This window comes from Rubrivivax sp. JA1055, from assembly GCF_020966565.1.
Lineage (GTDB): Bacteria > Pseudomonadota > Gammaproteobacteria > Burkholderiales > Burkholderiaceae_C > Rubrivivax > Rubrivivax benzoatilyticus.
Genome location: NZ_JAJKFP010000001.1, coordinates 1 through 56202, shown reverse-complemented (window position 1 = coordinate 56202; position 56202 = coordinate 1). Strand labels below are relative to the sequence as shown.

49 protein-coding genes and 1 tRNA gene (1 of these 50 only partly in view) are annotated in these 56202 nt (G+C 72.1%); 30 read left to right on the top strand and 20 right to left on the bottom strand.

The features are described from left to right. The 6 genes from LOC65_RS00250 to LOC65_RS00225 all read right to left on the bottom strand — a co-directional run. Positions 1-715, bottom strand: partial view of a translocation/assembly module TamB domain-containing protein gene (locus tag LOC65_RS00250; RefSeq protein ID WP_230246074.1) — the 5' portion only. The gene continues 3578 nt to the left of window position 1, outside the view; 715 of the gene's 4293 nt are visible here — the first part of the coding sequence; the start codon lies at positions 713-715; its stop codon lies beyond the left edge, outside the window. A gap of 246 nt (positions 716-961) precedes the next feature. Continuing rightward, positions 962-2773: an autotransporter assembly complex family protein gene (locus tag LOC65_RS00245; RefSeq protein ID WP_230246073.1), complete on the bottom strand. Its 1812-nt coding sequence runs from the start codon at positions 2771-2773 to the stop codon at positions 962-964. Next, on the bottom strand, positions 2770-3942 hold the full coding sequence (locus LOC65_RS00240; protein WP_230246071.1) for a VWA domain-containing protein: 1173 nt from the start codon (positions 3940-3942) through the stop codon (positions 2770-2772). The genes LOC65_RS00245 and LOC65_RS00240 overlap by 4 nt, the downstream gene beginning before the upstream one ends. A 166-nt stretch (positions 3943-4108) precedes the next feature. Next, positions 4109-6148 (bottom strand): S9 family peptidase, encoded by a 2040-nt coding sequence (locus tag LOC65_RS00235; RefSeq protein WP_230246069.1) that lies wholly within the window; start codon positions 6146-6148, stop codon positions 4109-4111. Then, complete coding sequence (locus tag LOC65_RS00230; RefSeq protein ID WP_230246068.1) at positions 6145-6735, bottom strand: GNAT family N-acetyltransferase; 591 nt, start codon at positions 6733-6735, stop codon at positions 6145-6147. The genes LOC65_RS00235 and LOC65_RS00230 overlap by 4 nt, the downstream gene beginning before the upstream one ends. A gap of 13 nt (positions 6736-6748) precedes the next feature. Then, on the bottom strand, positions 6749-7603 hold the full coding sequence (locus LOC65_RS00225; protein WP_230246066.1) for a MoxR family ATPase: 855 nt from the start codon (positions 7601-7603) through the stop codon (positions 6749-6751). Positions 7604-7904: 301 nt separating this feature from the next. Here LOC65_RS00225 and LOC65_RS00220 point away from each other — a divergent pair, with 301 nt between their 5' ends. From LOC65_RS00220 to LOC65_RS00210, 3 genes are all read left to right on the top strand, one after another. After that, entirely contained in the window at positions 7905-9149 is a 1245-nt protein-coding gene (locus tag LOC65_RS00220; RefSeq protein ID WP_230246064.1) for an HD-GYP domain-containing protein, read from the top strand. Between the two features lie 82 nt (positions 9150-9231). Then, entirely contained in the window at positions 9232-9423 is a 192-nt protein-coding gene (locus LOC65_RS00215) for a heavy-metal-associated domain-containing protein (RefSeq protein ID WP_230246062.1), read from the top strand. 55 nt (positions 9424-9478) lie between these two features. Beyond that, positions 9479-11053, top strand: a complete 1575-nt coding sequence (locus tag LOC65_RS00210) for an ABC transporter substrate-binding protein (RefSeq protein WP_230246061.1) — start codon at positions 9479-9481, stop codon at positions 11051-11053. Positions 11054-11084: 31 nt separating this feature from the next. Here the strand turns inward: LOC65_RS00210 and LOC65_RS00205 are convergent, their stop codons facing one another. Continuing rightward, positions 11085-11516 carry a DUF1841 family protein gene (locus LOC65_RS00205; protein ID WP_230246060.1) on the bottom strand — a complete coding sequence of 144 codons (432 nt, stop codon included), beginning with the start codon at positions 11514-11516 and terminating at the stop codon, positions 11085-11087. Positions 11517-11562: 46 nt separating this feature from the next. On the opposite strand from LOC65_RS00205, the gene LOC65_RS00200 reads away from it, so the two are divergent. The 4 genes from LOC65_RS00200 to LOC65_RS00185 all read left to right on the top strand — a co-directional run bounded on the left by LOC65_RS00200 (position 11563) and on the right by LOC65_RS00185 (position 15080). Next, the gene (locus LOC65_RS00200) at positions 11563-12138 is read left to right on the top strand and encodes a malonic semialdehyde reductase (protein ID WP_164964093.1); all 576 of its coding nucleotides are present in this window, start codon (positions 11563-11565) and stop codon (positions 12136-12138) included. 58 nt (positions 12139-12196) lie between these two features. Continuing rightward, positions 12197-12814, top strand: a complete 618-nt coding sequence (locus LOC65_RS00195) for a ParA family protein (protein WP_164964094.1) — start codon at positions 12197-12199, stop codon at positions 12812-12814. Between the two features lie 128 nt (positions 12815-12942). Next, positions 12943-13689, top strand: a complete 747-nt coding sequence (locus LOC65_RS00190; RefSeq protein WP_164964095.1) for a response regulator transcription factor — start codon at positions 12943-12945, stop codon at positions 13687-13689. Beyond that, positions 13686-15080, top strand: coding sequence for a HAMP domain-containing sensor histidine kinase (locus tag LOC65_RS00185; RefSeq protein WP_230246059.1), 1395 nt, complete (start codon positions 13686-13688; stop codon positions 15078-15080). Before LOC65_RS00190 ends, LOC65_RS00185 begins: the two co-directional genes overlap by 4 nt. Here LOC65_RS00185 and LOC65_RS00180 read toward each other — a convergent pair. Continuing rightward, a complete protein-coding gene (locus tag LOC65_RS00180) occupies positions 15065-15922 on the bottom strand; it encodes a ScpA family protein (RefSeq protein ID WP_009857491.1) in 858 nt (285 codons plus the stop codon). The genes LOC65_RS00185 and LOC65_RS00180 overlap by 16 nt on opposite strands. A gap of 7 nt (positions 15923-15929) precedes the next feature. After that, positions 15930-16136: a DUF3460 family protein gene (locus tag LOC65_RS00175; RefSeq protein ID WP_009857490.1), complete on the bottom strand. Its 207-nt coding sequence runs from the start codon at positions 16134-16136 to the stop codon at positions 15930-15932. Between the two features lie 83 nt (positions 16137-16219). Here LOC65_RS00175 and LOC65_RS00170 point away from each other — a divergent pair, with 83 nt between their 5' ends. Continuing rightward, positions 16220-17686 carry a CYTH and CHAD domain-containing protein gene (locus LOC65_RS00170; protein WP_230246058.1) on the top strand — a complete coding sequence of 489 codons (1467 nt, stop codon included), beginning with the start codon at positions 16220-16222 and terminating at the stop codon, positions 17684-17686. Continuing rightward, the gene (locus LOC65_RS00165) at positions 17683-17958 is read left to right on the top strand and encodes a sodium/substrate symporter small subunit (protein ID WP_009858690.1); all 276 of its coding nucleotides are present in this window, start codon (positions 17683-17685) and stop codon (positions 17956-17958) included. The genes LOC65_RS00170 and LOC65_RS00165 overlap by 4 nt, the downstream gene beginning before the upstream one ends. Here LOC65_RS00165 and LOC65_RS00160 read toward each other — a convergent pair whose 3' ends face one another. Continuing rightward, a complete protein-coding gene (locus LOC65_RS00160; protein ID WP_230246057.1) occupies positions 17959-19650 on the bottom strand; it encodes a SulP family inorganic anion transporter in 1692 nt (563 codons plus the stop codon). Between the two features lie 278 nt (positions 19651-19928). Between LOC65_RS00160 and LOC65_RS00155 the strand changes: the two genes are divergently transcribed. Genes LOC65_RS00155 through LOC65_RS00145 form a run of 3 tightly spaced genes read left to right on the top strand, consistent with a single transcriptional unit; the run spans position 19929 to position 22836 of the window. Further along, positions 19929-20315 carry a response regulator gene (locus tag LOC65_RS00155; protein ID WP_230246056.1) on the top strand — a complete coding sequence of 129 codons (387 nt, stop codon included), beginning with the start codon at positions 19929-19931 and terminating at the stop codon, positions 20313-20315. Positions 20316-20320: 5 nt separating this feature from the next. Next, a complete protein-coding gene (locus LOC65_RS00150; protein WP_230246581.1) occupies positions 20321-21256 on the top strand; it encodes a transporter substrate-binding domain-containing protein in 936 nt (311 codons plus the stop codon). After that, entirely contained in the window at positions 21253-22836 is a 1584-nt protein-coding gene (locus LOC65_RS00145; protein WP_230246054.1) for an ATP-binding protein, read from the top strand. The genes LOC65_RS00150 and LOC65_RS00145 overlap by 4 nt, the downstream gene beginning before the upstream one ends. On the opposite strand, the gene metG is transcribed toward LOC65_RS00145, so the two are convergent. Then, complete coding sequence (gene metG, locus LOC65_RS00140; RefSeq protein ID WP_230246052.1) at positions 22837-24894, bottom strand: methionine--tRNA ligase; 2058 nt, start codon at positions 24892-24894, stop codon at positions 22837-22839. Positions 24895-25062: 168 nt separating this feature from the next. On the opposite strand from metG, the gene apbC reads away from it, so the two are divergent. The 7 genes from apbC to LOC65_RS00105 all read left to right on the top strand — a co-directional run bounded on the left by apbC (position 25063) and on the right by LOC65_RS00105 (position 34069). Further along, a complete protein-coding gene (apbC, locus tag LOC65_RS00135) occupies positions 25063-26160 on the top strand; it encodes an iron-sulfur cluster carrier protein ApbC (RefSeq protein WP_230246050.1) in 1098 nt (365 codons plus the stop codon). A gap of 112 nt (positions 26161-26272) precedes the next feature. Further along, entirely contained in the window at positions 26273-27931 is a 1659-nt protein-coding gene (locus LOC65_RS00130) for an OFA family MFS transporter (RefSeq protein ID WP_230246048.1), read from the top strand. A gap of 16 nt (positions 27932-27947) precedes the next feature. After that, entirely contained in the window at positions 27948-28907 is a 960-nt protein-coding gene (locus LOC65_RS00125) for a LysR family transcriptional regulator (RefSeq protein ID WP_009858698.1), read from the top strand. A gap of 182 nt (positions 28908-29089) precedes the next feature. Beyond that, positions 29090-29500 (top strand): NAD(P)H-dependent oxidoreductase subunit E, encoded by a 411-nt coding sequence (locus LOC65_RS00120; protein WP_009858699.1) that lies wholly within the window; start codon positions 29090-29092, stop codon positions 29498-29500. Then, entirely contained in the window at positions 29497-30969 is a 1473-nt protein-coding gene (locus tag LOC65_RS00115) for an NADH-ubiquinone oxidoreductase-F iron-sulfur binding region domain-containing protein (protein ID WP_230246047.1), read from the top strand. The genes LOC65_RS00120 and LOC65_RS00115 overlap by 4 nt, the downstream gene beginning before the upstream one ends. Continuing rightward, entirely contained in the window at positions 30966-33830 is a 2865-nt protein-coding gene (gene fdhF / locus LOC65_RS00110; RefSeq protein ID WP_230246046.1) for a formate dehydrogenase subunit alpha, read from the top strand. The genes LOC65_RS00115 and fdhF overlap by 4 nt, the downstream gene beginning before the upstream one ends. Before the next feature lie 17 nt (positions 33831-33847). After that, positions 33848-34069: a formate dehydrogenase subunit delta gene (locus LOC65_RS00105; RefSeq protein ID WP_009858702.1), complete on the top strand. Its 222-nt coding sequence runs from the start codon at positions 33848-33850 to the stop codon at positions 34067-34069. A 5-nt stretch (positions 34070-34074) separates the two neighbouring features. Here the strand turns inward: LOC65_RS00105 and LOC65_RS00100 are convergent, their stop codons facing one another. Together LOC65_RS00100 and LOC65_RS00095 are read right to left on the bottom strand one after the other, a co-directional pair. After that, positions 34075-34722 (bottom strand): hypothetical protein, encoded by a 648-nt coding sequence (locus tag LOC65_RS00100; protein ID WP_230246045.1) that lies wholly within the window; start codon positions 34720-34722, stop codon positions 34075-34077. Positions 34723-34785: 63 nt separating this feature from the next. After that, positions 34786-36336: a methyl-accepting chemotaxis protein gene (locus tag LOC65_RS00095; protein WP_009858704.1), complete on the bottom strand. Its 1551-nt coding sequence runs from the start codon at positions 36334-36336 to the stop codon at positions 34786-34788. A gap of 233 nt (positions 36337-36569) precedes the next feature. Here LOC65_RS00095 and LOC65_RS00090 point away from each other — a divergent pair, with 233 nt between their 5' ends. Then, positions 36570-37133 carry a nitroreductase gene (locus tag LOC65_RS00090; RefSeq protein ID WP_009858705.1) on the top strand — a complete coding sequence of 188 codons (564 nt, stop codon included), beginning with the start codon at positions 36570-36572 and terminating at the stop codon, positions 37131-37133. Further along, entirely contained in the window at positions 37124-38167 is a 1044-nt protein-coding gene (locus LOC65_RS00085) for a low specificity L-threonine aldolase (RefSeq protein WP_009858706.1), read from the top strand. The genes LOC65_RS00090 and LOC65_RS00085 overlap by 10 nt, the downstream gene beginning before the upstream one ends. A gap of 7 nt (positions 38168-38174) precedes the next feature. On the opposite strand, the gene LOC65_RS00080 is transcribed toward LOC65_RS00085, so the two are convergent. Next, complete coding sequence (locus LOC65_RS00080) at positions 38175-38717, bottom strand: DUF962 domain-containing protein (protein WP_230246043.1); 543 nt, start codon at positions 38715-38717, stop codon at positions 38175-38177. Between the two features lie 142 nt (positions 38718-38859). On the opposite strand from LOC65_RS00080, the gene dcd reads away from it, so the two are divergent. Further along, entirely contained in the window at positions 38860-39429 is a 570-nt protein-coding gene (gene dcd, locus LOC65_RS00075; RefSeq protein ID WP_009858708.1) for a dCTP deaminase, read from the top strand. Between the two features lies 1 nt (position 39430). Here the strand turns inward: dcd and LOC65_RS00070 are convergent, their stop codons facing one another. The 5 genes from LOC65_RS00070 to argH all read right to left on the bottom strand — a co-directional run bounded on the left by LOC65_RS00070 (position 39431) and on the right by argH (position 44343). Next, positions 39431-39697, bottom strand: a complete 267-nt coding sequence (locus LOC65_RS00070; protein ID WP_009858709.1) for a hypothetical protein — start codon at positions 39695-39697, stop codon at positions 39431-39433. Between the two features lie 133 nt (positions 39698-39830). Then, positions 39831-40982 (bottom strand): alpha-hydroxy acid oxidase, encoded by a 1152-nt coding sequence (locus LOC65_RS00065; protein WP_230246042.1) that lies wholly within the window; start codon positions 40980-40982, stop codon positions 39831-39833. Between the two features lie 79 nt (positions 40983-41061). After that, complete coding sequence (locus tag LOC65_RS00060; RefSeq protein ID WP_230246041.1) at positions 41062-41538, bottom strand: hemerythrin domain-containing protein; 477 nt, start codon at positions 41536-41538, stop codon at positions 41062-41064. An 82-nt stretch (positions 41539-41620) separates the two neighbouring features. Next, positions 41621-42919 carry a DNA polymerase IV gene (gene dinB / locus LOC65_RS00055; protein ID WP_230246040.1) on the bottom strand — a complete coding sequence of 433 codons (1299 nt, stop codon included), beginning with the start codon at positions 42917-42919 and terminating at the stop codon, positions 41621-41623. A 23-nt stretch (positions 42920-42942) separates the two neighbouring features. Beyond that, positions 42943-44343 (bottom strand): argininosuccinate lyase, encoded by a 1401-nt coding sequence (gene argH / locus LOC65_RS00050; protein ID WP_230246039.1) that lies wholly within the window; start codon positions 44341-44343, stop codon positions 42943-42945. A gap of 55 nt (positions 44344-44398) precedes the next feature. Here argH and LOC65_RS00045 point away from each other — a divergent pair, with 55 nt between their 5' ends. Beyond that, complete coding sequence (locus LOC65_RS00045; protein WP_230246038.1) at positions 44399-45520, top strand: sensor histidine kinase; 1122 nt, start codon at positions 44399-44401, stop codon at positions 45518-45520. A gap of 9 nt (positions 45521-45529) precedes the next feature. Beyond that, a complete protein-coding gene (locus LOC65_RS00040; protein ID WP_009858715.1) occupies positions 45530-46261 on the top strand; it encodes a LytTR family DNA-binding domain-containing protein in 732 nt (243 codons plus the stop codon). Between the two features lie 27 nt (positions 46262-46288). Here LOC65_RS00040 and ppc read toward each other — a convergent pair whose 3' ends face one another. After that, positions 46289-49120, bottom strand: a complete 2832-nt coding sequence (ppc, locus tag LOC65_RS00035) for a phosphoenolpyruvate carboxylase (protein WP_230246037.1) — start codon at positions 49118-49120, stop codon at positions 46289-46291. A 69-nt stretch (positions 49121-49189) separates the two neighbouring features. Between ppc and hemC the strand changes: the two genes are divergently transcribed. The 6 genes from hemC (at position 49190) to LOC65_RS00005 (ending at position 55552) form a co-directional block, all read left to right on the top strand. Continuing rightward, positions 49190-50119, top strand: a complete 930-nt coding sequence (hemC, locus tag LOC65_RS00030) for a hydroxymethylbilane synthase (protein WP_009858717.1) — start codon at positions 49190-49192, stop codon at positions 50117-50119. Between the two features lie 2 nt (positions 50120-50121). Beyond that, positions 50122-50895, top strand: coding sequence for a uroporphyrinogen-III synthase (locus LOC65_RS00025; RefSeq protein ID WP_164964115.1), 774 nt, complete (start codon positions 50122-50124; stop codon positions 50893-50895). 32 nt (positions 50896-50927) lie between these two features. Then, on the top strand, positions 50928-52010 hold the full coding sequence (locus LOC65_RS00020; protein ID WP_009858719.1) for a uroporphyrinogen-III C-methyltransferase: 1083 nt from the start codon (positions 50928-50930) through the stop codon (positions 52008-52010). 17 nt (positions 52011-52027) lie between these two features. Beyond that, positions 52028-53281: a heme biosynthesis HemY N-terminal domain-containing protein gene (locus LOC65_RS00015; protein ID WP_230246036.1), complete on the top strand. Its 1254-nt coding sequence runs from the start codon at positions 52028-52030 to the stop codon at positions 53279-53281. Between the two features lie 30 nt (positions 53282-53311). Beyond that, positions 53312-53388, top strand: a tRNA-Arg gene (locus tag LOC65_RS00010). A gap of 571 nt (positions 53389-53959) precedes the next feature. Further along, positions 53960-55552: a tetratricopeptide repeat protein gene (locus LOC65_RS00005; protein WP_230246034.1), complete on the top strand. Its 1593-nt coding sequence runs from the start codon at positions 53960-53962 to the stop codon at positions 55550-55552. Positions 55553-56202 lie beyond the last annotated feature (650 nt).

The window sequence follows — 56202 nt, the reverse complement described above, 5'->3', positions numbered from 1 at the left end:
TGCCGGCGAGCACGATGCGGTCCAGCGTGCCGCTGGCGCGGATCGTCGCGTCCAGCGGCGTGGTGGCGTCGATCGGCCGCGCCTCGGCCTGGCCGCCGAGCGCGAACGGGAGGTCGAAACCGAGCTGGGCGTGGCCGGCCAGCCGCACCTTGCCCCAGTCGAGCTCGGCATCCTCGACGCGGTACAGCAGGTTCGCTTCGCCGACCCAGGCGCGCGCGCGCAGCCGGTGCAACTGGAAGCCGTCGACGTCCAGCGTCTCGAGCTCGGCGCGGTCGGCGCGGATCTGCAGCGGGATGCCGATGCCCGAGGGCAGATGCGCGCCCTGGCCGCTGGGCGGCCCGGTGTCGACGATGACCTCGCGCGCGACGGCCTTGGTCGCGTCGATGCCGAACCAGGCGCGTGCATGCTGCCGCCACGACCAGCGCAGCCCTTCGCCGCGGAACCCGGTCACCGTCACCGACTGCCGCCCCAGGTCCCAGCGCACGACGACGCGGTCGGCCTCGAACACGTCGTCGAACAGCGCCCCGCGCGTGCCCTCGGCGGTGACGAACGGCAGCCGCGTGCCCAGCCACCGCGTGCCCGCGTCGCTGTGCAGCAGCCCCCAGACACTGCCCACCGCCCCCGCCGCCAGCACCACCGGCACCGCGACCAGCCAGGGCCACCAGCGGCGCCGGCGCACAGGCGTGGCCGGCGCGCCGTCAGACTGGCTCGGCACCGGATCAGTCATCCCGCGCCCCCTGCTCGAAGGTGGCGGTCAGCGAGCCCACGCTCACGAGCAAGCGCCACGCGATCAAGCCAGAGCCACGGATCCGGCTCCGCCGGTCCGTAGGCGAACGGCCTTGCAGGCCGCGCCGGGCCCGTGGCCCGGCCCCTCGCCAGGCATGGCCCGTCCACCGGACGGTCCATGTCCGGGCGAGGCCCCCTCGGGGGGGAGCGAGCGAAAGCGAGCTCGGGGGCACCATCAATACGCTATGCCCACGCTGAAGTGCAGCCGCACCGAGTGCGTCTCCTGCCCCCAGGCCAGGTCGGCCTTCAGCGGCCCGACGGGGCTGCGCCAGCGCACGCCGATGCCGGTGCCGATCGCCGGGCTGAGGTTGGAGAAGCCGTTGGCGGCGCGGCCGGCGTCGACGAAGACCGCGCCCCAGACCGAGGGCATCGAGGCCGAGATCGGCCGCGCCAGCTCCAGGCTGGCGGTCATCAGCGAGGTGCCGCCGGCCTCGGCGCCGTTTTCGGTCGGCGTCAGGCTGCGGTAGGCGTAGCCGCGCACCGAGTCGTCGCCGCCGGCACGGAACAGCTGCGAGTCGGGCACCGCGACGGCGTCGCGCTTGACGACCTGGCCCAGTTCCAGCCGGGCGCTGCCGTACCAGGCGCGGCCGATCGGCAGGTAGCCGGTGAAGCGGCCGTACAGCCGCGAGAACGGGCCGCTGTCGCCGGCGCTGCCGTGGGCGTGGCCGACGCCGGTCTGCAGCGACACCGAAAAACCTTCGGTCGGCAGCACGACGCTGTCGAGCTCGCGCCAGACGCCGTGGTGGTTCAGCGAGTAGGCGATGGTGTTGGTGTGGATGCGCTGGCCGGTCGTGGTCCAGCGTGCCGAGCGTTCGGCCTCGACGAAGACCAGCCGCTCCAGGCGCTGCGTGTCCTTGGTGCGGCCCAGGCGCACGCGCTGCGCGAGCACGACGTCCTCGTCGCCTTCCTCACGGTCGACGGCGCCGCCGACCAGCTCGCGGTACAGGTTCTCGCCGGGGTGGGTGCTGATCTCGCCCGCGTAGGTCTGCTTCTTCTGCGCCAGCGAGAAGGTGTTGCTGGCCGACAGCGCATAACCGAAGACGCGCCGGTAGGCGTGTTCCAGCGACGCCCGCGGCCCGGTGTTGGCGCTGATGCCGACGCCGAAGGTGTAGACCTGCAGCGGCGCCTCCTTCACGTGCACCAGCACGCGGGCCTGCCCGGCGCGCGAGACGTCCGGGTCCAGCGTGACCGCGGCGCTGTCGAAGAGCCCGGCCTTCTGCAGCCGCTCCTGGTAGTCCAGCAGCACGGCCTCGGTCAGCGGCGTGCCCGGCGCCAGCGCGGCCAGGTGCTCGACGGTCTCGCGTTCGTGCACGACGAGGCCGTCGACGACCAGCTCGCCGAAACGGAACAGCGGCCCGCTGTCGGCCACCAGATACAGGCTGACGCCGTGTTCGGCGGTCTCGACCTCGGCGGCGGTGGCCTTCCAGCTCGCGCCGGCATAACCGTCGGCGCGCAGCCGCGCCAGCGCGGCCGACTTGGCGGCCGTCCAGTCGGGGTTGCGGAAAGCCTGGCCGGCCGGAAGCGCCCAGGCGCGGCGCAGGTCCTCGAGCGCTTCGCGCGCATGCGGCTCGCCGGCTTCGGCGGCGGCGCCCAGCGCGCCCTCGACCTCGATCGTCACGCGCTGCACACGGGTGCGCGGGCCGGGCTGCAGCTCCAGCCGCACGTGGCGTTCGCCGACGTTGCCGACCGAGCGCACCAGGATCACCGTCGGGTCGAAGTAGCCCTCGGTCTCCAGCAGCTCGCGCACCTGGGCCGGCGCGCCGTCGATCAGCCGCGCCCACTCGCTGTCGTCCAGCGCCACGCCGGGCGCCAGCGTGGCGACGCGGGCGATGTCCAGGTGCTGCTCGAGCAGCGCCTTCAGCGCCGCCGGCGCCACGACCTCGATGCTCGCCTGCGGCTCGGCGGCCGCAGCGGTGGGCGCGTCGGCGGCCGCGATCGCGGCGCTGGCGGCCAGGGCCGCCGCCAGGCCCGTCAACACGCGCCTCATTTGCTCAGCAGCCGCATCGCGCCTTCGAGTCCGGACAGGGTCAGCGGGAACATGCGCTGGTTCATCAGCTGCTGCACGATCGAGATGCTCTGGCGATAGGCCCAGACGCCCTGCGGCTCGGGGTTGATCCACACGAAGCGCGGGAAGGCTTCGGTCAGCCGGCGCAGCCACTCGGCGCCGGGCTCCTCGTTCTGGTATTCGACGCTGCCGCCGGGCTGCAGGATCTCGTACGGGCTCATCGTCGCGTCGCCGACGAAGACCAGCTTGTAGTCCTTGTTGTAGGTGCGGATCAGGTCCCACGTGGGCGTCTTCTCGGAGTAGCGGCGCCGGTTGTTCTTCCAGACGAAGTCGTAGACGCAGTTGTGGAAGTAGAAGAACTCGAGGTGCTTGAACTCGCTCTTGGCAGCGCTGAACAGCTCCTCCACACGGTGAACGTGTTCGTCCATCGTGCCGCCGACATCCATCAGCAGCAGCACCTTCACGCGGTTGTGGCGCTCCGGGACCATGCGGATGTCCAGCAGCCCGGCGTTGGCGGCGGTGCCGTGGATCGTCGCGTCCAGGTCCAGCTCCTCGGCCGCGCCTTCGCGCGCGAAGCGCCGCAGCCGGCGCAGCGCGACCTTGATCGTGCGCGTGCCGAGCTCGCGGCTGTCGTCGTAGTCCTGGTAGGCGCGCTGGTCCCAGACCTTCACCGCGCTGCGGTTGCGCCCCTTGTCCTGGCCGATGCGCACGCCCTGCGGGTTGTAGCCCCAGGCGCCGAACGGGCTGGTGCCGCCGGTGCCGATCCAGCGGTTGCCGCCTTCGTGGCGCTCCTTCTGCTCCTCGAAACGCTTCTTCAGCGTCTGCATCAGCTCGTCCCAGCCCATCTTCTCGATGGCCGCCTTTTGCTCGGGCGTCAGCTCCAGCTCCAGCGTCTTGCGCAGCCAGTCCAGCGGCACGTCGCGGGTGAAGTCGGTCAGCAGCTCGACGCCCTTGAAGTAGGCGCCGAAGGCGCGGTCGAACTTGTCGTAGTGCGCCTCGTCCTTCACCAGCGTCGCGCGGGCGAGGTAGTAGAAGTCGTCGACGGAGCCGTCGACGACGCCGGCCTTCAGCGCCTCCAGCAGGGTGAGGAACTCCTTCACCGAGACCGGCAGCTTGGCGGCGCGCAGCGTGTAGAAGAAGTTGATCAGCATCGGCGGGAGGCGGCCAGTGTCCGGTGCGGCGGCCAGTGCGCGGATTGTCGCGCCGGCGCGCGCGGCCGGCGTGATGAAACGCTGAGCGCTTGTTAGCCCTCTCGCGTGAAATCGCGTTCGGGCCTGAGCCTGGCGCGCAAGGCCTTCCGGCCTTGCACGTCCCGGCTCAGCGCTTGCGCGACTTGGCCGGGCCCGGGTCGTGGCGCTCCAGCCAGCCGAAGAACTCGCCGTACCACTGCTTCGAGTTGCGCGGCTTCAGCACACAGTGGTTCTCGTCCGGGTACCAGAGCAGCCGGGCGTCGACACCGCGGGCCTTCAGCGTGTTGTAGTAGGCCAGGCCCTGGGCGTCGGGCACGCGGTAGTCGAGCGCGCCGTGCACCACCAGCGTCGGCGTGGCCATCGCGCCGGCGGCGGCGTGCGGGCTCTGCGCGTGCACACGCGCCATGTCGTCCCAGTACCAGGCGCCCAGTTCCTTGGCGTGCCAGGTGTAGGCGTCGTCGGCGAACATCGCCGTCCAGTCGAAGCAGCCGGCGTGGCAGACGTAGGCGGCGTAGCGCCCGGCCGGCACGTGGCCGTTCATCCAGGCGACCATGAAACCGCCGTAGCTGCCGCCGGAGGCGAAGACGCGGCGCTTGTCGGCCCAGGGTTTCTTCAGCAGCCAGTCGGTGGCGGCCTCGACGTCGACGGTCTCGAGCTGGCCCCAGCGGTGGGTGATGCTGTCCAGGAACGCGGTGCCGAAGCTCGACGAGCCGTGGTAGTTGACGCAGGCGACGACGTAGCCCTGGGCGGCGAAGACCTGGGTGTTCCAGCGGTAGTGCCAGCCGTCGCCGAAGGCGGTGTGCGGGCCGCCGTGGATCAGGTGCAGCAGCGGGTACTTCTTCTTCGCGTCGAAACCCGGCGGGTAGACCAGCCACATCTGCACGTCGTCGGGCTCGCCGCCCTCGACGCTGGCGGCGCCCTTGAACCAGACCTCCTCGACGCGGCCGGTCTGCAGGCGCGCCAGCAGCGCGTCGTTGATCGTCTCGATGCGCCGCGGCGCCTCGCCCGGCAGGCAGGCGTGCAGCCGCGCCGGGTGGGTGGCGCTGTCGGCCAGCGTCACCAGCGTGCCGGCGGCCTTGTCGAAGGCCTGCACGGTGCCGCCTTCGACGACGACCTCGGCGCGGCGGTCGGGCAGGTCGAAACGCCACAGGTGCTGGCGGCCGCGCTGCTCGGCGCGCAGCAGCAGCGCCTGGCCGTCGTCCTCCCAGGCCAGCGGCGCCTGCACGTCGTGGTCCCAGGCCTCGGACAGCACCTCCCAGCGCGATTCGTCGCGGTACCAGACGGCGACCTGGCCGGGCATCGTGTGCTTGCGGCCCTGGTGGCTGGCGATGAAGGCGATGCGCTCGCCCTCGGGGCTGTAGCGCGGCGCCGAGCAGTCCCAGTCGGCGTCTTGCACGATGACGCTGACGCGGCCGGTCTTCAGCTCGAGTTCGGCCAGCGCGAAGCGGTTGTCGATGCGCTTCTCGGGCGCCGGGTCGAAGGCGAAGACCACACGCTTGCCGTCCGGCGAGACGTCGAAGCAGTCGGCGTCGGGGTCGTGGCGGCGGATCTCGTAGGGCGTGCCCTCGAACAGGTCACGCACCTTGGCGGCAGCGCCGTCGCGGCCCAGCTCCAGCAGGTGCAGATGCGGCACGCGGCCCAGCGGCAGCTGGTGGTCCCAGTAGCGGTACTGGGCCTCGCTCGTCGCGTAGCCGCTCTCCTTGCGCTCCTTGAAGGCCTTGGCGCGCTTGGCCTGCTCCTTCGTGCCCTTCGCGTCGGGCCAGACCCAGGAGACGAACAGCAGCCGGCGGCCGTCGGGGCACCAGCGGAAGGCCTCGACGCCGGTGGCCACCGTCGCCGCGCGGCGCGCCTCGCCGCCGTCGGGCGCGATGACGTAGAGCTGCGCCGTCTCGTCCTTCTCGCCCTGCTGCTCGCGCCGGGCGACGAAGGCGACGAGGTCGCCCTTGGGGCTCCACCTCGGCTGGCCGTCCTTGTCGCCGCAGGCGGTCAGCGCCCGTGCGGCGCCGCCCAGCGTCGAGAACAGCCACAGCGAGCTGGCGGACTTGTTGTCCTCCATCGAGTAGCGCGTGACCGCGGCCACGGCCTGCGCGCCGTCGGGCGACAGGCTGGGTGCGCCGATGCGCTCGAGCTTCCAGAGATCGTCGACGGTGATCGGCTTGGTCTTCATCGGGGTTGGGCAAGCAGCCAGTCGAGGTGGGTGCGGATCGTCGGCCACTCGGCCGCCGTGATGCTGTAGACCGCGGTGTCGCGCAGCGCACCGTCGGCGGTGCGCTGGTGCGCACGCAGGATGCCGTCGAGCTGGGCGCCCAGACGTTCGATGGCGCGCCGGCTCTGCGTGTTCAGGCGGTGGGTGCGGAATTCGACCGCGATGCAGTCCAGGCGCTCGAACGCGTGTTCGAGCAGCAGCTTCTTGCATTCGGTGTTGAGCCCGGTGCGCTGTGCCGAGCGCGCGGTCCAGGTGCTGCCGATCTCGACACGCCGATGCACGGCGTCGATGTTCATGTAGCTCGTCATGCCGACGGCGCGGCCGGCGGCGTCGAAGACGGCGAAGGGCAGCATGCTGCCGGCGGCCTGCAGGCCCAGGCGGCGCTCGATCTCGGCGGCCATGCGCTCGGGCGCGGGCACGGCGGTGTACCAGAGCTTCCAGAGCTCGCCGTCGCGTGCGGCGTCGGCCAGGGCGGGCGCGTGCTCGGCTTGCAGCGGGACGAGCACGGCGTGGCGGCCGCGCAGCGTGACGGGTTCGGGCCAGCTCATCCGGGCGTCGGGCTCAGCGGTTGTGGCGCTGCATGAAGACCAGCTTCTCGAACAGCGAGACGTCCTGTTCGTTCTTCAGCAGCGCGCCGACGAGCGGCGGCACCGCCACCTGCTCGTCGCGGCTGTGCAGCGCCTCGGGCGGGATGTCCTCGGCGACGAGCAGCTTCAGCCAGTCCAGCAGCTCGCTGGTCGACGGCTTCTTCTTCAGCCCGGGCAGGTTGCGCACGTCGTAGAAGGTCTTCAGCGCCGCGGCCAGCAGCTCGCGCTTGAGGCCGGGGAAGTGCACCTCGACGATGCGCTGCATCGTCTCGGCGTCCGGGAACTTGATGTAGTGGAAGAAGCAGCGGCGCAGGAAGGCGTCGGGCAGCTCCTTCTCGTTGTTCGAGGTGATGAAGACCAGCGGCCGGTGCCTGGCGCGCACCATCTCGCGCGTCTCGTAGACGTGAAACTCCATGCGGTCGAGTTCGCGCAGCAGGTCGTTCGGGAACTCGATGTCGGCCTTGTCGATCTCGTCGATCAGCAGCGCCACCGGCGTCTCCGACGTGAAGGCCTGCCAGAGCACGCCCTTGACGATGTAGTTGCGGATGTCGCGCACCCGCGCCGACTCTTCCTCGCCGGCGAGCTGGCTGTCGCGCAGCCGGCTGACGGCGTCGTACTCGTACAGGCCCTGCTGCGCCTTCGTCGTGCTCTTCACGTGCCACTGCAGCAGCGGCAGGCCCAGCGCGCGCGCGACTTCCTCGGCCAGCATCGTCTTGCCGGTGCCGGGTTCGCCCTTGACCAGCAGCGGCCGCTGCAGCGTCACGGCGGCGTTGACGGCGAGCATCAGGTCCTGCGTCGCGACGTACTGGTCCGAACCCTGGAATTTCATCGTGTCCGCGAGGCGATTGAAGGGGCGGGCCAGTATAAGCGGCGCCTATACGGCGCCCTCGCGCCGGGCGGCTTGCGGGGCGTCAAGCGGGTGCGCCGCATGCCGGGCCGGCGGCGTGCGGCCGCGCCGGGCACCCGGCCGCGCAACCGTGGCCGAATCCCGCTTCTGCCGATTTGTGCCGTCCGCGCCCTGCTGATCCGCGTCGTGCCGTGCCATTTGTGACAGATCATCGACATATTCGACGCCCCGTTGTGGTGCCGTCCGTCCATCGGCGGACGGTCGCGGGCGGTCAAGCGTGTCCATGCTGAAGAAGATTTCCGTTTCCGACCTGCGCCTGGGGATGCATCTGCACGGCTTCGAGGGCTCGTGGATGGACCATCCGTTCTGGCGCACGCGTTTCGTCATCGACGATCCGAAGACGCTGGCCCAGGCGCACCAGAGTGGCGTGCGCGAGTGCTGGATCGACACCTCGCTCGGCCTGGACGTCGCGCCGGCCGGCGTCGACGTCCGCCCGCGCCCGCCCGCACCGCCGCCGCCGGTGGCCGCCGCCGTGCCGTCGCCCGCGCCGCCGCCGCCGCGCCCGCCGACGACGACGATGGCCGAGGAACTGCAGGCCGCCGCGGCCGTCTGCAAGCGCGGGCGTGAAGCCGTGGTCTCGATGTTCAGCGACGCCCGGCTCGGCCGCGCCATCGACGGCGAGGCCTGCATGCCGCTGGTCGAGCAGGTCACCGAGTCGGTGTTCCGCAACCCGGGCGCGCTGGTCAGCCTGGCGCGGCTGAAGACCCACGACGACTACACCTACATGCATTCGGTCGCGGTCTGCGCGCTGATGGTGGCGCTGGGCCGCCAGCTCGGTGCCGACGACACCGAGTGCCGCCGCCTCGGCCTGGCCGGGCTGCTGCACGACATCGGCAAGGCGCTGATGCCGTCGGACGTGCTGAACAAGCCGGGCAAGCTGACCGACCGGGAGTTCGACGTCATGCGCTCCCACCCCGAGCGCGGCCACCACCTGCTGCAGGAAGCCCGCGGCGCCGGCAGCGACGCGCTCGAGGTCTGCCTGCACCACCACGAGCGCGTGGACGGCACCGGCTACCCGCACAAGCTGTCCGGCGACGCGCTGACGCGCGAGGCGCGCATGGGCGCGGTCTGCGACGTCTACGACGCGATCACCTCCAACCGCCCTTACAAGGCCGGCTGGGACCCGGCCGAGTCGATCGCGCGCATGGTGTCGTGGAAGGGCCACTTCGACGAGGCCATCCTCGCGGCCTTCGTGCGCAGCGTCGGCATCTACCCGACCGGCTCGCTGGTGCGCATGGAGTCGGGGCGCATCGGCATCGTCGTCGAGCAGAACCCTGGCAAGCCGGCGGCCCCGGTGCTGAGCCTGTTCTACTCGACGCGCGCGGCGATGCCGATCCCGCCGCTGCGCCTGGACCTGGCGCAGGCCGCCAGCGACCGCATCGTCGGCCGCGAGCCGGCGCAGAACTGGGCCGGCCGCTCGCTCGACGAGCTCTGGCTGCCGCCCGAGGCCGCACGCGCACGGCGTTGACCCCGTGGCCGCACGGCCGCCCGCAGCGGCGGCCGGCGCAGGCGTTACCCTTCGGGCCGGCACAACAGGAGGCTTGCCCGCCATGATCGAACTGACGCTCCCGACGATGACCTGCGGCCACTGCGTGAAGACCGTCACCGAGACGGTGCAGCGCGTCGACGCCGCCGCCCGCGTGGCCATCGACCTGCCGATGCATGCCGTGCGCATCGAGTCGGCCCGGCCGGCCGAGGCCTTCACCGCGGCGCTGGCCGAAGAAGGCTTCGAGGCGGCCTGAGCCGCCGCCGGCGCGCGCGGCGCGCCAACCCCTGCATCCAACTCCGGGAGAGACGATGAAATCGTGGATCAGCTGCGCCCTGCTCGCCGCAGGGCTGGCCGCCGGCAGCGCCGGGGCGCAGACGCTGCGCTGGGCCAGCCAGGGCGACCCCCAGACGATGGACCCGCACTCGCAGAACGAGCTGCTGACCAACTCGATGAACGGCCAGGTCTACGAGGGGCTGGTCGGCCGCGACCGCAACCTGGGCCTGGTGCCGGCGCTGGCCACCGAGTGGAAGCAGACCGGGCCGCTGACCTGGCGCTTCAAGCTGCGGCCGAACGTGAAGTTCCACGACGGTTCGCCGTTCACCGCCGAGGACGTCGTGTTCTCGATGAACCGCGCCAAGGAGCCGACCTCGCAGATCAGCGTCTACGCCAACGCGGTGGGCACCGCGGTGGCGATCGACCCGCTGACGGTGGAGTTCCGGCTGCCGCAGGTCAACCCGATCTTCCTGCAGCACATCGCCGCGCCGCTGTGGATCATGAGCAAGTCGTGGTCCGAGAAGAACAAGGTCACCCGGCCGCTGGACTTCAAGAACAAGGAGGAGAGCTACGCCTCCTTCAACGCCAACGGCACCGGCCCGTACATGCTGGCCAGCCGCGCGCCCGGCATCAAGACGGTCTACAAGCGTTACCCGAACTGGTGGGGGCGCTTCGAGGGCAACGCCCAGCAGGTCGTCTACACGCCGATCGCCAACGACGCGACGCGGCTGGCGGCGCTGGTCTCCGGCGAGATCGACTTCGTCGTCGACCCGGCGCCGCGCGACGTGCCGCGGCTGCGCTCGACGCCGGGCGTGAAGATCGTCGACGGCCCCGAGAACCGGGTGCTGTTCATCGGCATGGACCAGCAGCGCGACGAGCTGCTGTACGGCAGCGAGAAGCGCCGCAACCCGTTCAAGGACGTGCGCGTGCGCCGGGCGCTGTACCACGCGATCGACATCGAGACGCTGAAGACCAAGCTGATGAACGGCCAGAGCGTGCCGACCGGCGGCATCACGCCGTCGCCGCTGGGTTCGTACAACGACCCGGCGATCGAGAGCCGCCTGCCCTTCGACCTGGCCAAGGCGCGCGCGCTGCTGGCCGAGGCCGGCTACGCCAACGGCTTCGAGGTGACGCTGGACTGCCCGAACAACCGCTACGTCAACGACGAGGAGATCTGCCTCGCGCTGGCGCAGATGTGGGCCAAGGTCGGCGTCAAGCTGCGTGTCAACGCGATGCCGCGCGCGGTCTACTTCCCCAAGCTGGAGAAGTTCGACACCAGCCTGTACATGCTGGGCTGGGGCGGCGCGATCACCGATGCCGAGGTGACGATCACGCCGGTGCTGCGCGCGCCGGGCGAGAAGGGTGTCGGCGCCTTCAACTACGGCCGGGTGAAGAACGACCGCTTCGAGGAGCTCGCTAAGGCCTCCAGCGCCGAGCCCGACCCGAAGAAGCGCGAGGACCTCGTCAAGGCCGCGCTGCGCGAGTACACGCAGCAGGCGCACCTGCTGCCGCTGCACCGCCAGGTGATCCCCTGGGCCGCGCGCACCAACGTCGACGTCGTGCACCGCGCCGACAACTGGCTGGAGTTCGCCTGGGTCACGGTCAAGTGACCCACCCCCGCAGCGCCTTCGGCGCTGCGTCTCAGGTGGTCGCGCGGCGGCGCACGGCCTCGAGGTAGGCCTGGCCGTCGGGCGGCAGGCCGCTGCGCTGCGAAGCCCAGATCATCTCGCCCAGGCACTCCATGACCTCGTGGTGCGCGGCGTGCAGCGAGTTGCGCCGCGCCGCCAGCAGCGCGACGGCCTGGCGGATGCCGGTCGGCTGGTCGATGCTGCACTGCTCCTCGATCGACAGGTGCATCGACAGGTGCAGGAACGGGTTGGTGCGGCCGGCGTCGACGCGGTAGTCGGCCGCCAGCGCGGCCGGCAGGTCGGCGAGTTCGGCGTGATACTCGGCGTGCTCGGCGATCCAGCGTGTGGCGATCGCCTCCATCGCATCGACCAGGGCGCCGTCGCGGTACTTCGCGTAGGCGCCGCAGAAGAATCGTCTGACGTCGGCCTGATTCGGTTGGAACATCGCCGCATTGTCGCCGCGCGTCCTTGACCCGGTTTCCGACACGTCGATGAACATCACCACCGAACAGCTCTTCACCGCCGCCCGCACCCAGAACGGCTACCGCCCCGACCCCGTGCCCGACACCACGCTCGAGCAGCTCTACGAGCTGCTGAAGTGGGGCCCGACGGCGGTCAACGGCAGCCCGGCGCGTTTCGTCTTCGTGCGCACGCCCGAGGCGCGCGAGCGCCTGGCCGGGATCGTCAGCCCCGGCAACCGGCAGAAGGTGCTGGAAGCGCCGGTGACGGTGATCATCGGCATGGACCTGGCGTTCCACGACAAGCTGCCGCAGCTCTTCCCGCACGCCGACGCACGGGCCTGGTTCGCCGGCCACGACGCGCTGATCGCCGAGACGGCGCTGCGCAACTCCTCGCTGCAGGGCGCCTACCTGATCCTCGCGGCGCGTGCGCTCGGCCTGGACTGCGGGCCGATGAGCGGCTTCGACGCCGCCCGCGCCGACGCCGAGTACTGGGCCGGCACGACGGTGCGCACCAACTTCATCTGCACGCTGGGCCACGGCGACCCGGCCAAGGTCCACCCGCGGCTGCCGCGGCTGGCCTTCGCCGAGGCCTGCCGGCTGGTCTGAGGCGGGCGCCGCCGCGGCCGCTACCATCGCCGGCCAAACGGACAGCAGGAGGCACCGGATGCCGGTCATCGTCATCGCCAACCCCAAGGGCGGCGTCGGCAAGAGCACGCTGGCGACCAACGTCGCCGGCTGCCTGGCCGCGCACGGCGCGGCGGTGATGCTCGGCGACGTCGACCGGCAGCAGTCCTCGCGCCAGTGGCTGGCGCAGCGGCCGGCGGCGCTGCCGGCGATCCGCGGCTGGGACGTCGACCCGGGCGAGATCGTGCGCCCGCCCAAGGGCACGACGCACGTCGTGCTCGACACCCCGGCCGGCCTGCACGGCAAGCGCCTGGACGCGGTGCTGAAGATCGCCGACCGGATGCTGATCCCGCTGCAGCCGAGCCTGTTCGACATCCAGGCCACGCACGCCTTCGTGCAGGCGCTGCGCCAGCACAAGCGCGGCGCCGACCTCGCCGTCGGCGTGGTGGCGATGCGCGTGCGCGAGCACACGCTGGCCCACGAGCAGTTGCAGCAGTACCTGCGCACGCTGCCGGTGCCGCTGGTCGCGTCGCTGCGCGACACGCAGAACTACGTGCAGCTCGCCGCCCGCGGGCTGACGCTGTGGGACGTGGCGCCCGGCCGCGTCGAGCGCGACCTGCAGCAGTGGGCGCCGCTGGTGGAGTGGCTGACCCGCTGAGGGCCTCGCTCGCGCCGGCCGTGCGGCGTCGTTCCCCGGGACGAGATACCCCAAAGAGTGGGTGAGCCCGCGCCTCGGGCGCCAGCCCAGAATCGCGCGGTTCGCATCCGCGACCTGGGGGGAGGGCCATGAAAGTCCTGCTGGTCGACGACCATCCTCTGATCCTCTCGGCCCTGCAGGCGGTCATCCGCGGGCTCGGCGACGACGTCGACGTGCACGGCGCGGCCACCGCCGAGGCCGCTCGCGAGGCCTTGCGCCAGGACGCCGACCGCGACCTCGTGCTGCTCGACCTGGCGCTGGGCGAGGACGACGGCTTCGAGGTGCTGGCCGAGTTCCGCGCCGCCTACCCCGAGCTGCCGGTGGTCGTGATCTCGGCCTCCGACCGTGCCAGCGACGTCATCCGCGCGATCGACCTCGGCGCGATGGGCTTCGTGCCCAAGCGTTCGTCGAACAAGGCGCTGTGCGAGGCGCTGCGCATGGTGATGTCCGGCGGCCTGTACGTGCCGCCCAACATGCTCGGGCTGGAGCCCCGGCCGGCGTCCGACGCGCCCGAGACCGTGCCCGGCGCGCTGCGCCTGGTGCCCGACGCGCCGCTGGGCGAGCGGGCGCGGCCCGAGCCGCACCAGGAGCCGCCGTCGCTGGCGCGCATCGGGCTGACGCCGCGCCAGGGCGAGGTGCTGGGCCTGCTGCTGAAGGGCCTGCCGAACAAGCTGATCGCGCGCGAGCTCGACCTGTCGGTCGAGACCGTCAAGGACCACGTCGCCGCGGTGCTGCGCGCGCTGGGCGTCAGCACGCGCACGCAGGCGGTGCTGGCGGTCAGCCAGATGATGCAGCGGCAGAACGGCTGGGTGCCGAAGGCGCCGCCGCGGCCATGACGGCCGTGGCCGCCGCCGTTCTCGTGCCGGCGCGGGTGGCGCCCGACGGCCGCGGCTCGCCCGCCGACCAGTTGCGCGCGCTGTACCACCTGGCGCCGGCGATGCTCGTCGGCTACGCCGTCGGCCTCGGCCTGGTGCTGATGACCTTCGGCGCGCTGTGCGACCGCCGCCTGTTGCTGGCCTGGGCCGGCGCGTTCTCGATCGTCTGGTCGCTGCGCCTGCTGCACTGCCTGCGCTGGCGCCGCCCCGATGCCGCCGACGACGAGCGGCTGATGTCCTGGCTGCGCAGCTGGAGCCTGCTGGTGCTCGCCCACGGCGCGCTCTGGGGGCTGGCCGCCTGGCTGTTCTGGGGCCTGGGCACGGACTATCACGCGACGGTGCTGCTGCTGGTGCTCTACAGCTTCTGCGTCGCCTCGGTGCAGATGCTCGCCACGCAGCCGCGCCTGTTCCTCGGCTACAACGCGCTGCTGCTCGGTGCCACGGTGCTGCGTGTGGCCACCGACACCGGGCGCGACAACCATCTGCAGCTGGCGGCGGTGATCGCGAGCCTGTTCGCCGTCACCTGGGTCATGGCGCGGGCCCACGGCGCCGCGCTGACCCAGGCGATCCGGCTGAAGAACCGCACCGCCGAGCTGGCCGCGCAGCTGCGTTTCGAGAAGGCCGAGGCCGAGGCGGCGCGGCGCGCGGCCGAGGCCGCCTCGCTGGCCAAGACACGCTTCTTCGCCGCCGCCAGCCACGACCTGCGCCAGCCGCTGCAGGCGATGTCGCTGTTCGTCGAGGCGCTGCGCCGGCGCCCGCAGGCGCCCGAGGCCGCGGCCCTGGTGCACGGCATCGATGCCTCGCTGGAGTCGCTGGACACGCTGTTCGGCGAGCTGCTGGACATCACGCGCATCGACGCCGGCGGCGTCGAGCCGCGGCCCGAGCGGCTGGAGATCCGGGCGCTGTACACGCGGCTGCGCCTGCATCTGGAGCCGCTGGCCGCGGAGAAGGGCCTCGCGCTGCGTTTTCGCGGCGAGCGCCACCTCGCCCACGCCGACCCGCTGCTCGTCGAGCGCGTGCTGCGCAACCTGCTCGGCAACGCGATCCGCTACACCGACGTCGGCGGCGTCCTGGTCGGCTGCCGCCGGCGCGGCAGCCGGCTGCTGCTGCAGGTCTGGGACACCGGCATCGGCATCGACGCGCAGAGCCTGCCACGCGTCTTCGACGAGTTCTTCCAGGTGCGCGGCATGCGTGCCGCCCCGGTGCCCGACGGCCCCGGCCTGGGGCTGGGCCTGGCGATCGTGCGCCGGCTGTGCTCGCTGATGGGCAGCGAGGTCCGCGTGCGCTCGCGGCCGGGCCGCGGCTCGGTGTTCTCGTTCACGCTGCCGGCGGGCGCTCAGACCGGCTGGTAGGCCAGACGCACGTAGATCGGCGCGAAGGCCTCGGCCTGCGTCACCTCGACGAGGTGCTCGCGCGACAGCTCCAGCATCGCGATGAAGGTCACGACCAGCACCGGCGTGCCGCGCGTGACGTCGAACAGCTCCTGGAACTCGACGAAGCGCTTGCCCTGCAGCCGGCGCAGCACGATGGTCATGAACTCGCGCACCGACAGCTGCTCGCGCGAGATCGTGTGGTGCTGGTGCAGCCGCGCGCGCTTCAGGATGTCGGCCCAGGCGGCGCGCAGGTCGTCGGGGTGCACGTCGGGGAAACGCGGCGCCAGCGCCTGCTCGACGTAGACCTGGGCGCGCAGGAAGTCGCGGCCCATCACCGGCAGCGCGTCCAGGCGCGCGGCGGCGAGCTTGATCTGCTCGTACTCGATGAGCCGGCGCACGAGCTCGGCGCGTGGATCCTCGGGTTCGCTGCCGTCGGCGTTCTTCTTCGGCGGCAGCAGCATGCGCGACTTGATCTCGATGAGCATCGCCGCCATCAGCAGGTACTCGCTGGCGAGCTCGAGATTGCGCCGCCGCAGCTGCTCGACGTAGTCCAGGTACTGGCGCGTGACGTCGGCCAGCGGGATGTCGAGGATGTTGAAGTTCTGCTTGCGGATCAGGTAGAGCAGCAGGTCCAGCGGGCCTTCGAAGGCCTCGAGGAAGACCTCCAGCGCATCCGGCGGGATGTAGAGGTCCTGCGGCAGCCGGAACAGCGGCTCGCCGTACAGGCGGGCGACGGCCACCTGATCCACGACGTCCTGCGCGGCCGGTTCGGCTGCCGCTTCCGCGGTCGGCAGCGCCTCGGGCAGGGCGGGCGTGTCCAAGGGCGCTTCAGCGTCCCTTGGACTGGTAGACGTAGGGCTGCTGCGGCACGCGCGCCTGGCGCCAGGCCTGCTGCGCCTCGCGGTCGATCGCCTTGTCCCACAGCAGCGCACGGCCGGCTCGCTGTTCGTCCTCCAGCGTCGGGCGCTGCTCCTTCAGCTTGGCGATGAAGTCGGTGACGTCGGAGGTGTAGGGCTTGCGGAAGAACGGCGGCATGGTCGGTGCGGAAGCGACAATTCGGTCGATCCATGAGTTTACCGGCCGGGCCGCCTCCGCGCCCGCCACGCCCGAGGACAGGCATGAGGGAGATCGAGCTGAAGTTCCAGATTCCGGCCGCCGCGCGCGACCGGGTGCAGCGTGCCGTGGCGACGAAGACCGCGCGTGTGCTGCCGCTGGCCGCCGCCTACGCCGACACCGCCGACGAGCGCCTGGCGCGTGCCGGCTTCGCGTTGCGCCTGCGGCGCGAGGGCACACGCTGGGTGCAGACCCTCAAGGGCCGCGGCGACGGCCTGATGGACCGCCTGGAGCACGAGATCGAGCTGCCCGACACCGACGCCGCGCCGGTGCTGGACCCGGCGCGCCACGCCGGCACGCCGGCCGGCGACGCGCTGGCGCGGCTGCTGGCCGACGGCGCGCCGCTGGTCGAGCGCTACCGCACCGAGATCGTGCGCGTGGCGCGCCGCGTGCGCAGCGGTGCCGCCGTGGTCGAGATCGCGCTCGACGAAGGCCGCATCGTCGCCGGCGAGCGCAGCGCCGCGGTCTGCGAGATCGAGTTCGAGCTGCTGTCGGGCCCGCCGTCCGGGCTGCTGGCGCTGGCCGCGCAGTGGGTGGCGCGCCACGGCCTGTGGCTGGACGTGCGCACCAAGGCCGAACGCGGCACGCGCCTGGCGCGCGGCCTGGAGCGGGTGCCGGCGCTGCATGCCGAGCCGATGCGGCTGCCGCCGCGCCCGACGACGACCCAGGCCTTCGGCGCGATGCTGCAGTCGGCGCTGCAGCAGGTGCTGCCCAACGCCGCCGAGCTGGCCTCGGGCAGCGGCGACGCCGAGACGCTGCACCAGCTGCGGGTCGGCCTGCGCCGGCTGCGCAGCGCGCTGCGTGTGTTTGCGCCCTGGGCGCCCGACGAGGCCGCCGCGCGGGCGCTGGAGCAGGCGCTGGCCGAACCCTTCGCGGCGCTGGGCGCGGCGCGCGATGCCGACGTCGCCGCCGCCGGCCTGCTGGCCGAGCTGGCCGCGGCCGGCGCGCCGCCGCTGGCCTGGCCGCGTGCGGCCGATGCCGCCGCCCCGGCCGAGCTGCTGGCCGGCGCCGGCTTCACGACGCTGATGCTGCGCACGATGGCGCTGGCGCTGGTTGCGCTGCAGACGCCCGGCGCCGTGCTCGAGCCGGCTGCTGCCGCGCTGCTGGCGCCGGCCTGGCGGCGGGCGCGCGCCGACGCCCGCCGCTTCGCGCGGCTGGACGCGGCGCAGCGCCACCGGCTGCGCAAGCGCCTGAAGCGCCTGCGCTACGCGATCGAGTTCCTGCAGCCGGTGCTGCGTCCGCGGCGCACGCGTGCCGCGCTCAAGGCCCTGCGCCGGGCGCTGGAGGCGCTGGGCGAGGCCAACGACCGCAGCGTCGCCCGCCAGACGCTGGCCGCGCGCGCCGCGGCCGATCCCGCCGACCCGGCGCTGGCCTTCGCGCTCGGCTGGCTGGCCGGCCGCGACGAGGCGCTGCTCGCACGCGCGGCCGCGGCGCTCGCGCCGCTGGACGAGGTCCGGCGCTTCTGGCGATGAGCCCCGAACTCGAGCGCCGCCAGGCCGAGCGCCGGCGCCGCGACTGGCGGCGCAACCGGCGCCTGACCGGCTGGCTGCTGCTGGCCTGGTTCGTCGTGACCTTCGTCGTCGCGTTCTTCGCGCGCGAGCTCGACTTCGGCTTCTTCGGCGCGCCGTTCGGCTTCTGGGTCGCGGCGCAGGGCGCGCCGATCGTCTACCTCGTCATCGTCTGGGTCTACGCCATCGTCATGGACCGCCGCGACGACCAGCGCGGCGACCCGGGCGACGACTGATCAGCCGGCTTCCGAGACCTCCGGCGCCGGCGACAGCGCCGCCGCGTAGGCCTCGGCCAGCGTCGCGGTGATGTTGGCCGCGCCGATCTGGGCCTCGAAGCCGGCGCGCCGGATCAGCGAGCGCGGCTGCTCGTTGACGGCGGCCAGCACCAGGCGCACGCCGCGGCGCTCCAGCTCGCGGTGCAGCTGCGACAGCGCGTCCAGCCCCGAGGTGTCCATCGAGATCAGCCGGTGCATCTCCAGCACCAGCGCCCGCGTGCCCGGCGGCTGCGCCGTCAGCGTCTCGATCTTGCCGACGGCGCCGAAGAACAGCGAGCCGAAGACCTCGACGACACGCACACCCTCCGGCGCGCCGGCGTCGGCCACCGGCTCGGCGCGGAACAGCGTGCTCATGCGGTAGATGAAGAACACGCAGGCCAGGATCAGCCCGACCTCGACGGCCACCGTCAGGTCGAAGATCACCGTTAGCGCGAAGGTGCCGACGAGGATCGTGCGGTACTGGACGCTGAACTGGCGCAGGCGCACGAACTCGCGCCACTCGCCCATGTTCCAGGCGACGAAGGCCAGGATGCCGGCCAGCGCCGCCAGCGGCACGTGCAGCGCCAGCGGCGCGGCCAGCAGCACCACGGCCAGCACCGTCAGCGCGTGCACGATGCCGGCCACCGGCGTCTGCCCGCCGGCGCGCACGTTGGTCACGGTGCGCGCGATCGTGCCGGTGGCCGGGATGCCGCCGAACAGCGGCGTGACGAAGTTCGCCACGCCCTGCGCCATCAGCTCCTGGTTGGGGTCGTGGCGCGGGATCGGCGCCATGTTGTCGGCCACGCGGGCGCACAGCAGCGACTCGATCGAGCCGAGCAGCGCGATCGTCACCGTCGGGATCAGCAGCTGCTTGACGGTGGTCCAGCTGAACTCGGGCAGCTCGAAGCCGGGCAGCGACTGCGGGATGCCGCCGAAGCGGCTGCCGATGGTCTCCACCGGCAGGTCCAGCAGCACCGTGGCGACGGTGGCCGCGACCAGCGCGACGATGGTGCCCGGCAGGTGCGCCGACAGCCGCCGCAGCCGCGCCAGCAGCCCGCTCGGCGCGGTCGGCATCTTGTAGGACTTGGGCCAGAGCACGACGATCGCCAGGCTCGCCGCGGCCAGCGCCAGCGCCGCCGGGTTCAGCGTGTGGGCGTGGCGCGCCAGCACCGCGATCTGCGAGAAGAAGTCCGACGGCAGCTTGGGCGTGTCCAGGCCGAGGAAGTCCTTCACCTGCGACAGCCCGATCAGCACCGCGATGCCGTTGGTGAAGCCGATGACGATCGGCACCGGCACGTAGCGCACCAGCGCGCCGAGCTTGAACAGCCCCATCACGAACATCAGCACGCCGGCCAGCGAGGTGGCGATCAGCAGGTTGGCCAGGCCGTAGCGCTCGACGATGCCGTAGACGATGACGATGAAGGCGCCGGCCGGGCCGCCGATCTGCACGTGCGAGCCGCCGAGCGCGGCGATCAGGAAGCCGGCGATGATCGCCGTGAACAGGCCTTGTTCGGGCTTGACGCCCGAGGCGATCGCGAAGGCCATCGCCAGCGGCAGCGCGACGATGCCGACGGTGATGCCGGCGCCGAGGTCGGCGGAGAAGCGGCGGCGGTCGTAGCCCGTCAGGGCGTCGAGCAGGCGCGGGCGGAAGCGGTGCAGGCGGGAAGGGGACATGCGGACTCCGGGAAGCGTGGGACGGGAAGGGCTCCCGGTCCCGGAGGGCCGCCATGGTGCATGCGTGCGATGAAGCGGCGGCGGCGCGACGGCAGCGCGACCGGCGAATCGGCGGGCGTGGCGTCGGCAGGCTGCATGACCGACATCATGCCACCGCCCCTGCGCCATCCCGGGCATCATGCTTGCCGGTTGAGCGTGGTTGAGGTGCAATTTCCGCACTTCGCGCCGACGCGAGAACGTCGGGCACCTCGACCCGGCGCCGCGAAGAGGGGGTGAGCGTGGCCTGTCGAGTGATGCTGGTCGACGACAGCGAGGCCGATCTGCTGTTCACGCGGATCGTGCTCGAGCGTGCCGGGCAAGGGTTCGACGTCCTCTCCTTCGAGGAGGCGCGTGCGGCGCTGGACTATCTGCGTTCGGACGCGCCGCGGGTCGAGCTGATCCTGCTGGACATCAACATGCCCGGCATGAACGGCTTCGAGTTCCTCGACGCCTACGAGGCGCTGCCGGCGGTGCAGCGCAACGGCTCGGCGATCGTGATGCTCAGCTCGTCGGCCGACCCGTCCGACCGCGAGCGCGCTGCGGCCTACCGCTGTGTCGCCGGATACGTCACCAAGCCGCTGGACCCGGCCGCCGCGGCGCGTCTGCGCCAGCAGGCGTCGGCTTGAACACGATGCCCGGCGGCGGCAGGCTGCTGGCCGTGTTCGCGCTGCTGGCCGGGTGGCTGTCCGCCGCGGCGGCCGCCGGGCCGGTCACCACGCCGGCGCAGCAGGACTGGCTGAAGGCGCAGGGCACGCTGCGCGCCGCACCCGAGCATGACTACGGCCCCTTCGTCTATGTCGACGACGACGGCCAGGTGGCCGGCCTGTCGGTGGACCTGCTGGCGCTGGTGCAGCGCCGCACCGGTCTCGAACTGCGCTGGCTGCCGGCCCGGCCGCTGGGCGAGCAGCTCGAGCGCGTGAAGCGGCGCGAGGCCGACCTGCTGACCTCGCTGCGCCCGAGCCCCGAACGCGCCGCCTTCCTGCTGTTCACCCGGCCTTACGTCAAGGTGCCGGCGATCCTGGTCGTGCGCGACGACCGGCCGGACAGCACGCTGGCGGCGCTCGAAGGGCGGCCGGTGGCCGTCGGCGCCGGCTACGGCGTCGAGCCGGTGGTCAGGGCGGCCTACCCGCGGGTGCGCTGGCTGCCGGTCAGCGACGACCTGCAGGCGCTGCGCGCGGTGGCCGAGCGGCGCGCCGATGCCGCCGTCGTCGACGCCGCGAGCGCGGCCTTCGTGATGCGCCGCCACGCGCTGGGCGGGCTGGCCAGCGCCGGCGAGGTGGGCTTCGAGTACGAGCTGAGCTTCGCGGTGCGCGCCGACTGGCCCGAGCTGCGCACGATCCTCGACGCCGGCATCGCCGCCGTGCCCGAGGCCGAGCGTGCCGCCGTGCTGCGGCGCTGGCTGGGGCCGCTGCAGCCCGGACAGATGGCCGGGCGAGCGCCGGTGGCCACGCGCCTGGGCATGCTGCTGGTGCTGTTCGCGGTGCTGGCCGGCCTGCTGGTCTACGCCCGCCGGGTGCGCGTGAAGCCGGTGCCGCCGCGGCCGCGTGGCGGGCGCCGCATCCCGTGAACGATCCCGGCGCGCACCGCTGGCGTCTGGCGGCCTGGCTGGTGCTGGCCTATGCGGTCGCGGCGCTGATCTCGATGCTGATCGCGCGCCAGCCGGGCTCGATCGCCTCGATCTGGTTCGCCAACGCGATCGGCGTCGCGGCGCTGGCCAACCGGCCGCGGGCCGACTGGCCGCTGCTGCTGGCCGCCGCCGGCATCGCCAACCTCGGCGCCAACCTGCTGCAGGGCGACACGCTGCTGCTGGCGGCGAGCTTCGTGCCGCCCAACCTGCTGGAGATCGTGCTCGGCGCCTGGGGGCTGCAGCGTGCGCGCCTGCCCGAGCGCGGCCTGCGCTCGGCCCCGGCGCTGGCGACGCTGCTGGTCGTCGGCGGGCTGCTCCCGCAGGCCGTCAGCGCCACGCTGGGCACGGCACTGCTCGCGCCGCAAGGGCTGGACGCGATCGAGGGCGTCTGGCTGCGCTGGTACGAGGGCGGGGTCATCGGCGCGCTGTCGGTGCTGCCGCTGGCCTTCCTGGTCTGCCGCGACGGCGCGGCCTCGCTGGTCGCCGGCCGTGACGACGCCTGGTTCGTCGTGCTGCTGCCGCTGGCCGTCGGCGTCTCGCTGCTGGCGCTGGCGCAGCTGCCGTCCCCGTTCATCTACCTGACGCTGCCGCTGCTGCTGGGCGTGTTCGTGCTGTCCTACCCGGCGCTGCTGGCGCTGACGCTGGCGGTGTCGCTGACGGTCGCGCTGGCGCTGGGCACCGGCGTCTTCGTGCCGCCGCCGAGGCTGGCGGCCTGGCAGACGATCTATGTCTACCTCGCCTACGCCGCGGCGCTGGTGCCGCCGCAGCTGCTGGCCGCGGCCCAGGCCGACCTGCGCGACGCCCAGCAGCGGCTGGAGGCGCGCTCGCAGCAGCTGCGCCGTGCCAACGACGGACTGGAGCAGTTCGTGCGGATCGCCTCGCACGACCTGCGCGAGCCGCTGAACACCGTCGTGCAGTTCGGCAGCCTGATCGAGCAGGACGAGGCCCAGCACCTGAGCGAGCCCGGCCGGCGCTACCTGGGGCTGATGCTGCAGTCGACGCGGCGCATGCGCACCCTGCTCGACGACGTGCTGCAGTACGTGCGCATGCAGCGCGGCGAGCCGCCGCCGACGCAGGCCGTCGCGCTCGGCCCGCTGCTCGACGAGGTGCTGCTGGCGCTGGCGGCGAGCATCCGCGAACGCGGTGCCGACGTGCACGTCGCGCCGCTGCCGGCGGTGCGCGGCAACCCGGCGCTGCTGTCGCTGCTGTTCCAGAACCTGCTGTCCAACGCGCTGAAGTTCGTGCCGCCCGAACGCACGCCGCAGGTGCGCGTCAGCGCCGGGCTGGAGGGCGGCCTGGCCTGGATCAGCGTCGCCGACAACGGCATCGGCATTGCCGCGGCCGACCAGGACAAGCTGTTCCAGCCCTTTCGCCGCCTGAACCTGCGCCGCCACTACGACGGCACCGGCCTGGGCCTGGCGCTGGCGCGCCAGATCGCCGAGGCCCACGGCGGCACGATCGAGCTCGAGTCCGAGCCCGACCGCGGCGCCTGCTTCAGCGTGCGCCTGCCGCTGGCCTGATCAGCGGATGCGCATGCCCGGCTGGGCGCCGGGCCAGGGTTCGAGCACGAAGGCGCCCGGCTGGGCCTTCTCGTCGGCGTGGCTGGCGGCCAGCACCATGCCTTCGCTGACGCCGAACTTCATCTTGCGCGGCGCCAGGTTGGCGACGACCACCGTCAGCTTGCCGGCCAGCTGCTCGGGCTTGTAGGCCGCGGCGATGCCGCTGAAGACGTTGCGCGTGCGGCCTTCGCCGACGTCCAGCGTCAGGCGCAGCAGCTTGCTGCTGCCCTCCACCGCCTCGGCGGCGACGATGCGGGCGACACGCAGGTCGACCTTGACGAAGTCGTCGATGGTGATCTCGGCGGCCAGCGGCTCGCCGCCCGGCACCGGCGCGGCCGGGGCCGGCGGCGGCTCGAACAGCGCCTCGAGCTTCTTCGGGTCGACCCGCTGCAGCAGATGGCTGAAGGCGCCGATCGTGTGGCCGCCCAGCGCGCGCGCGGCGTCGCCCCAGGCCAGCGGCGCGATGCCGAGGAAGGCCTCGACACGCGCGGCGGTGGCCGGCAGCACCGGCTTCAGGTACAGCGTCAGCAGGCGGAAGGCCTCGATGCAGACCGTGCAGACGTCGTGCAGCCGTGCCTCGGCGCCTTCCTGCTTGGCCAGCTCCCAGGGCTTGTTCTGGTCGACGTACTCGTTGACGCGGTCGGCCAGCAGCATCACCTCGCGCAGCGCCTTGCCGTATTCGCGCGTCTCGTAGTGCTCGCGCACGACCTCGGCGTGGGCCCGCAGGCCGTCGAGCAGCGCGCGGCCCTCGACGCCGACGTCGGCCGACAGCCGGCCGCCGAAACGCTTGGCCAGGAAGCCGGCGGCGCGGCTGGCGATGTTGACGTACTTGCCGACCAGGTCGGCGTTGACGCGGGCGACGAAGTCCTCGGGGTTGAAGTCCAGGTCCTCGACACGCGCGTTGAGCTTGGCGGCGATGTAGTAGCGCAGCCACTCGGCGTCCAGGCCCAGCTCCAGGTAGCGCAGCGGGCTGATCCCGGTGCCGCGGCTCTTGCTCATCTTCTCGCCGCTGACCGTCAGGTGGCCGTGCACGTAGACGCGGTCGGGCGTCTTGCGGCCGCTGAACTTCAGCATCGCCGGCCAGAACAGCGTGTGGAAGGTGACGATGTCCTTGCCGATGAAGTGCACCTGCTCCAGGTCGGGCTGGGCGAGGTAGGCGTCGAAGGCGGCGCCGGCGTCGCCCGGCACGTTCTTCACGAACCAGTTCTTCAGCGAGGCCAGATAGCCCACCGGGGCATCCAGCCAGACGTAGAAGTACTTGCCCGGCGCGCCGGGGATCTCGATGCCGAAGTAGGGCGCGTCGCGGCTGATGTCCCAGTCGCCCAGGCTCACCTGGCCGGCCTCGTCGCGCGTGAACCACTCGCGCACCTTGTTCGCGACCTCGGGCTGCAGGCGGCCGTCCTGGGTCCAGCTCTCCAGGTACTCGACGCAGCGCGGGTCCGACAGCTTGAAGAAGAAGTGCTCGCTGGTGCGCAGCACCGGCGTCGCGCCGGACAGCGCCGAGTACGGGTTCTTCAGGTCGGTCGGCGCGTAGACGGCGCCGCAGACCTCGCAGTTGTCGCCGTACTGGTCCTTCGCGCCGCACTTCGGGCATTCGCCCTTGATGAAGCGGTCGGGCAGGAACATGCCCTTGTCCGGGTCGAAGAACTGCTCGATCGTGCGCACCTCGATCAGGTCGTTGGCCTTCAGCGCGAGGTAGATCGACTGCGCGAGTTCGTGGTTCTCCGGACCGTCGGTCGAGTGCCAGTTGTCGAACTGGATGTGAAAGCCGTCGAGGTACTGCTTGCGGCCGGCAGCGATGTCGGCGACGAACTGCTGCGGCGTCTTCCCGGCCTTCTCGGCGGCGATCATGATCGGCGCGCCGTGGGCGTCGTCGGCGCAGACGAAACGTACCTCGGCGCCGCGCATGCGCTGCAGGCGCACCCAGATGTCGGCCTGGATGTACTCCATCACGTGGCCGATGTGGAACGGGCCGTTGGCGTAGGGCAGCGCGGTGGTGACGAAGAGCTTGCGGGTCATCGGGAGCGGGCGTGCCGGAGGGCGCACGCGTGGGCGGGCAAAGGCGGGAATTCTACGGACCGGCGCCTGCCGCCGGCCCGCCGCTTGCCCGCGCCGGCCGCGCGGGTGCGCCGCGGGCGCTAGACTGCCGCGCCTTTGTCCTCCCAGCCCTCCCGCCTGCCCTCCGCCATGGCCACCGTCACCGAAGCCGCGCTGCTCGAAGCGCTGAAGACCGTCGTCGACCCGAACACCGGCCGCGACCTGGTCTCGACGAAACAGATTCGCAACGTCCGCATCGCCGGTGGCGAGGTCGCCTTCGACGCCGAGCTCGGCTACCCGGCGAAGAGCCAGGTCGCGGCGCTCGCGGCGGCGCTGGAGGCGGCGGCGTGCAGCGTGCCGGGCGTCGAACGCGCCCAGGCGGCGGTGTCGACGAAGATCGTCGCCCACGCCGTGCAGCGCGGCGTGCCGCTGCTGCCGGGCGTGAAGAACGTCATCGCGGTGGCCTCGGGCAAGGGCGGCGTCGGCAAGAGCACGACGAGCGTCAACCTGGCGCTGGCGCTGGCCGCCGAAGGCGCCTCGGTCGGCATCCTCGACGCCGACATCTACGGCCCCAGCCAGCCGACGATGCTGGGTGTGGCCGACGGCCAGCCGGCCAGCGTCGACGGCAAGACCATGGACCCGCTGGTCGGCCACGGCATCCAGGTGATGTCGATCGGCTTCCTCGTCGACCCCGACCAGGCGATGATCTGGCGCGGCCCGATGGCCACCCAGGCGCTGGAGCAGCTGCTGCGCCAGACCAACTGGAAGGACCTGGACTACCTCGTCGTCGACATGCCCCCGGGCACCGGCGACATCGCGCTGACGCTGGCGCAGCGCGTGCCGGTCACCGGCGCGGTGATCGTCACGACGCCGCAGGACATCGCGCTGCTCGACGCCAAGAAGGGTCTGACGATGTTCGAGAAGGTCGGCGTGCCGATCCTGGGCATCGTCGAGAACATGGCCGTCTACTGCTGCCCGAACTGCGGCCACACCGAACACATCTTCGGCGCCGAAGGCGGCAAGCGCATGGCGGCGCAGTACGGCGTCGACTACCTCGGCGCGCTGCCGCTGGCGATGTCGATCCGCGAGCAGGCCGACGGCGGCCGCCCGACGGTGGTCGCCGAGCCCGACGGCGAGCTGGCCGGCCTGTACAAGCAGATGGCCCGCCACGTCGCGGTGCGCGTCGCGCAGAAGGCCAAGGACTTCTCGGCCAAGTTCCCGACGATCACGGTGTCCAAGAACACCTGATCCGTCCCCGGCCCGCCCCGGCCGGTTCCCCAGGGGCGCGTCGTCCTGCCCGGCCGCCGGCCGGGCCATCCCGCGTGTGCCGAGGCGCGCGCCTTGCTTTCCCCGTTCCCCGATGTCGACCGACTCCCTGAACGCCGGCCGCGGCTGGCTGGACAAGCAGCGCACCGTCGCGCCCCCGGGCTTCAATCGCTGGCTGGTGCCGCCGGCGGCGCTGGCCATTCATCTGTGCATCGGCATGGCCTACGGCTTCTCGGTCTTCTGGCTGCCGCTGTCCAAGGCGATCGGCATCACCCAGCCGCTGGCCTGCGGGCCCGAGGTCGGCTTCTGGCAGGAGCTGTTCGTCAGCCACTGCGACTGGAAGATCAGCACGCTGGGCTGGATGTACACGCTGTTCTTCGTGCTGCTGGGCAGCTCGGCGGCGCTGTGGGGCGGCTGGCTGGAACGTGTCGGCCCGCGCAAGGCCGGTGTCGTCAGCGCGCTGTGCTGGTGCGGCGGCATGCTGCTGTCGGCGGCCGGCGTGCACTGGCACCAGTTCTGGCTGATGCTGCTCGGCTCGGGCGTCATCGGCGGCATCGGTCTGGGGCTGGGCTACATCTCGCCGGTCAGCACGCTGATCAAGTGGTTCCCCGACCGCCGCGGCATGGCCACCGGCATGGCGATCATGGGCTTCGGCGGCGGCGCGATGATCGGCTCGCCGCTGGCCGCCGAGCTGATGAAGGCTTTCGCCACGCCGAGCGACGTCGGCGTCGCCGCGACTTTCGTCGTCATGGCCGCGATCTACTTCGTCTTCATGATGGGCGGCGCGCTGGCCTACCGCATCCCGGCGGCCGACTGGGCGCCGGCCGGATGGCAGCCGCCGCCGAAGGCCGAGCCGGGCACGGCGGCGATGGTCACGCACGGCCACGTGCACGCCCGCCGCGTCTGGCGCATCCCGCAGTTCTGGCTGGTGTGGATGGTGCTGTGCATGAACGTCTCGGCCGGCATCGGCGTCATCGGCATGGCCAGCCCGATGCTGCAGGAGGTGTTCGGCGGCCGCCTGGTCGGCGTCGAGGCGCGCTTCGGCGATCTGGACACGGCGCAGCTGGCGGCGATCGCCGGCGTCGCCGCCGGCTTCACCGCGCTGCTGTCGCTGTTCAACATCGGCGGGCGCTTCTTCTGGGCGAGCCTCTCGGACCGCATCGGCCGCAAGGCGACCTACGTCGTGTTCTTCGTGCTCGGCGCGGTGCTCTACCTCAGCGTGCCGTACAGTGCCGGCGCCGGCAGCCTGCTGCTCTTCGTCGCCGCGTTCTGCGTCATCCTCAGCATGTACGGCGGCGGCTTCGCCACCGTGCCGGCCTACCTCGCCGACCTGTTCGGCACGCAGATGGTCGGCGCCATCCACGGCCGGCTGCTGACCGCCTGGGCGACCGCCGGCATCCTCGGGCCGGTGGTCGTCAACTACATGCGCGACTGGCAGCTGGCGCAGGGCTTGCCGCGCGAGCAGGTCTACAACCAGACGATGGTCATCCTGGCCGGCATGCTGCTCGTCGGCCTGGTCTGCAACCTGCTGGTGCGGCCGGTGAACCCGAAACACTTCATGTCCGAGGCCGAACTGGCTGCCGAGCGCCGCCAGGCCCATGACCGTGCCCAGGCCGCCGAGACCGGCGCCGGCACGATGAGCTTCCACCGCAGCTCCACGCTGCTGGTCGCGCTGGCCTGGGCGGCCGTGGGTCTGCCGCTGGCCTGGGGCGTGTACCGTACGGCGCTGAGCGTCGCGCGTTTCTTCCACTGAGCGCGGGCGCCGTTCGATGAACCTGCTGGACGCCTACCGCTACCTCGTCGCGCTGGAGCAGCACCGCCACTTCGGCCGTGCCGCGGCGGCCTGCCACATCACGCAGCCGGCGCTGTCGAACGCGCTGCGCACGCTGGAACAGCACTTCGAGGTCGCGATCGTGCGCCGCGGCCGGCAGTACGAAGGCCTGACGCCCGAAGGCGAACGGGTGCTCGCCACCGCGCACCGGCTGCTGCACGAGCAGGAGCTGCTGCAGCAGGACCTGCGCGCCGGCGCCGGCCGGGCGCAGGGGCGGCTGGTGATCGGCGCCGTGCCGACGGCGCTGCCGGTGGCCGCGCGGCTGGCCGCACGCCTGGTCGAGCGCCATCCGGGCGTGCAGCCGCAGATCCGCTCGCTGGCCTCGCAGGAGATCGAGCTCGGCCTGGAGACGCTGGCCATCGACCTCGGCCTGGGTTATGTCGAACGTGCGCCGTCGCGGCTGGAGACGGTGCCGCAGTACGTCGAGCGTTATTACCTGCTGCAGCGCGCCGCGGTGCCCGGCGACGCGCTGAGCTTCGGCCCGGCAATGCCCTGGGCTGAGGCGGCGGCACAGCCGCTGGCGCTGCTGTCGCCGGAGATGCACAACCGCGCCATCCTCGACGGCGTGTTCCGCGAGCTGGGCTGCACGCCGCAGCCGGCGATCGAGACCAACTCGGTGCTCGCGCTGCTGGTCGCGGTGCAGGCCGGCGGTGTCGCCGCGGTGCTGCCCGGCGCGCTGGTCAGCACGCTGACGGCGCACCGCGAGCTCGAGGCGCGGCCGCTGGTCGCGCCCGAGGTGCTGACGCCGATCGGGCTGATGCTGGCCGTCGGCGCACGCCGCTCGCGCGCGCTGGACGCGGCGCTGGAGCTGGCGCGTGACCTCGTCTGGCTGGAGCACGTGCGCGGCCACAGCGGCACGCTGGAAGCCGCTGCGCGGCTGCGCCGGGTCGTGGGCTGAACGCCGCCGGCGTGCGTCGCCGGGCTCAGGACATTCCCTAGGCCGTGTTCGGCACGCGGTCGGCGCGTGTCGCGCTTCTCCCTCGTGAGCCGAGGCCCGCGCCCGCCGGCGATTCGACCTGCGAATCGCGCGGTTCGTGTTTCCCATTGGACGCCGCGGCAGCTTGCGCCAGATCATGGTGCATGACCCAGGACATTGTTGCCTCCACGATCGCGCGCCACCAGGGTCGGGAAGGCCCGCTGCTGCCGATCCTGCACGAGCTCCAGCACACGCTCGGCTACATCCCGCGCGAGGCGCTGCCGCGGATCGCCCAGGCGCTGAACCTCTCGCGCGCCGAGGTCCACGGCGTCGTCAGCTACTACCACCACTTCCGCACCGAGAAGCCGACGGCGCCGGTGCTGCAGGTCTGCCGCGCCGAGTCCTGCCAGGCGATGGGCGCCGACCGGCTCTGGGACCACGCCCAGGCGCACGGCGGCTGCCAGGTCGAGGCGGTCTACTGCCTGGGCCTGTGCGCCTCGTCGCCGGCGGCGATGCTGGGCGAGGAGCCGCTGGGCCGGCTGACGCCCGAGAAGCTCGACGAGGTGCTGGGTTGAAGCGCCGCCTCTACATCCCCGAAGACAGCGGCGCGCTGGCCGTCGGTGCCGACGCCGTCGCGCGTGCCGCCGAGGCCGCCGGCGCCGAGGTCTGGCGCACCAGCTCGCGCGGCCTGTTCTGGCTGGAGCCGCTGGTCGAGGTCGACAGCGCCGAAGGCCGCATCGGCTACGGCCCCTGCACGCCGGCCGACGTCGCGGCCATCGTCGCCGGCACGCCCGACCATCCGAAGGCGCTGGGGCCGATGGACGCGCTGCCCTATCTGCAGCGCCAGCAGCGCCTGACCTTCGCACGCGCCGGGCTGACGCGGCCACTGTCGATCGCCGACTACGAGGCCCACGGCGGCGGCGCCGGCTTGCGTGCGGCGCGCGCGATGGCGCCCGAGGCGATCATCCAGGCCATCGTCGACAGCGGCCTGCGCGGCCGCGGCGGCGCCGCCTTCCCGGCCGGCATCAAGTGGCGCACCGTCGCCCAGGCGGCGGGCGAGCTGAAGTACGTGGTCTGCAACGGCGACGAAGGCGACTCGGGCACCTACGCGGACCGCATGCTGCTCGAAGGCGATCCCTTCCTGCTGATCGAGGGCATGGCGATCGCCGCGCGCGCCGTCGGCGCCTCGCGCGGCTACGTCTACGTGCGTTCGGAGTACCCGCGTTCGGTCGAGATCTTCGGCCGCGCGATCGAGGTCGCACGCGCCGCCGGCTGGCTCGACGGCTTCGACATGGAAGTGCGCATGGGCGCCGGCAGCTACGTCTGCGGCGAAGAGACGGCGATGCTGGAGAGCCTGGAAGGCCGGCGCGGCGTCGTGCGCGCCAAGCCGCCGCTGCCGGCGATCGCCGGGCTGTTCGGCCGGCCGACGGTCATCAACAACCTGCTGACGCTGGCCGCGGTGCCGACCATCCTCGCCGAAGGCCCGGCCTGCTACCGCGACTTCGGCGTCGGCCGCTCGACCGGCACGATGCCGTTCCAGCTCGCCGGCAACCTGCGTTTCCCCGGCCTCGTCGAACGCGCCTTCGGCGTCACGCTGCGCGAGCTGCTGTTCGACTTCGGCGGCGGCACCGCCAGCGGCCGGCCGGTCAAGGCGGTGCAGGTCAGCGGCCCGCTGGGCAGCTACGTGCCCGAGGAACACTGGGACGTGCCGCTGGACTACGAGGCTTATGCCGTCGTCGGCGCGGTGCTGGGCCACGGCGGCCTCGTCGTGCACGACGACACGGCCGACATGGCGCGCCTGGCGCGCTACGCGATGGCCTTCTGCGCCCAGGAGAGCTGCGGCAAGTGCACGCCCTGCCGCATCGGCTCGACGCGCGGCGTCGAGGTCATCGACAAGCTGCTCGCCGGCGACGACCGCCAGGAAGCGCTGCTGCGCGACCTGTGCGACACGATGAAACACGCCAGCCTCTGCGCGATGGGCAGCATGACGCCGCTGCCCGTGCTGTCGGCCCTGGACCACTACCCGGAGGATTTCCGGCGATGAACACGATCGAGACACCCGACCGCGGCACCCCGGCCCGCGACAGCGCCACCACCGTCACGCTGACGATCGACGGCCGCGCCGTCAGCGTGCCCGCGGGCACGTCGGTGATGCGCGCCGCGTCGGAGGCCGGCATCGAGATCCCGCGCCTGTGCGCCACCGAAGGCCTGGAAGCCTTCGGCTCGTGCCGGCTGTGCATCTGCGAGATCGACGGCCGCCGCGGCTACCCGTCCTCGTGCACGACGCCGGCCGAAGCCGGCATGAACGTGCGCACCCAGACGCCGAAGCTCGCCGAGCTGCGCCGCGGCGTCATGGAGCTCTACATCAGCGACCACCCGCTGGACTGCCTGACCTGCGCCGCCAACGGCGACTGCGAGCTGCAGACCCAGGCCGGCGTCGTCGGCCTGCGCCAGGTGCGCTACGGCTGGGACGGCGCCAACCACCTGAAGGCGGCCAAGGACGAGTCCAACCCGTACTTCGCCTACGACCCGAGCAAGTGCATCGTCTGCAACCGCTGCGTGCGCGCCTGCGAGGAGGTGCAGGGCAGCTTCGCGCTGACGATCTCCGGCCGCGGTTTCGCCTCGCGTGTGGCCGCCGGCATGGACGAGCCCTTCCTCGAAAGCGAGTGCGTCAGCTGCGGCGCCTGCGTGCAGGCCTGCCCGACCGCGACGCTGCAGGAAAAAAGCGTCATCGAGATGGGCCTGCCCGAGCACGCGGTGGTGACGACCTGCGCCTACTGCGGCGTCGGCTGCGGCTTCAAGGCCGAGATGCAGGGCAACCGCGTCGTGCGCATGACGCCGTGGAAGGACGGCCGCGCCAACGAGGGCCACGCCTGCGTCAAGGGTCGTTTCGCCTGGGGCTACGCGACGCACAAGGACCGCGTCACCAAGCCGATGATCCGCGCGAAGATCACCGACCCCTGGCGCGAGGTCAGCTGGGACGAGGCCATCGCCTACGCCGCCGGCGAGTTCCGCCGCCTGCAGGCCGAACACGGCCGCGGCGCGGTCGGCGGCATCACCTCGTCACGCTGCACCAACGAGGAGGCCTACCTCGTGCAGAAGCTGGTGCGCGCGGCCTTCGGCAACAACAACGTCGACACCTGCGCGCGCGTCTGCCACTCGCCCACCGGCTACGGCCTGGGCCAGACCTTCGGCACCTCGGCCGGCACGCAGACCTTCAAGTCGGTCGCGCATTCGGACGTCGTGCTCGTCATCGGCGCCAACCCCAGCGACGCGCACCCGGTCTTCGCCTCGCGGCTCAAGCGCCGGCTGCGCCAGGGCGCGAAGCTGATCGTCGTCGACCCGCGGCGCATCGACCTCGTCGCCTCGCCGCACGTCAAGGCCGAACACCACCTGCAGCTGAAACCCGGCACCAACGTCGCGGTGCTCGACGCGCTGGCGCACGTCATCGTCACCGAGGGCCTGGTCGACGAGGCCTTCGTCGCCGAACGCTGCGATGCGCGCAGCTTCGGCCAGTGGCGCGACTTCGTCGCCCGGCCGGAGAACTCGCCCGAGGCGCTGGAAGCCGTCAGCGGCGTGCCGGCGGCCGCGGTGCGCGCTGCCGCGCGGCTGTACGCGACACGCGGTCTCAACGCCGCGATCTACTACGGCCTCGGTGTCACCGAACACGCGCAGGGCTCGACCGCGGTGATGGCGATCGCCAACCTGGCGATGGCCACCGGCAACGTCGGCCGCGAAGGTGTCGGCGTCAACCCGCTGCGCGGCCAGAACAACGTGCAGGGCTCCTGCGACATGGGCAGCTTCCCGCACGAGCTGCCGGGCTACCGCCACATCAGCGACAGCACGGTGCGCGCCGAGTTCGACGCCGCCTGGGGCGTGACGCTGGACCCGGAGCCGGGGCTGCGCATCCCGAACATGTTCGACGCCGCGCTCGGCGGCAGCTTCAAGGGCCTGTACGTGCAGGGCGAGGACATCGTGCAGTCCGACCCCAACACCCAGCACGTCGGCGCCGCGCTCGAGGCGCTGGAATGCCTGGTCGTGCAGGACATCTTCCTCAACGAGACCGCCAAGTACGCCCACGTCTTCCTGCCGGGCTCGAGCTTTCTCGAGAAGGACGGCACCTTCACCAACGCCGAACGCCGCATCAGCCGCGTGCGCCGCGTGATGCCGCCGCTGGCGGGCCTGGCCGACTGGGAGGTGACGGTGCGCCTGGCCCAGGCGCTGGGCTACCCGATGGACTACGCCCACCCCGAGGCGGTGATGCAGGAAATCGCGGCGCTGACGCCGAGTTTTGCCGGCGTCAGCTACGGGAAGATCGAGCGCCTGGGCAGCGTGCAGTGGCCGTGCAACGAACACACCGAAGAGGCCGGCACCTCGGTGATGCACGTCGGCGGCTTCGTGCGCGGCAAGGGGCGTTTCGTCATCACCGCCTACCAGCCGAGCGACGAACGCGCCAACCGGCGCTTCCCGCTGCTGCTGACCACCGGGCGCGTGCTCAGCCAGTACAACGTCGGCGCGCAGACGCGGCGCACCGCCAACACCGCCTGGCACGGCGAGGACCGGCTGGAACTGCACCCCAGCGACGCCGAGCTTCGTGGTGTCGTCGACGGCGACTGGGTCGGCATCACAAGCCGCGCCGGCGAGACCGTGCTGCGCGCGCGCGTCACCGAGCGGGTCGCGCCGGGTGTGGTCTACACGACCTTCCACTTCCCCGAGTCGGGCGCCAACGTCATCACCACCGACAGCTCCGAATGGGCGACCAACTGCCCCGAGTACAAGGTGACGGCGGTCGAGGTGACCAAGGTGACGCAGCCCAGCGAGTGGCAGCGCCGCTACCGCAGCTTCAACGAGGCCCAACTGCGCGCCCACGCCGAGCGCGAGACCGCCGCCGCGGCGGCCAAATGAGGGCAGGGGAGACGACGATGAACAGCGAACAGATCGTCCAGATGGCCAACCGCATCGCCGCGTTCTTCGCGGCGATGCCCGAGCACGCCGAGGCGGTGGACGGCGTCGCCGGCCACCTCCGCAAGTTCTGGGAGCCGCGCCTGCGCGAGCAGCTCGGCGCGCTGATCGCCGGCGGCGACACGGCGGCGCTGCACCCGCTGGTGCTGGAAGCCTGGGAGCGGGTCGCGGTGCGCGCCTGAGCGCGTCAGCGCCGCATCGCGCGGAACTGGGCCCAGGCGACCAGCGCGATCAGCGGCAGCGACAGCTCGATCGTCTCTTCCAGCGAGCCGATCAGCAGCCCGGTTTCGGGGGCGAACACGATGCCCCAGTCCTCGGCCAGCAGGTTCTCCATGCGGTCGATGACCTTGGTGATGAACATCGTCACGGCAAAGACCACGACGCTGCTGGCCACCGGGTCGCGCCGGCGCCAGTGGTGCAGCAGCGGCCCGGCCTGGCGCAGCAGCAGCGTCAGCACCGCGGCCGCCACCAAGGCCACCGCGATGAACGCGAGCAGACGTTGCTGCCACGGTGCGTCACCCAGGTAGTAGCTGACCTTCAGCACGCTCTTGCCGGTGAGCGCCTTGTGCCAGTCCATCTCGCGCGCCCCGAAGGCCGCGAACAGCACCCCGAGCGCGGCGCGGGTCGCGGGCTCGATGCGCCGCGTCAGCAGGAAGATCAGGCTGCAGACGAAATACAGCGCTGCATTCGTGCCTTCGATCGGCCCGTTCTCGGCGATCAGCCAGCGCAGCGTCTCGGGGCTCAGGAGCAGCCAGAACAGGGTCGCCGCGACGGCAGTGACGGCCGGCCACCAGACGGCCGACCAGCGGCCGCCGCGGGGCGATTCCTCAAACATTGTTTCGTGACCTGACGGTGAAACCCCTCATTTTAGGGGCGGCCCGGTCAGGCCTGCCGGCTGTCAGCCGGCCGCCAGCCGGAAGCGTCCGGCGACGTCGACGAGCTTGGCGGCCTGCTGGCGCAGGCTGTCGGTGGCGGCGGCGTTCTCCTCGACCAGCGCCGAGTTCTCCTGCGTCGCGCGGTCGAGGTCGGCGACGGCGTCGTTGACCTGACCGATGCCCTGGGTCTGCTCGGCGCTGGCGGCGCTGATCTGGGCCATCAGCCGGGCGACGTTCTGGACCTCGGCGACGACCTCGTGCATCGCCGCGCCGGCATCGCCGACCAGGCGCACACCCGAATCGACGGTCTCGACGCTGGCGCCGATCAGGCTCTTGATCTCGCGTGCCGCGGTGGTGCAGCGCTGGGCCAGGCTGCGCACCTCGCTGGCGACGACCGCGAAGCCGCGGCCCTGCGCGCCGGCGCGTGCCGCCTCGACTGCGGCGTTGAGCGCCAGGATGTTGGTCTGGAAGGCGATGCCGTCGATGACGCCGATGATCTCGGCGATGCGGCGTGAGCTGGTGCTCACGTCTTCCATCGTGCGCACGGCGCGTTCGATGGCCTCGCCACCGCGGCCGGCGGTGCTGCCGGCGGTGGCCGCGGCCTCGTTGGCCTGGCGCGCGGTGGCGGCGTTCTGGGCCACGGTGCCGGCCAACTGCTCCATCGACGCGGCGGTCTGCTGCAGGCTGCTGGCCTGCGATTCGGTGCGCCGGCTGAGGTCGGCGGTGCCGCCGGCGATCTGGGTGGAGCCGGCGGCGATGCTCTCGCAGCCTTCGCGCACGTGGCCCACCAGCCCGGCGAGGTTGTCGTTCATGCGCTGCAGCGCGGCCAGCAGCTGGCCGGCCTCGTCGTGGCGCGTGACGGCGATGCGTCCGCTCAGGTCGCCGGCGGCCACCGTTTCGGCGAAGGCCACCGCCTCGTGCAGCGGCCGCACGATCGAGCGCCCGACAAGCAGCGCGACAGCGCCGCCGAGCAGCGCCCCCAGCGCGGCCAGCCCGAGCATCACCCAGCCGTCGCGTGCGGTCTGGCTGCGCACCGCCTGGGCGGCGGCGATCATCTGGTCGCGTTCGTGGGCGACGAGTGCATCCAGGGCTTCGTAGTAGCGCGCCTGCAGCGCCGCCAGTTCACCGTGCATCAGCGCCCGCGCTTCGCCGGATCGGCCGGCGCTGTCGAGCTCGCCGACCTGGTTGAGCGTGCGGATGTAAGGCTCGCGCGCGGTTTTCAGCGCCGTCAGCAGCGTGCGGCCGTCGCCCGCCACCGTGGCGTCCAGTGCCGCCAGCGTCTTGGCGTTCTGCTGGGCCATGCCGGCCAGCCGCTCGAGCTCGGTGCGTGCGGCGGCGGGGTCGCTCTGCAGCATCGCGTCGCGCAGGGCCTGGGCGCCGCGCAGCGCGTTGTTCTTCAGCACGCTCACGTGGTCAACGGTGACCATGCGCGCGTCGACGATGCCGCTCAGCGCCTCGTTGGCGCGTTCCAGCTCGTGGCGCGCGAACAGCGCCATCGCGACGGCCAGCACCCCCACCAGCACGAAGCCCGCCGCGAGCCGGGTCCCGATCGACCAGTTCCGGATCCAGTTCATTTCTTGTTCTTCCCTTCGCCTGTCAGCAGGCGTCTGTCCGCCTATCGGTTGCTGGGTATCCGAAATGAGCAAAACAATGAAATCAACCCTGAGGCGGATCAAAGACACGAGGGTTTACCCTCGGTCGTGTGTTCCCGTTCGCTTCTTGGTCGGCCCCGGGCTCGACACCGGCGGGGGCTCTGCTGCGCGTGCCGCCGGCGCCCCGGGGCTCGCGATCGCGTACGCTCGCGGCGATGAACACCCCGCTGCAACTGCTGCTGAGCCGCCATTCGCTGGGCGCCAAGCACCTCGTGGAGCCCGGCCCCGACGACGCCGCGCTCGACCGTATGACCCAGGCCGCGCTGCACGCGCCGGACCACGGCGAGCTCGTGCCCTACCGCTTCGCCGTCGTGCGCGGGGCGGCGCGCGAGCGCCTGGGCGAGGCCTTCGCCGCCGCGGCGCGGCGCGCCGGCAAGGACGAGGCCGGTGTCGCGATGGATGCCGAACGTGCGGCACGCCCGCCGGTCACCGTCGTCGTGCTGGCGCGGCTGGATCTCGGCCACCCCCAGGTGCCCGCGCACGAGCAGTGGATCGCCGTCGGCGGCGCGATCACCAACTTCCTGAACGCGGCGCATGCGCTGGGCTTTGGCGGCAAGATGCTGTCGGGTGCCAAGGTGCGCGACGCCGGGCTGCAGGCCGCGTTCTGCGGCCCCGGCGAGACGCTGGTCGGCTGGATCGCGCTGGGCACGCCGGCGCGTGCGCCGTCCACGCGCGCGGCCAAGGCCGAGCCGCGCCAGGTCTGGGGGACATGGCCGTGAGTGCGCCGGTCGACCTGCGCTCCGACACCGTCACCCGCCCGACCGCGGCGATGCGTGCCGCGATGGCCGCCGCGGAGGTCGGCGACGACCAGTACGGCGAGGACCCGACGACCAACACGCTGCAGCGCCGCTGCGCCGAGCTGCTGGGCCAGGAAGCGGCGATCTGGCTGCCCTCGGGCACGATGGCCAACCAGGTTGCGCTGCGCGTGCTGACGCGGCCCGGCGACGAGGTCGTCGCGGCGCGCGAATGCCACGCCGCCTGGCACGAGGCCGGCGGTTCGGCGGCCAATGCCGGCGTGCAGATCGTCGAGGTCGGTTCGGGCGGCGTCTTCGACGTCGACGACCTGGACGCGGCGATCAAGCCCAGCGGCCTGCCGGTGTTCCCGCCGACGACGCTGCTGCAGATCGAGAACACGCACAACCGCGCCGGCGGCGTCGTCGTGCCGCAGGCCGTCGTCGAGCGGGTCTGCGCGCGTGCCCGCGAGCGCGGCCTGAAGACCTACCTCGACGGAGCCCGGCTGTGGAACGCCGCCGTCGCCAGCGGCCGGCCCGAGGCCGAGCTGGCGGCGCCGTTCGACCTCGTCGGCGTCTCGTTCTCGAAGGGTCTGGGCGCGCCGGGCGGCTCGCTGCTGGCCGGGCCGCGGGCGCTGATCGCCGCTGCTGACCGCCACCGCCGCATGCTCGGCGGCGCGATGCGCCAGAACGGCATCTTCGCCGCCGCCGCGCTGCACGCGCTGGACCGGCACCGCGAGCGCCTGGCCGAGGACCACCACCACGCCCGGCGGCTGGGCGAGGCGCTGGCCGGCTGCCCGGGTGTCGACCTGGACCTGGCGACGGTGCAGACGAACATCGTCGTCTTCCGCCTGGCGCCGGGCATGCCCGATGCGGCGACGCTGGTCGCGCAGGCGCGCGAGCGGGGCGTGCTGATCGTCGCCTTCGGCCCGCGCACGCTGCGGGCGGTGACGCACCTGGACGTCACGGCCGCCCAGGTCGAACGGGCGGCGGCGGTGCTGCGGGAGCTGCTCGGCGGCTGAGCCGCGCTCAGGTGGCGGGGTGTGCCAGATCGCGCACGATGGTCGGCCCGACGCGGCTCTCGATGCGTGCGACCAGGCCCTTGCACCCGCCGGCCATCGCGAGCAGTTCCATGACGACGAACATCGGGCCGACGAGCAGGCCGACCAGATCGTCGGCGAAGGCCGGCTTGCGGCCTTCGTAGTAGTGGCCGAGGAACTGGATCGTCCAGCCGACGAAGAAGCCGCCGGCGCCCAGGCCCAGCCAGGCCAGCGTGCCGGCCTCGGCCAGCGGCTGGGCCAGCATCAGCAGCGCGGCGATGGCCGCCGAGACGGCCAGCCCGAGCACGAACTCGCCGCGGGTCAGATACCACAGCGCCACCGGCGCGAACAGCAGCCAGGCCGGTGACAGCGCGTAGCCGGCGATCTGGAAACCCGGCCGGCCGAGCAGCACGCCGATCGAGAAGACGATCAGCGGCACGCCGACGACGTGCGTCGCGATGTTGCGTTCGTCGCGGTGGTAGCGGGCATACTGGGCCAGCAGGTCGATCGCGGGGCGGAACGGGCTGGACATCGGGCAGCGTCTCCTTCGCGGGCCATGTTAGCCCCCGGATCGGCAAAGCTGCCACCCGGCTTGAGTTGACCCGCGTGCCGGTGGCGGCATTTCACGCACAATCGCGCGTTTTCGACGCGGCCGGGCCGACCCGAGGTTTGAAGTGAGCATCAAGAGCGACAAGTGGATCCGCCGCATGGCCGAGCAGCACGGCATGATCGAGCCGTTCGAGCCCGGCCAAGTGCGGCAGTCGGCCGACGGCCAGCGCATCGTCAGCTACGGCACCAGCAGCTACGGCTACGACATCCGCTGCGCGCCCGAGTTCAAGGTCTTCACCAACGTGCACAGCACGGTCGTCGACCCGAAGAACTTCGACCAGAAGAGCTTCGTCGACATCGAGGCCGACGTCTGCATCATCCCGCCGAACAGCTTCGCGCTGGCGCGCACCGTCGAGTACTTCCGCATCCCGCGCAACGTGCTGACGATCTGCCTGGGCAAGAGCACCTACGCACGCTGCGGCATCATCGTCAACGTGACGCCGTTCGAGCCCGAGTGGGAAGGCTACGTGACGCTGGAGTTCAGCAACACGACGCCGCTGCCGGCCAAGATCTACGCCGGCGAGGGCTGCGCCCAGGTGCTGTTCTTCGAGAGCGACGAGGTCTGCGAGACCAGCTACCGCGACCGCGGCGGCAAGTACCAGGGGCAGGTCGGCGTGACGCTGCCCAAGACCTGATTCAGGCCAGCGCCGGCAGCCAGTCGCAGCGCAGCCGGCCGCTGTCGTGCAGGCGAGCGCGCAGCCGCACGTAGATCGACGGCGCGAAGAACGCCGGCACGCACAGCGCGACCATCCAGGTCCAGTGCAGCAGCAGCGCCGGCGCGACACCCATCCAGCCCAGCACCCACAGCGTCAGCATCATGTCCCAGGCGTGGTACTCGAGCGGCGCTTCGCGGCGGTGCTCGAGCTGCCAGCGCTTGATGCGGGACATCTGGCTCACGTTCATCGGGGGCTCCGGGTGGTCGTTGGCTTGACTCAGGGTAAACCCCAGTCTATCCGATCGCCCTGAGCCGGATCAGCCCGGGAAGGGCCGAACGGCGTTGCAAATGCAACGATCGGCCGGTTTCAGCCGTCCTGGCTCAGCGCGGTGCCGTGCCCGGCAGCAGGATGTCCGGGCCGACGTCGGCGATGCGCTTGCGGCCGCAGAAGGCCATCGTCAGGTCCAACTCCTTGTGGATGATCTCCAGCGCCTTGGTGACGCCGGCCTCGCCCATCGCGCCCAGGCCGTAGAGGAAGGCGCGGCCGATGTAGGTGCCGCGTGCGCCCAGCGCGACGGCCTTCAGCACGTCCTGGCCGGAGCGGATGCCGCCGTCCATGTGGACCTCGATGCGCGAGCCGAGCTCGGCGGCGATCGCCGGCAGCGCACGGATGCTGGACTCGGCGCCGTCGAGCTGGCGGCCGCCGTGGTTGCTGACGATCAGCGCGTCGGCGCCGGACTCGACGGCCAGGCGCGCGTCCTCGACGTCCTGGATGCCCTTCAGGATCAGCTTGCCGCCCCAGCGCTTCTTGATCCACTCGACGTCGTTCCAGTTCAGCCGCGGGTCGAACTGCTGCGCCGTCCAGGCGCCCAGGCTGCTCATGTCGGCGACACCGCGCACGTGGCCGACGATGTTGCCGAAGCCGCGCCGCTTTGTGCCCAGCATGCCCAGGCACCAGCGCGGCTTGGTCGCCAGGTTCAGCAGGTTGGGCAGCGTCAGCTTGGGCGGCGCCGACAGGCCGTTCTTCAGGTCCTTGTGGCGCTGGCCGAGGATCTGCAGGTCCAGCGTCAGCACCAGCGCGCCGCAGCCGGCGGCCTTGGCGCGGTCGATCAGGCGCTCGATGAAGTCGCGGTCGCGCATCACGTAGAGTTGGAACCAGAACGGCGCCTTCGTGTGCGCGGCGACGTCCTCGATCGAGCAGATGCTCATCGTCGACAGCGTGAACGGGATGCCGAAACGTTCGGCGGCGCGCGCGGCGAGGATTTCGCCGTCGGCGTGCTGCATGCCGGTCAGGCCGGTCGGCGCGATCGCCACCGGCATCGCCACCGGCACGCCGACCATCGTCGACTCGGTGCTGCGGCCGTCCATGTCGACCGCGACACGCTGGCGCAGCTTGATCGCCTGGAAGTCGTGTTCGTTGGCGCGGTAGGTGCTCTCGGTCCAGGAACCGGAGTCGGCGTAGTCGTAGAACATGCGCGGCACGCGTTTCTTCGCGAGCACACGCAGGTCTTCGATGTGGGTGATGACGGGCATCGGCGGTCTCCTCGAGGCCGATGCTAACGACGCACGCGCCGAGACGGCGTGTGCGGCCCGGCGGGCGCCGGGCGCAGACTCAGGCGGCGCAGGCGCCGGCGGCCGCGACAGGCCGCGGCGGCGGCGGCGGCGGGGCGTCCAGCGCGTCGGCCGGCAGGTAGCCCATCGAGACCATGCACTGCGCCAGGTTGGCGTCCATCGAGCGCGAATGCGCCGGGAACCACTCGACCAGTTCGTCGGCGAGCTGGCGCACGAGGGCGACGTCGCCATCGTCGCGCAGCCGGTCCTGCACCTCGTGCATGGCCTTCAGCACCTGGGCGTGCTGGTAGGAGTGGCAGTTCTGCGGGGCGAAGCCCATGCCGAGCATCCAGTGCTCTTCCTGGGCGAAGTGGGCTTCGGTGTGTTCGACCACTGCGTCCAGCGCCGCGTCGAGCGAGCCGTCGTCCGCGTCGAGGGCGGTTTCCAGCGTGCCCAGCAGGTCGACGAACTCGTGGTGCGTCGTGTCCATCTGCGGCTGCTGCAGCGCCAGTGATTCGGACCAGGCGAGGGTGGACATGTGGCGACGCTTTCCTTGATGACGGGCCCAGACTAGGCGCGCGTTTGTATCGAATTTTTGCGCTGCCTCAATCGCCGTGCCGCTATCCCGACTTTCCTCGGAGGATGTCGATCGGGGTATTCACCACGGCCTGCGGGTCTGGTGCAGGCGTCGCCGCCAGGAAGGGCAGCTCCGGTTCGGCCTCGGCCGCGGTGCGCCGTGGCGTGGCGCTTGCACGACGGCCGGACGCCGCCGCGGCGGCGCTGTCGGCGCGCACCAGCGTGGCAGCGCGCACCCCCAGCAGCCGCAGCCGGCGCGACAGGTCCACACGCTTGAGGCATTGACCGGCGGCGCGGCGGATGGCGGCGGCGTCGACCACCGGCCCGGGCAGCGTCAGGTCGCGCGTGACGGTGCGGAAGTCGTCGTAGCGCAGCTTGATGCCGATGGTGCGTGCGGCGTAACCCTTGCGCTGCAGGTCGGCGGCGACACGTTCGGCGAGGTCGGTGAAGACCGCGGTCAGCCGGGCCCGGTCCTGCACCGCGTGCAGGTCGCGTTCGAAGGTCGTCTCGCGGCTCACCGACACCGGTTCGCTGTGCGTCACCACCGGCCGGTCGTCCTGGCCGTGCGCGGCCTCGTGCAGCCAGGCGCCGTAGCTGCGGCCGAAGTGTTCCTGCAGCCAGGCGCGTTCGCGCGTCGCCAGGTCGCCGATCGTCGCCACGCCCAGCGCCGCCAGCCTGGCGCCGGCCTTCGGGCCGATGCCGTTGATGCGCCGCACCGGAAGCGGCCAGATGCGTGTCGGCAGCTCGGCGGCGGTGACCACGCTCAGGCCGTCGGGCTTGTCCAGCTCGGAGGCGATCTTGGCCAGCAGCTTGTTCGGCGTGACGCCGATCGAGCAGCTGAGGCCGGTCGTGCGCCGCACGTTGTTGCGGATCTCCTGCGCCACCGCGCGCACGCCTCCGGCCGGGTCGTGGCCGACGGCGTCCTGGGCCCCGGGCACCTCGGTCAGGTCGATGTAGATCTCGTCGATGCCGCGGTCCTCGATGACCGGGGCGATCTCGGCGACCGCGGCCTTGAACCGCCGCGAGTAGCGCCGGTATTCGTCGAAGTCGGTGGGCAGCAGCACCGCCTGCGGGCAGCGCAACGCGGCCTTCATCAGCCCCATGCCCGAGTGCACGCCATAGTCGCGTGCCGCGTAGGTGGCGGTGGTGACGACGCCGCGCCCGGCGTAGCCGGCCAGCGTCGCGAACCGGCGGCTGCCATCGGGCAGCAGCTCGGGCTGGTGGCGCCGGCCGCCGCCGACGACGACCGGCAGGCCGCGCAGCTCGGGGTAGCGCAGCATCTCGACCGACGCGTAGAACGCGTCCATGTCGAGATGCGCGATCCAGCGCGTGCGCGGCTTCATCGGCGCAGCGGCGCCGCCGCCGTTCAGGCGCCCAGGCGGGCGCGGTGGCGCTCGATCTGCGCCCGCACCTGCGCCGGCGCGGTGCCGCCGACGACGTTGCGCGCGTTCAGCGAGCCGGCCAGCGTCAGCACCTCGAAGACGTCTTCGCCGACGGCGGCGTTGAAGCCCTGCAGCTCGGCCAGCGTCAGCTCCGACAGGTCGACGCCGCGCCCCAGCGCGACCTTCACCGCGTGCGCCACGACCTCGTGCGCGTCGCGGAAGGGCAGGCCCTTCTTGACGAGGTAGTCGGCGAGGTCGGTGGCGGTGGCGTAGCCGCGGCGCGCGGCACGTTCCATCGCCTCGGGCTTGACGCGGATGCCGCCGACCATCTCGGCCAGGATGCGCAAGGTGTCGCGCAGCGTGTCGACGGTGTCGAACAGCGGCTCCTTGTCTTCCTGGTTGTCCTTGTTGTAGGTGAGCGGCTGGCCCTTCATCAGCGTGATCAGGCCCATCAGGTGGCCGACGACACGCCCGCTTTTTCCCCGCGCCAGCTCGGCGACGTCGGGGTTGCGCTTCTGCGGCATGATCGACGAGCCGGTGCAGTAACGGTCGGCCAGGTCGATGAAGCCGAAGTTCTGGCTCATCCACAGCACCAGCTCCTCGGACAGGCGCGAGACGTGCACCATCGCGATCGAGGCGCAGGCGCAGGACTCGAGCGCGAAGTCACGGTCGCTGACCGCGTCCAGGCTGTTCTGGCAGACGCCGTCGAAGCCCAGCGTCTTCGCGACCCGCTCGCGGTCCAGCGGGTAGCTGGTGCCGGCCAGCGCGGCGGCGCCCAGCGGCAGGCGGTTGGTGCGCTTGCGCACGTCGGCCAGGCGTTCGGCGTCGCGCGCGAACATCTCGACGTAGGCCAGCAGGTGGTGCGCGAAGCTGACCGGCTGCGCGACCTGCATGTGGGTGAAGCCCGGCATCACGGTGTCGGCATGGCCGGCGGCCAGCTCGACCAGCGCACGCTGCAGCTCGACGAACAGCGCCGACAGGCCGTCGATCTCGTCGCGCAGCCACAGGCGCACGTCGGTGGCGACCTGGTCGTTGCGGCTGCGGCCGGTGTGCAGACGCTTGCCGGCGTCGCCGACGAGCTGCGTCAGCCGGGCCTCGATGTTCAGGTGCACGTCTTCCAGTTCGAGCTTCCACTCGAAGCGGCCGCCCTCGATCTCCTCGACGATCTGCGCCATGCCGCGGCGGATGGCGTCCAGGTCGGCGCCGGCGATGATGCCCTGCGCGGCCAGCATCTCGGCGTGGGCCAGGCTGCCCTGGATGTCGGCGCGCCACAGGCGCTGGTCGAAGCCGACGCTGGCGGTGTAGCGCTTGACGAGCTCGCTCATCGGCTCGCTGAACAGCGCCGACCAGGCCTGGGACTTGTTGTCGAGGGGATTCGCTGACATGCGGGGGGAGGCTGGCTGCCGCGGGCGCGGCGGGACTTCGTATTATCCGGCGGCGATGGACGAAGCCGGCCCCGACGCCTCCAGCAGCCCGCCGTCGCCCCCGGTCTGGCACGACACCTGGCCGGCCGGGCGAGGCCTGTCGTTCACGCCCAGCCGCTTCGACCGCCTGGCCGAGCAGCGTGCCCGCGACGAGGCCCGGCTCGCCGCCGCCTTCGACGTCTGCCAGCCGGCGCTGGCGCTGCGCGCCGCGCTGCTGGTGCCGACGGTGCTCGTCGTCGTCGCGCTGGCCCAGGCCGCGGACGTCGCCGACTGGCTGGCGCGTGCCGCCGCGGCGGCCTTCGCCGGTGCCGGCGGCACGCTGCTGTGGCTGGTGGCGCTGTGCTCGTCGCGCACGGCACTGGCGCGGCTGTCCTCGGGCGCGCGGGCCGGTGCGGTGCTGCTGGGCGGCGCCGCCTGCGCGCTCGTGGCCTGGGCGCCGCTGGTGGCCATCGGCCTGGCCGACACGGCCGGCGGGTTGCGTCTGGCGGGCATCGCGCTGGCGGGCGCCGGCTTCGCCGCGCTGCTGTGGCTGTGGCTGGACCTGCGCGCGCGCAGCGCCGTGCCGGCGGACACCAGCGCGCGCCTGGTCGAGCTGCAGTCGCGCATCCGCCCGCACTTCCTGTTCAACGCGCTGAACACCGCGCTGGTGCTGGTGCGCGTCGACCCGGCGCGCGCCGAACGCGTGCTCGAAGACCTGGCCGAGCTGTTCCGGGCGGCGCTGGCCGAGGTCGGCGAGTCGGTCGCGCTGGCCGACGAGATCGAGCTGGCGCGCGCCTACCTGGCGATCGAGCAGGCACGCTACGGCGAGCGCATCGCCGTCGACTGGGATCTGGACGCCGCCGCCGGCGCGGCGCGTGTGCCGCCGCTGGTGCTGCAGCCGCTGGTGGAGAACGCGGTGCGCCACGGCGTCGAGCCGGCGGCCGAAGGCGGGCGCATCCGCGTCGCCACCGGCCGCCGGCGCGGCCAGGCCATCGTCACCGTGAGCAACACCGTGCCGGAGCAGCCGTCGGCGCCTGGCCACGGCATGGCGCTGGACAACGTGCGCGAGCGCCTGCAGCTGCTGCACGACGTGGCCGCCGAGGTCGAGGTCTGGCGCGAGGGGCGCGAGTTCCACGCCCGCCTCGTGCTGCCGCTGTAGCGCACGACGATGGCCGCGCCGCTGTCGGTCCTGATCGTCGACGACGAACCGCTGGCGCGGCTGCGGCTGCGCACGCTGCTGGGCGCGGTGACGCAGCCGGCGCTGGTGATCGCCGGCGAGGCCGGCAGCGCCGAGCAGGCGATGGCCCTGGTACGCCGCGAGCCGCCGGACCTGCTGCTGCTGGACGTGCGCATGCCCGGCCGCGGCGGGCTGGCGCTGGCCGCGGCGCTGCACGAGTTGCCGCGCCGCCCGGCGGTGGTCTTCGTCAGCGCGCACGGCGAGCACGCGCTCGAGGCCTTCGACGTCGAGGCTGTCGACTACCTGACCAAGCCGGTGCGGCTGCAGCGGCTGCAGGCCGCGCTGGAGCGTGTCGCTGCGCGGCGCGCGCCGCCACCGGCGCCGCCGGCAGGGCCGGTGCTGGTGGTCAGCGAACGGGGCCGGCTGCGGCGCGTGCCGCTGGCCGAGCTGCTGTACCTGCGCGCCGAGGCCAAGGCCGTGCTGCTGCGCACGCCCGCCGAGACGATCGTGCTGGACGAGACCCTGGCCGAGCTGGAGCAGCGGCTGGGGCCGGGTTTCGTGCGCATCCACCGCAACGCGATCGTCGCGCGCGCCGCGGTGCGCGCGCTGGAGCCGCGCGACGCCGACGAAGGCTGGGCGGTGCGCATCGCGCCGGGCGACGAATGGCTGGCGGTGTCGCGCCGCCAGCTCGCCGCGGTGCGCGAGGCGCTGGGGGAGGGCTGAGGACGGCGCCGGTCCCCGCCCCGGGGCTCAGCCCGTGTTGCGCAGCCCGGCGGCGATGCCGTTGATCGACAGGTGGATGCCGCGCTGCAGCCGCGCGACCACCGGGTCCTCGGCGGCGGCGTCGGGCTTGCGCTGGCGGAAGCGCCGCATCAGCTCGACCTGCAGGTGGTTCAGCGGGTCCAGGTACGGGAAGCGGTGCTCGATCGAACGCGCCAGCGCCGGGTTGGACTGCAGCCGCGAGGCTTCGCCGGTGATCTGCTCCAGCGCCTGGCCGACACGTTCCCACTCGGCGCGCATCGTCGTGAACACGCGCCGGGCGGCACGTTTGTCCTCGACCAGCTCGACGTAGCGCGCGGCGATGCGCAGGTCGGTCTTGGCCAGCACCATGTCCAGGTTGGACAGCAGCGCGCGGAAGAACGGCCACTGGCGGTACATGCGCTGCAGCAGCTCCAGCCGTGCCGCCTGCGTCGTCTCGTCGCCGAGGAAGGCCTCGACCGCCGAGCCGAAGCCGTACCAGCCCGGCAGCGCCAGCCGGCACTGGCCCCAGGAGAAGCTCCAGGGGATGGCGCGCAGGTCCTCGATCGCGCGCGTTGCCTTGCGCGAGGCCGGGCGCGAGCCGATGTTGAGCTCGGCGATCTCGCGGATCGGCGTCGCGGCGAAGAACCAGTCGACGAAACCCGGGGTCTCGTAGACCAGCGCGCGGTAGGCGGCGAAGCTGGCGTCGCTGAGCCGTGCGGCGGCGTCGAGGAAGGCCTTGGGCGCGCTCTTCGTCGGGTGCAGCAGTGTCGCCTCCAGCGTCGCCGCGACCAGGGTCTCCAGGTTGCGTCGGCCGATCTCGGGGTTGGCGTACTTGGAGCCGATGACCTCGCCCTGCTCGGTGAGGCGGATCTGGCCGTTCACCGTGCCCGGCGGCTGCGCCAGGATGGCCTGGTAGCTGGGGCCACCGCCGCGGCCGACGGTGCCGCCGCGGCCGTGGAACAGGCGCAGCCGGATGCCGTGTTCGCGGTTCAGCGCGGCGAAGAACTCGGCCAGCGCGACCTCGGTGCGGTAGAGCTCCCAGTTGCTGGTGAAGAAGCCGCCGTCCTTGTTGCTGTCGCTGTAGCCCAGCATCACGTCCTGCTCGGCGCCGCTGCGCACGACCATCGCCGTGATGCCCGGCAGCGCGTAGTAGGCGCGCATGATGGCCGCCGCCTGGCGCAGGTCGCCGATGGTCTCGAACAGCGGCACGACGATCAGGTCGGCCACGGCGTCGCGGTCCAGCGTGCCGCGCAGCAGGCCGGCCTCCTTCTGCAGCAGCAGCACCTCGAGCAGGTCGGAGACGTCCTCGGTGTGCGAGATGATGTAGTGGCGCAGCGCCTCGCGGCCGTAGCGCTGGCGCGCCTCGCGCGCGGTCTCGAAGACCTCCAGCTCGCTGGTCGCCAGCGCCGAGTATTCGGCGCCGCGCACGCGCAGCGGCCGCGCGTCGTCGAGCAGGCGCAGCAGCAGCGCGCGCCGCGCGGGCTCGTCCAGCGCCGCGTAGTCGTCTTCCAGCCGCGCCACGCGCAGCAGCTCGGCGACCACGGCCTCGTGCTTGTCGCTGCTCTGGCGCAGGTCCAGCGTCGCGAGGTGGAGGCCGAAGACCTGCACCGCGCGCATCAGCGGCGCCAGCCGCGGCGCGATCAGCGCCTGGGCGTGGTGGTGGCGCAGCGAGCGCTCGACGACACGCAGGTCGGCAAGGAACTCCTCCGGCCCGGCGTAGGCCTGCTGCGGCGCCACGGCGTGGCGCAGCGCCTCGGTGCCGGTGAGCTCGTGCAGCGTCGAGGCCAGGCGGGCGTACAGGCCGACCAGGGCGCGCCGGTAGGGCTCGTCCTCGCGGTGCACGTTGCGGTCCGGCGAACGTTCGGCCAGGGCCTGCATCTCGGCCGTCACCGGGGCCAGCATTGCGCTCATCGACAGCTCGCTGCCGAGCTCGTGGACCTCGGTCAGATAGAAGCGCAGCGCGGTCTCGCACTGGCGCGACAGCGCCCGGCGCAGCGTGCGCGCGTCGACGTTGGGGTTGCCGTCGCGGTCGCCGCCGATCCAGTGGCCCATGCGCAGGAAGGGCGCCACCGGGTGCCCGGGCAGCGCGCGCTCGAGCTCGCGGTACAGCCGCGGGATCTCGCGCAGGAACGTGATCGGGTAGTAGCCGAGCGCGTTCTCGATCTCGTCGGCCACGGTCAGCTTGGCCGTGCGCAGCATGCGCGTCTGCCAGAGCTGGGTGACGCGCGCGCGCAGCAGTTCCTCGTTCTCGCGCCGCTGCTCGTCGGTCAGCAACTCGTCGCGCTGGCCGATCAGCTCGGCGACGGCGCGCTCGGCGTCGAGGATGCTCTTTCTCTGCACCTCGGTCGGGTGGGCGGTGAGCACCGGCGAGATGTAGGCCTGCTCCAGCGTGCGCGCGATGTCGGCGCTGCGGTGGTCGGCGGCGTGCAGGCGCTCGATGGCCATGGCCAGCGAGCCCTCCTGCAGATGGCCCTCGCGCTCGTGCACGCGGCGGCGGCGCACGTGGTGGCGGTCCTCGGCGATGTTGGCCAGGTGCGAGAAGTAGCTGAAGGCGCGGATGACGCTGACCGTCTGGTCGGCCGACAGGTTCTTCAGCAGCCGGTCGAGCACGCGCCCGGCCGAGGCGTCGGCCTTGAGCCGGTAGGCCACGGAGAGCTGGCGCACGCGCTCGACGAGCTCGTAGGCCTCGGTGCCTTCCTGCTCCCGGATGACGTCGCCGAGGATGCGTCCAAGTAACCGGATATCCTCGACCAGGGGGCGATTCTTCTCCGCGGCCTCGGCTGCACCATGGTGCGTCGAGGTCTTTCGCAGGGCGGCGGCAGGCGCGGGGCGTCGCGTCATCGGGGCTCCCAGAAGGCGTAACCGGATTACCGATTCTGGCACGTCCTGCGCGTTGTCGATAATTGCGTCATGAGCTCCAACACCATCATCGCCACCCGCGAAAGCCGCCTGGCCCTCTGGCAGGCCGAACACGTCCGCGACGTGCTGACCGCTCGCTTCGGCCTCGCCGTCGAACTGCTGGGCATGACCACCAAGGGCGACCAGATCCTCGACCGCGCGCTGTCCAAGGTCGGCGGCAAGGGCCTGTTCGTGAAGGAGCTCGAGACCGCGCTCGAGGAAGGCCGCGCCCACCTGGCCGTGCACTCGCTGAAGGACGTGCCGATGGACCTGCCGCCCGGCTTCGCGCTGGCCGCGATCTGGGAGCGCGAGGACCCGCGCGACGCCTGGGTGTCCAACCAGTACGAGAACCTCGACGCGCTGCCGCAGGGCGCCTGCGTCGGCACTTCCAGCCTGCGCCGCGTCGTGCAACTGCTGGCCCGCCGCCCCGACCTGAAGATCGAGCCGCTGCGCGGCAACCTCGACACGCGCCTGCGCAAGCTCGACGAAGGCGGCTACGACGCCATCGTGCTGGCCGCCGCCGGCCTGAAGCGCCTGGGCCTGGGCGCGCGCATCCGCTCGCTGTTCGATACCTCGGTGATGATCCCGGCCGCCGGCCAGGGCGCGCTGGGCATCGAGATCCGCGAGGACGACACCCGCCTGAAGGAGCTGCTGGCGCAGACCCTGCACCTGCCGACCTTCCTGGCCTGCCACGCCGAGCGCGCCGTGTCGCGTTCGCTGGGCGGCAGCTGCTCGATGCCGCTGGCCGCCTTCGGCCAGTGGAACGACGGCGTGCTGACGATCGACGCCGCGCTGGGCCACAGCACCGAGCTGACGCGCCCGCTGATCAAGGTGCGTGTCACCGGCACGCCGACCGACGAGGCCAGCGCCCGCGCGCTCGGCGAACACGCCGCCGCGCTGCTGCGCGAGGCCGGCGCCGGCGACTACCTGCCGGCCTGCTGACGGTGCGCATCATCGTCACCCGGCCGGCGGATCAGGCGGCCGCCTGGGTGGCGCGGCTGCAGGCCCTCGGCGCCGACGCCGCGGCGCTGCCGCTGATCGGCATCGAGCCCGCCGAGGATCCGCAGCCGCTGCGTGCGGCCTGGCGGTCGCTGGCCGACTACGCGCTGGTGATGTTCGTCAGCCCGAATGCCGTCGCCCATTTCTTCGCGCTGCGGCCGGCCGGCTGTGACTGGCCGGCGGCGACGCTGGCCGGCTCGGTCGGCCCGGGCTCGTCGGCGGCGCTGCGCGAGGCCGGCGTCGGCGAGCGTGTCGTCGAGCCCGCCGCCGATGCCAGGGCTTTCGACTCCGAGGCGCTCTGGCTCCAGCTGCAGGACCGCGACTGGGCCGGCCGCCGCGTGCTCGTCGTGCGCGGCGAGGACGGGCGTGAATGGCTGGCCGAGACGCTGCGCGGCCGCGGTGCCTTCGTCGAGTTCGTCGCCGCCTACCGCCGCCGTCCGCCCCGGCCCGACGAGGCCGGCCGGGCGCTGCTCGACGCCGCGCTCGCCTTCCCGCACGAGCACCTGTGGCATTTCAGCAGCAGCGAGGCCGTCGGCCACCTGCGTGCCCTGGCGCCCGGTGCCGACTGGTCGCGTTCGCGCGCCGTCGCTTCGCATCCGCGCATCGCCGCGGCGGCGAGGGCGCTGGGCTTCGCCGAGGTGGCCGAGCTGCCGCCCTCCGTCGAGGTGGTGGCCGAATGGGCCTCGCGCAGGCCGCCGATAGAATCGGCGTCCCTGTGACCGAGCCCGTCTCGCCCCCTTCTCCAGACCCGGTGCCGCCGGCCCCCGCGCCGGTGCCCGTGGCCGCCGCCGCGCCGTTGCTGCCGGCGCGCTGGATCGCGACCGCTGCCGCCGTGCTGGCCGCGCTGGCCACGGCGGCCGGCGTGCTCGCCTGGAACACCCAGCAGCGCGTGAAGGCGCTGGAGACCGAGCTCGTCAAGCGCCAGCAGGACGCCGGAGCCGAGGCTGCCGAGGCCCGCGTCGCCGCACGGTCCGCGCAGGACGTCGCGCGTGACGCGGCGGCCAAGCTGGCAGTGCTCGAGGCGCGGGTCGCCGAGTCGACGATCCAGCGCGGCCAGCTCGAGGACCTCATCCAGTCGCTGGCCCGCTCCCGCGACGAGAACGTGCTCGCCGACGTCGAGAACGCGATCCGCGTCGCGATGCAGCAGACCGCGATCACCGGCAGCGCCGAGCCGCTGGTGGCCACGCTCAAGCAGGCCGACGAACGGCTGGCGCGCTACAAGGAACCCCGCCTGGAGCGGGTGCGCCGGGCGCTTGCCCAGGACCTGGACCGCGCCCGCTCCGTCGGTGGCGCCGACCTGGCGCTGCTGGCGATCCGGCTCGACGAGGCGATCCGCACGGTCGACGAGCTTCCGTTGCTGTCGGCGGTCGACCATCGCCGGTCCGCGGCGCGCCCGGCCGCGACGGCGGCACCGGCGCCCGCCTCCGGCGCGTCGTCGGCCGAGGCGGCCGCGTCCGGGCTGCCCTGGGGCGAACGCTGGAAGCTGGTGGCCGGGACGATCTGGCAGGAGGTGCGTGAACTGGTGCGCGTGACGCGCATCGAGCACCCCGAGGCCATGCTGGTCGCGCCCGAGCAGACCTGGTTCCTGCGCGAGAACCTCAAGCTGCGCCTGCTCAATGCCCGTCTGGCGCTGCTGTCGCGCCAGTTCGACACGGCGCAGTCCGACCTGCGTGACGCCTTGTCGGCGCTCGACCGCTATTTCGACCCGCAATCGCGCCGCGTCGCGGCGACGCTCGAGCTGGTGCGCCAGGTGCAGTCGCAGGCGCGCGTGGCGACGGTGCCGCGGCCCGACGCCACGCTGGCCGCGATCGCGACGGTGGCGGCCGGACGCTGAGGGCCGGGGCGACCGCGATGCGCATCGTCATCTGGCTCGTGCTGCTGTGCGTGGTGGCGGTCGTTGCCGCGACCACGCTGGGCAGCAACGACGGCGTCGTCACGATCTACTGGCGTGGCTGGCGCACCGACCTGTCGCTGAACCTGTTCGTGCTGATCGTGGTTGGCGGCGCGTTCGCGATCACGTCGGCGGCGCAGGCGGTCAATGCCTTGGTCACCTTGCCCAAGCGCGCCGGCGAATGGCGCGCGCTGCGCCGCGAGCGTCTGGCGCAAGCGGCGCTGCGCGAGGCCCTGGCCGAGTATTTCAGCGCCCGCTACAGCCGGGCCCACAAGGCGGCCTCGCGGGCGATCGCGATCCAGCAGGATTCGCCCGAGCTGCGCGCCGACGCCGAGTTCTCGGTGCTGGCCCATCTGCTGGCCGCCGGCAGCCTGCATCGCCTTCAGGACCGCACGCGGCGCGACGAGCTGCTTCGCCAGATGCCGGTGGCGGGCCGCAAGGGCGGTGTCGGCGCCGGCCGCAGCGTCGACGACGGCGCCCGGCTGCTGGCTGCCGAGTGGGCGCTCGATGACCGCGACGCCGGCCGCGCGCTGGAGATGCTGGCCGAGCTGCCCCCGGGCGTCGCCCGCCGCACCCAGGCCCTGCGTCTGAAGCTTCAGGCTTGCCGCCTGGCGCGGCGGCCGCTGGAGGCGCTGCACACCGCGCGTCTGCTGGCCAAGCACCAGGGCTTTTCGCCGGTGGCGGCGCTGGGCCTGCTGCGCTCGCTGGCCTTCGAGGCGCTGGAGGGGGTTCACGACACGCAGCAGCTTCGCCAGCTGTGGGACGAGTTCGACGCCGCCGACCGGCGCGACGCGATCGTCGTCGCCCGGGCGGCGCGCCGTGCGGCCGCGCTGGGTGCCGTCGACACCGGTCGCGACTGGTTGCGGCCGTTCTGGGAGCGCGCCGGTGAACTGGCGCGCGACGAGCGCGAGGAGATCGCGCTGGCGCTGATCGACTGTGTCGCCGGCGTCGGCAGCGATTGGCTGCCGCGTTTGGAACAGGCCGCGGCCGCTCACGCCCACGAGCCGGCCGTGGTGGCGGCCGTCGGCACGGTGTATGCCGAGCGCCAGCTGTGGGGCAAGGCGCGCCGTCTGCTCGAGCAGGCGGCGGGTTCGCCGGCGCTGTCGTCCATGGCGCGTCGCCGCTGCTGGCGCCTGCTGGCGCGCCTCGCGCGCGAGGAGTCGGACGAGGATCGTGCACGTGATTGCGAAAATTTTGCTGCGGGGCTGGACTAATCGAAAAAACGTGCTATAGTTTCTTTCTTCGCGGCTGTAGCTCAGCTGGATAGAGTACTTGGCTACGAACCAAGGGGTCGTGGGTTCGATTCCTGCCAGCCGCACCAGAACTACGTTCTAGAAAACGGGTTAGCTCCGAAAGGGCTAACCCGTTTTTCTTTGTCCTGTGGGTTCTGCGTGCCGCACGGCACACGTGCTGTCGCGTGTGACTTCGCTTCGGCGACCGGCCTCGGTCGGTGCTCGGGGCATGCTCGGTAGCCCGTTGCCGATCGGCTTTGCGCGGATCCTGCTGCTGTTCGCGTGGTTGCGCGTGCGTCCACTCGATGAATGACGTCGTGGCGCCTTTCGTGTCGCCGTCGCCGGCCCCCGTTCATCTGCGTCAAACCGTGTTCGTCGTGCCGGTTAATCCGGTCATGGCGTCGCCGATACCAGGGCGTCCGTCTTTGCCGCATCGCCGATGCCGGGCCGGGGTAGCGGGCAGTGCCGCCGGTCGGGTGCTCGTCTTCCTGCCGCGTGGCATCGACATCGGACGGATGCCGCTGATGTTTGAGGCCATCGGCCGTGACCTGCGTCGTGGCCTCGCGGTGACCAACGTTGCCTCCGTCCGTGTCTTCTGGCAGCTGCATCCGCTTGGCGCCGAGGCGACTCGGGCGCCTGCCACGAACCGAGGGAGAAAACATGAATACCAAGAACGTCGTCGCCACGCTGCTGGCGCTGCTGTCCGTTTCCGCCATGCCGGCCAGCGCCGAGTCCGCCGGCGACTGGTACGAGCGCATGGGCAAAGGCGATTGCACGACTGCGCTCGAGGAACTGCGTCGCGGCGCCGAGTCCGGCGATGCCTCTTATCAGAACGCACTGGCCGGTGCGTACTACGACGGCGTCTGCGTCCAGCGGAGCCGCGAGGACGCCGCGGCCTGGTATCGCAAGGCGGCCCTGCAGGGCCATGGCGCGTCCCAGTATGGCGTTGCCTATCTGTACGTGAAGGGCGAGGGGCTGCCGCAGGACTACGCGCAGGCGGCCTCGTGGTTCCGCAAGGCCGCGGACCAGGGGCACCTCGCAGCCGGGAACTGGATCGGCTGGCAGCACGAGCAGGGGCTCGGCGTCCAGAAGAGTGTCGGCGAGGCGTCCCGTTGGTACCGCTGGGCGGCCGAGCGGGGTGATGCCATCGCGCAGCGCAACTTCGGTCGGCTGCTGTTCAATGGCAGTGGCGTCAAGAAGGATGTGGCCGCGGCCGCGGGCTGGTTCCGCAAGTCGGCGGACCAGGGTGACGCCGATGCGCAGAACTGGATCGGCTGGATGTCAGAGCGAGGGCAGGGTCTGCCTCAGGACTACGGCCAGGCGGTCGTCTGGTATCGGTATGCGGCAGAGCAGGGTCTCGCGATGGCGCAAACCAATCTTGGGGTTCTGCTGGCCTCGGGTCTGGGCGTGACGAAGGATCCGGAGCAGGCGGCGGCGTGGTATCGCAAGGCGGCAGAACAGGGTGAGCCTCGCGCCCAGTACCTTCTCGGTGTCGCCCTGGCCGGCGGCGATGGCGTGGCCAAGGACGCCCACGAGGCGGTCGTCTGGTATCGCAAGGCGGCCGAACAGGGGCGCGCGCGTGCCCAGTTCAAGCTTGCCTATGCGTATGCCAGCGGCGAAGGTGTCGAGAAGAGTCCTCGCGAGGCTGCCGCCTGGTATCTCAAGGCTGCCGAACAGGGCGACTCGGACGCGCAGAACAACCTCGGCCTCCTATATGAACTGGGTGACGGCGTGCGACAGGACGCGAGCGAAGCTGCGCGCTGGTACGAGCTCTCGGCGCGCCAGGGCAATGCCTGGGGGCAGCGAAACTTCGCGCTGATGCTGCGTGACGGCGAAGGCTTGCCCGCGAGCCCGATCCAGGCCTACGCGTGGCTCAACCTCGCGGCCAGTGCCGACACGCCGCACCCCGATGCGGCGGAAGAGCGCAACGCGCTCGCCGCGCGGTTGAGCAAGGCTCAACTTCAGGATGGGCAGCGCCTGGCGCGCGCTTGGAAGCCGGGCTCTGCGATGGGTGCGCCCCGGGTGAAGGCCGAAGCCCCGGCCCCGGCCCCGGCGCCAGCGCGCACGGCGTCGGCCGACGGTCTCTATCCGGCGCGCCCGGCCGCCCGCCCGGGCGTGACGACCTGCAACACCCGCTGTGTCAACGGCGACTGCTATCGCACCTACGACAGCGGACGCAAGGTCCGCTTCCAGGCGCGCCAGCGTTTCAATCCGCTGACGAGCCAGTTCGAGTGGGACTCGGGGGCCTGCTGAGTCGTGTCCAGCGTCCGGGTGCGATGCTCGGGCGTGCAGTGCCGGCAGGGCTGTGTCTACGCTTGTGTCGTGCAGTCGCTGACTCGCGCGAGACGTGCGCGGACCCGAGGTGCGCCTGTGGGTCCGCGAGGTGCTTCTGCAAGGTGCCTCCGGCGGGAAGAGTGGGGGAGGGCGCCGCAGTCGCGGCGGCGTGGCGACCTGTCCGTGTCGCCGCGGGGCCGGATCGGGCAGGGCTCTCGGGTCAGCGGGGCTAGGTCACGGCTGGCCGCTGTCGACGTCGGTGACGGTGCCCTGCAAACTTTTTTCGTTGAACCGCTTGCAATCGGTTTTGGAGCCGTGCTACAGTCACAGGCTCCGCTGATCGACGGTGGTGCTTCGAAAGAAGCGGCGCCGGAGAAACTCTGAAAAGGGTTTCAGCGAAAAGCAGAAAAGCCGAGTGCTTGACAGGGTTTAAAAAGAATGTCAGAATCTCGGTCTTCGCTGAATAAACAGCGACGCAGCGAAAGCAGCGAAGTTCTTTAACAACATACAGCCGATAAGCGTGGGCGTTTGAAGGCGAGTGCCAAGAAGTCGCAAGACTTCGAGGTCCTAGTGACTTTAAACGCTCATGGAAATAGAAGTGAAGTTCACTTCGATTCCTATTGAGCAAA

Bases quoted from the DNA above. Each gene is read 5' to 3' on its own strand.
- LOC65_RS00245 (WP_230246073.1), bottom strand. From the start codon at position 2,773: ATGAGGCGCGTGTTGACGGGCCTGGCGGCGGCCCTGGCCGCCAGCGCC.
- LOC65_RS00240 (WP_230246071.1), bottom strand. From the start codon at position 3,942: ATGCTGATCAACTTCTTCTACACGCTGCGCGCCGCCAAGCTGCCGGTC.
- LOC65_RS00235 (WP_230246069.1), bottom strand. From the start codon at position 6,148: ATGAAGACCAAGCCGATCACCGTCGACGATCTCTGGAAGCTCGAGCGC.
- LOC65_RS00230 (WP_230246068.1), bottom strand. From the start codon at position 6,735: ATGAGCTGGCCCGAACCCGTCACGCTGCGCGGCCGCCACGCCGTGCTC.
- LOC65_RS00225 (WP_230246066.1), bottom strand. From the start codon at position 7,603: ATGAAATTCCAGGGTTCGGACCAGTACGTCGCGACGCAGGACCTGATG.
- LOC65_RS00220 (WP_230246064.1), top strand. From the start codon at position 7,905: ATGCTGAAGAAGATTTCCGTTTCCGACCTGCGCCTGGGGATGCATCTG.
- LOC65_RS00215 (WP_230246062.1), top strand. From the start codon at position 9,232: ATGATCGAACTGACGCTCCCGACGATGACCTGCGGCCACTGCGTGAAG.
- LOC65_RS00210 (WP_230246061.1), top strand. From the start codon at position 9,479: ATGAAATCGTGGATCAGCTGCGCCCTGCTCGCCGCAGGGCTGGCCGCC.
- LOC65_RS00205 (WP_230246060.1), bottom strand. From the start codon at position 11,516: ATGTTCCAACCGAATCAGGCCGACGTCAGACGATTCTTCTGCGGCGCC.
- LOC65_RS00200 (WP_164964093.1), top strand. From the start codon at position 11,563: ATGAACATCACCACCGAACAGCTCTTCACCGCCGCCCGCACCCAGAAC.
- LOC65_RS00195 (WP_164964094.1), top strand. From the start codon at position 12,197: ATGCCGGTCATCGTCATCGCCAACCCCAAGGGCGGCGTCGGCAAGAGC.
- LOC65_RS00190 (WP_164964095.1), top strand. From the start codon at position 12,943: ATGAAAGTCCTGCTGGTCGACGACCATCCTCTGATCCTCTCGGCCCTG.
- LOC65_RS00185 (WP_230246059.1), top strand. From the start codon at position 13,686: ATGACGGCCGTGGCCGCCGCCGTTCTCGTGCCGGCGCGGGTGGCGCCC.
- LOC65_RS00175 (WP_009857490.1), bottom strand. From the start codon at position 16,136: ATGCCGCCGTTCTTCCGCAAGCCCTACACCTCCGACGTCACCGACTTC.
- LOC65_RS00170 (WP_230246058.1), top strand. From the start codon at position 16,220: ATGAGGGAGATCGAGCTGAAGTTCCAGATTCCGGCCGCCGCGCGCGAC.
- LOC65_RS00165 (WP_009858690.1), top strand. From the start codon at position 17,683: ATGAGCCCCGAACTCGAGCGCCGCCAGGCCGAGCGCCGGCGCCGCGAC.
- LOC65_RS00160 (WP_230246057.1), bottom strand. From the start codon at position 19,650: ATGTCCCCTTCCCGCCTGCACCGCTTCCGCCCGCGCCTGCTCGACGCC.
- LOC65_RS00150 (WP_230246581.1), top strand. From the start codon at position 20,321: ATGCCCGGCGGCGGCAGGCTGCTGGCCGTGTTCGCGCTGCTGGCCGGG.
- metG (WP_230246052.1), bottom strand. From the start codon at position 24,894: ATGACCCGCAAGCTCTTCGTCACCACCGCGCTGCCCTACGCCAACGGC.
- apbC (WP_230246050.1), top strand. From the start codon at position 25,063: ATGGCCACCGTCACCGAAGCCGCGCTGCTCGAAGCGCTGAAGACCGTC.
- LOC65_RS00130 (WP_230246048.1), top strand. From the start codon at position 26,273: ATGTCGACCGACTCCCTGAACGCCGGCCGCGGCTGGCTGGACAAGCAG.
- LOC65_RS00125 (WP_009858698.1), top strand. From the start codon at position 27,948: ATGAACCTGCTGGACGCCTACCGCTACCTCGTCGCGCTGGAGCAGCAC.
- LOC65_RS00120 (WP_009858699.1), top strand. From the start codon at position 29,090: ATGACCCAGGACATTGTTGCCTCCACGATCGCGCGCCACCAGGGTCGG.
- fdhF (WP_230246046.1), top strand. From the start codon at position 30,966: ATGAACACGATCGAGACACCCGACCGCGGCACCCCGGCCCGCGACAGC.
- LOC65_RS00105 (WP_009858702.1), top strand. From the start codon at position 33,848: ATGAACAGCGAACAGATCGTCCAGATGGCCAACCGCATCGCCGCGTTC.
- LOC65_RS00100 (WP_230246045.1), bottom strand. From the start codon at position 34,722: ATGTTTGAGGAATCGCCCCGCGGCGGCCGCTGGTCGGCCGTCTGGTGG.
- LOC65_RS00095 (WP_009858704.1), bottom strand. From the start codon at position 36,336: ATGAACTGGATCCGGAACTGGTCGATCGGGACCCGGCTCGCGGCGGGC.
- LOC65_RS00090 (WP_009858705.1), top strand. From the start codon at position 36,570: ATGAACACCCCGCTGCAACTGCTGCTGAGCCGCCATTCGCTGGGCGCC.
- LOC65_RS00085 (WP_009858706.1), top strand. From the start codon at position 37,124: ATGGCCGTGAGTGCGCCGGTCGACCTGCGCTCCGACACCGTCACCCGC.
- LOC65_RS00080 (WP_230246043.1), bottom strand. From the start codon at position 38,717: ATGTCCAGCCCGTTCCGCCCCGCGATCGACCTGCTGGCCCAGTATGCC.
- LOC65_RS00070 (WP_009858709.1), bottom strand. From the start codon at position 39,697: ATGAACGTGAGCCAGATGTCCCGCATCAAGCGCTGGCAGCTCGAGCAC.
- LOC65_RS00065 (WP_230246042.1), bottom strand. From the start codon at position 40,982: ATGCCCGTCATCACCCACATCGAAGACCTGCGTGTGCTCGCGAAGAAA.
- LOC65_RS00060 (WP_230246041.1), bottom strand. From the start codon at position 41,538: ATGTCCACCCTCGCCTGGTCCGAATCACTGGCGCTGCAGCAGCCGCAG.
- dinB (WP_230246040.1), bottom strand. From the start codon at position 42,919: ATGAAGCCGCGCACGCGCTGGATCGCGCATCTCGACATGGACGCGTTC.
- argH (WP_230246039.1), bottom strand. From the start codon at position 44,343: ATGTCAGCGAATCCCCTCGACAACAAGTCCCAGGCCTGGTCGGCGCTG.
- LOC65_RS00045 (WP_230246038.1), top strand. From the start codon at position 44,399: ATGGACGAAGCCGGCCCCGACGCCTCCAGCAGCCCGCCGTCGCCCCCG.
- LOC65_RS00040 (WP_009858715.1), top strand. From the start codon at position 45,530: ATGGCCGCGCCGCTGTCGGTCCTGATCGTCGACGACGAACCGCTGGCG.
- ppc (WP_230246037.1), bottom strand. From the start codon at position 49,120: ATGACGCGACGCCCCGCGCCTGCCGCCGCCCTGCGAAAGACCTCGACG.
- hemC (WP_009858717.1), top strand. From the start codon at position 49,190: ATGAGCTCCAACACCATCATCGCCACCCGCGAAAGCCGCCTGGCCCTC.
- LOC65_RS00015 (WP_230246036.1), top strand. From the start codon at position 52,028: ATGCGCATCGTCATCTGGCTCGTGCTGCTGTGCGTGGTGGCGGTCGTT.
- LOC65_RS00005 (WP_230246034.1), top strand. From the start codon at position 53,960: ATGAATACCAAGAACGTCGTCGCCACGCTGCTGGCGCTGCTGTCCGTT.